Genomic DNA, 42,478 nt, shown 5'->3' on the forward strand with positions numbered 1-42,478 from the left:
TAAATTATATTTTCACTTACAAGCATTGTTAATTGATTCTTGATCTGGCTTAAATACGACTTTTTCAGCAAGCCCTATTTAGTCTCGCACAGCTGGCCCCATGTCTGCCAACGTGCGGACTCAGTTCCGCTGCGCAATCCAGGATATGACTGACAGCTGGGTGTGGGAACTCGCCAACCAGATTCAAAATCGGATTCCCGACCCGATAGATTATGTTGAGATGTGCCGTAAGACTTTTGGCTCGGATCTGACTATGAGTCTGTCCCGACTAGCTCAGGGCAACGAGATCCCGCAGGAGATTTACCGCACCCGAACGATGCGAGCGCTGGATAACTCGGCCGCCGACTTCGCCTGTTTAACCAACGATATCTTTTCCTATCAGCTCGAAGATGTCGAAATCGGTCGCTGAGGGGAATCGGGCATCTAGACACTAAGGAGATGACCAAAAACCAGTTAGCATCCAAGGTGCTGGCTTAAAACCTTAACATGATTAATTTCAGCTTTCGGAGAGCATCCAATTTTTCTAAAAACCACTTAATTGACGCAAAAATCCTTTACAAAACTCTTACCTTTGCGTTCTTTATGGTTCGTTTATTCATGCTCTCATTTTTGTCTGAAGGCATCATAATAAACCTGCTTTGAAAATAAAACGGTTGGGATACTCCCGCCTTTCGTGCGACAATTGAAAGATAAATAAGGGTATAGGCAATTTTTGAATTTGCTTATACCCTAAGATATATAAACTAAGTTTTTGCAGTCGCGTATAAGTCTAAGTTAGTGCTTGAGCAACTACTGCCGAAAGCGACTCGTTTGCTGCTTGCTTCAACAATTCGGCTTTATCGGTCTGTTCCCAAGGCAAGTCTAAATCAGCCCGCCCAAAATGACCGTAAGCCGCGACGTCCTGATAAAAACGTCCGCCTCGTTCACTTGGTAGGTTGCGTAAGTTGAAGGTATGGATAATCCCTGCTGGACGCAGTTCAAAATGTTGGTTGATTAATTCCAGTAAGGTTTCTTCATCCACTTTGCCAGTGCCAAAGGTATCTACCAAAATGCTTGTTGGTCGCGCTACACCAATAGCATAAGATAGCTGGATTTCAACTTTTTCTGCTAACCCAGCAGCGACAATGTTTTTCGCCACATAGCGAGCCGCATAAGCCGCAGAACGGTCTACCTTCGTGGGGTCTTTGCCAGAAAAAGCGCCGCCACCATGCCGTGAATAACCACCGTAGGTGTCAACGATTATTTTCCGTCCAGTCAGACCAGAGTCTCCTTGAGGGCCACCAACAACAAATTTGCCAGTGGGGTTAACTAAAAAACGCGTCTGATCGTTAGGCTTAACGTCAATATCGCCAAAAACTGGTTCGACCACTGCCGACCAAAGGTCTTGTTTAATTTTGGCTTGTACAGCCGCCTCATCCGTAATTTCCCCAATAGTGGCTGTATGCTGGGTGGAAATTAGAATAGTATCAATACCTACTGGTCGCCCATCTTCGTAGACCACAGTTACTTGGGTTTTACCGTCAGGACGCAGGTATGACAATTCGCCTGTTTTACGAACTGCTGCCAATCGGCGAGCAATGCGGTGGGCGAGACTGATGGGTAAGGGCATCAGTTCTGGTGTTTCGTTACTGGCAAAACCGAACATTATACCTTGATCGCCTGCACCAATTTTGTCGAATAGCTCATCACTATCTTGCTGGCGGGTTTCTTGAGCGGTGTTAACACCTTGGGCAATATCAGGTGATTGTTCGTCTAAAGCCAGCAGAACGCTGGTGCTGTTAGCAGAAAAGCCATTATCAGCATTGGTATAGCCAATTTCGGCAATTTTTTTGCGGGCGAGATTGACGAAATTCACATTTGCTTTGGTGGTTATTTCACCAGTGATTAGCACCAAACCAGTATTAACTACTACTTCAGCAGCGACACGGCTGCTAGGGTCTTGTGTCAGTAGGGCATCCAGAATGGTATCAGAAATCTGATCGCAGATTTTATCTGGATGACCTTCGGTTACTGACTCGGAGGTAAATAAATATCGACGAGACAAAGCAAATTCCTCCTGACTTGAATTTTTTTGCTGACTAAATGTCAACTACCTAAATTTAACGTGAGCTTCCAACCAACGGCATTCGTTATGCCTTGAGAGAAACAATTTAGTTTCCTAGGAGCCATCGAACTCACATTAATTTATGAAATCATAACAATATTTATACTTCAGTAGTTAGTATCTTGTTGATATTGATAAAAACCACTCACTATAAGGTAAGTATCTGTAAAAAAATAAATTTATGGTAATTATTTCGTAAACAAAATGTATTTAATAACACAAAAAAAGGGGGACACCCAGAAGCGTCCCCACAAACTTTGACACAAGTACTGCTGCTTTTAAACCTGAACCGCTAGCTTTGCTTCCGTAGCTGTCAAACGCTCATAGGCAGCACGCATTTTTAAACCTGTAAGTACTTGGAAGAAACCAGTACCATTATTGGAACCTGGATACTCACGGTGCTGGAGTAATAAATGAGTCAATTCACCCTGGTATTTGGTGGATGTATTGCTGAGATGGGTTTCGATATAAATTACCTCTTCCAAGTTGTCAAATTGACCATCTACCTCTAGTACTGAGACATAGCGACCGTAGTAAACATCTGAACCGTAGTATAGTTGCATACCAGGATAAGAACAGGTCAGCTTGCGTCCACAGGGAGTCCAATTAATTGTTGAGCCTTCATCAAATAGGTAGGTTGGATCAAAGCCTTCCTTACCTTCCCGTTGGAGCATACGTACTCGTAAGACTCGACGCTCGGTGTCGTTTTTGATCAAGTTGGTGGGTAATACTTGGAGAACCACATCGGCAAATTCTCTTTGTGGTTCGATAAACTTTTCAAAGTCAGGTTTGCGGGAATTGATTTGCGCTAAGACATCTTCGTAGCGATGACCGCGTTCAGCCATATCTCGCTGGATTTTCCAGGCGATTTTGACTTCATCGCTAATATCAAAATAAACACTGAAGTCGATTAGTGATCGCACCCGCTCATCATATAAAGGATGCAGTCCTTCAACAACTATAATGTGATTCGGCTCTACCCGCTCTGGCGGATCGAGCAAGCCTGTTTCGTGGTTGTAAATCGGCTTATCAATCCCTTGACCATTTTTGAGCGCTTTAATTTGCTCATACATTAGGTCAAAATTGTTCGCTCTGGGGTCTAGTGCCGTTATCCCAGTTTCTTTACGCTGTTTACGATCCAAGGAGTGATAATCATCTAAGCAGATGACTGTCATTAAATCTTCACCAAACAAATCTATCAAACGACGCAAAAACGTAGATTTCCCGCATCCAGAGTCTCCGGCTACTCCAATCAGTACCACGCGTTCCGGCTTACTTGTCATAAATCCCCTCTAAAATACTAAAATTGTGTCAATATTTTTTCACACAGCAGATTCTGAAGCCAGGAGTTTACCCCTTTGGTTTATCCTGCGTTCTTGCTACCTAGCACATCTATAAGACACCAAGCGGGTAGGCAACAAAGTAATTAAGTTGCTACTCGTCGGACTAGCCTGAATTTTGGTGCCGGTAAGTATTTAATCCTAGTGGTATATTTGATTTTAACAGAAGGGGGTATCCCATACAAGATTACTGTCAAGAAGAATTAGCGTGGTTCATGAATCATTTTTAGGTGATTTAGTTGTTAATTTAAAAATGGGGATCAACACAGCCCATCAGCGTTGCAACTTTATCAGACTGCTACTTCTGACTCTATATAATTAAGATGATAAGGTATAATTTATTATTGCCGCATTGCCGCGAATTTCCTTGTATTCTTAAATTGTAATTCCTACTCGACAATACTTAAGATATTCAAAGCAAAAATCTACCCAACGAATGAGCCAACAGCTTGCATTAGTCAAATTATTGGCTGTAAATTTATATATATGGTCAAATACAAGCGTTTGGGTTATGGCAAAGTACTGAATAGAGGTTGACAGATTTTTCACGTCAAGTGAAACTGATTATAGTTGCTAGAATCACGGTTCTTCCTATTGTTATGTTTGTAGCTGAAGTTGTAATAATCATGTAATTGTCTCTAGACAGGTCATAAAATATAGCTAATAACATTTCGAGAGAGCAGTAGATTTGGTGAATCAAAACGAATGTAAAGGAAACTTTCCGGTATTGGTATTCCCCGATTTAAGTCCTCGAAGTAAGTAAACACAACGGCAAATTTTGGAGGTCAACTGAGTGGTGTTTCCAGCAATCAAACTAGTTCTCCTATCAATATCTGCTATTGTGAGTTGCTCGTTGGGTAGTCAAGTCAAAAAACTATCTCGCTGATGCGGGTGGTAGTTAAGAAAAAAAGATTAAATTGACTCATTATTAACATTCTCCACAAGACTTATCATTTACCTTAGAAGGTGAACAGGTGTGTTTTTTGCTATGCCTGCATGTCTTTGGTGAGTGTACTTAGCAAGGCATTAATTTAATGATGCCGTTTTTCCTTGAGAGCCAGTTTTGTGAAACGAAAATCCGGTAAACTAAAGCTGGCATGGGATAGGAATAGTTTTTTTTGAAAAACGGTTAAGTAAATTATCGGAGTGGTAGAACGAATGTACAATCAAGGTGCTGTTGAGGGTGCTGCCAATATAGAATTAGGTAGCCGCATCTTCGTTTATGAAGTAGTGGGTTTGCGTCAGAGCGAAGAAACTGATCAAACTAACTACCCAATTCGGAAAAGTGGCAGTGTGTTCATCAGAGTGCCTTACAACCGCATGAATCAAGAAATGCGACGTATCACTCGTCTAGGCGGCACAATTGTTAGCATCCAGCCTATAACTGCTCTAGAGCCAGTTAATGGTAAAGCCTCATTTGGGAATGCTACAAGCGTTGTCAGCGAATTAGCTAAATCTGGGGAAACTGCTAACAGTGAAGGGAATGGTAAAGCCACACCTGTAAATGCTCATAGTGCTGAAGAGAACAAGGACAAGAAAGGCAACACCATGACTCAAGCGAAAGCCAAAAAAGACCACGGTGACGTTCCTGTTAACACTTACCGTCCCAATGCTCCGTTTATTGGCAAGGTAATATCTAATGAACCGCTAGTCAAAGAAGGCGGTATTGGTATTGTTCAACACCTTAAATTTGACCTATCTGGGAGTAATTTAAAGTATATAGAAGGTCAAAGTATTGGGATTATTCCACCAGGAGTAGACAAGAACGGTAAACCGGAAAAACTGAGACTGTATTCCATCGCCTCAACTCGTCATGGCGATGATGTAGATGATAAGACAGTATCACTGTGCGTCCGCCAGTTAGAGTACAAGCACCCAGAAACTGGCGAAACAGTCTACGGTGTTTGCTCTACACACCTGTGTTTCTTGGAACCAGGAGCAGAGGTAAAAATTACCGGGCCTGTGGGTAAGGAAATGTTGTTACCCCAAGATCCTGATGCTAATGTCATTATGATGGCAACTGGAACAGGTATTGCTCCTATGCGGGCTTATCTGTGGCGGCAGTTTAAAGATGCGGAAAGAGCCGCTAACCCAGAATACCAATTTAAAGGATTCTCTTGGCTGATATTTGGCGTACCAACAACTCCAAACCTTTTATATAAGGAAGAACTGGAAGAAATTCAACAAAAATATCCTGATAACTTCCGCCTAACTGCTGCCATTAGCCGCGAACAGAAAAATCCCCAAGGCGGTAGAATGTATATTCAAGACCGCGTAGCAGAACATGCTGATGAATTGTGGCAGTTGATTAAAAATGAAAAAACTCACACCTACATCTGCGGTTTGCGGGGTATGGAAGAAGGTATTGATGCAGCCTTAACTGCTGCTGCTGCTAAGGAAGGCGTAACCTGGAGTGATTACCAGAAGCAACTCAAGAAAGGCGGTCGCTGGCACGTAGAAACTTACTAAGTGCTGAGTGCTGATTGCTGAGTTACGAAGTAGGAACTTACTGAGTGCTGAGTTTTCAGTTCTAAGTTATGAATGAGTAGGGTGGGCTATGCTCGCCCTACAATTGTTTTGTTATGAATATTAAAAATAGCTGAGGAAAGAGTTCTCGGTTTTGGGGGGTAAAGTATTAAATACTTGTTAACTACTCAGCACTCAGCACTCAGCACTCAGCACTCAGTACTTAAAAATTAATTGGGTGCAAAAATTGTGGGTGTGAAACTAGGAATACTCGGATTAGGCACTGTGGGAACGGGTACAGTGCAGTTGTTGCAAGATAAGGCTGGACGGCACCCGTTGTTACAAGAGATAGAAATCTATCGGGTAGGAGTACGATCGCTCGATAAACATCGGACAGTAGAATTATCTACAGAAGTCTTAACAACAGATTTAGAATCCATTGTCAACGATCCGGCGGTAGATATAGTTGTCGAGGTGATGGGCGGACTGGAGCCGGCGCGATCGCTAATTCTCAAAGCTTTAAGTAATGGTAAGCACGTAGTCACCGCCAATAAAGCAGCGATCGCTCGCTTTGGGGCAGAAATTTTCACAACTGCTAATCAAGCTGGCGTATACGTCATGCTAGAAGCTGCTGTGGGTGGCGGGATTCCGGTGATTCAACCCCTAAAGCAGTCTTTGAGTGTTAACCGCATTCACACTGTCACAGGCATTGTGAACGGTACAACTAACTACATCCTGACGCGGATGCAAACAGAAGGCAGCAACTTCAGCGATGTCTTAGCTGATGCCCAACGTTTGGGTTATGCTGAGGCTGACCCGACAGCCGATGTTGATGGCTTAGACGCAGCAGATAAAATTGCCATCCTCGCATCATTAAGCTTTGGTGGACGCATCAACCTACAAGATGTTTATACCGAAGGCATTCGGCAAGTGAGCAAAACAGATATTGCCTACGCCGAAAAATTGGGATTTGTGATTAAATTATTAGCGATCGCTAAACGTGATACTCCCTCATCACCACTTTCCGTCAGAGTTCATCCGACTTTAGTGCCCCAAGCTCACCCTTTGGCTAGCATCAACGGCGTTTACAACGCCATTCTCGTTGAAGGAGAACCTATTGGGCAAGTAATGTTTTTCGGCCCCGGTGCTGGTGCTGGTGCAACCGCCAGTGCTGTGACATCAGATATCTTAAATTTAGTTGCTGTCCTCAAAACCAATACAGCAGTTGCAAATCCATTAATAGCTTGTGGACATCAAGAATACTGCCAAATTGCGCCGATGGCAGAACTGAGAACTCGGTTTTATGCCCGTTTCCTTACCAATGACCAACCGGGAGTTATCGGGAAATTGGGGACTTGCTTTGGTAACTATGGCGTTAGCTTAGAGTCAATTGTCCAAACTGGCTTTCAAGGGGAACTAGCAGAGATTGTGGTTGTTACCCATGATGTACGGGAAGGCAATTTTAGGCAAGCTTTGGCAGAAATCCGGGATTTGTCAGCGATTGAAAGTATTCCTAGCTTACTGCGTGTACTTTGAGATTAATGGAAAGTGCGATCGCCATTAGGGGTTCTCCAAGCTAGAACACTTAGTTTTTTCAGATTTCTTTTTGCGCCTATGGAAGATAGACTAATTGACAAAATAGCGCGTTGAACGCGGGGCAATATTGCATCGGTCAAGATAAAGTAATCACACTTTGCCAGCCAAGTTTATCAACTGCTTGAAATTCACAAGATAAGTAATGTTATTGGCGCTATCAATTTTGATCCACCCTTTTTCATGAAGCTTTTCCATGATTTTGGTGGTTTCTTCAACACCGATTTCTGTTACCTCTGCTAAATCTTTAAAAGGAATGTTAAAAACTTCTCTTCCTAAGTCTGATTCCTGACCATAACTTTCACCTAAAGTTACTAGAGTATGAGCGAGTTTGACTGCTGGTGGTGAAGACCGCATTTGTAATCGCTGGTTAATTTGCCGCAATCGCCGCACCATCAGTTGCAGCATCCGGTGATGTAATTGCGGGTCTTTAAACAATATTTGAATAAAACGCTCTCTGGAGATACTAAGCAACTTCACGGGTGAAAGGGCAATGACATCGGTTGAGCGTGGAGATTCATCTAAAATTGCCATTTCTCCAAAAAAATCGCCACGACCAAAAATTGCCAAAGCTACTGAATCGTCCCCGACAGTACGCCGGACTTTGACCCAACCAGAAACCACGAAGTAAACGGCATTACCCCAGGCATCTTCCATCACAACGGCTCGCCCCGATGGGTATTCATGTTCAATTGCAACGTTGAGCAGCCATTCTAAGGTCTGTGGGTTGGCTGTACTCATCAAGGGGAAAAGTTCACTAAAAACCTCAGTTAGCATGAAATATTTGCAACAAATGGATTCAAGAGCGGGAAACTAACTTTGATACTATAAGTTTGTTTAAACCGTAATCTTACTCAGAGTACGATCGCAAAATTTGTATTTATTTGAGATGAACCTTTAAGGTTGATCGGTCTAAAGTCCCATTACAACATAACAATTATGTACGCGATCGCAATCAGCGCTTTCACTGACAGACCTATAATTTGCTGTCTGTTGGTGGATTGCTATGTATTGCTAGGATTTTGATCTGTTGGTCTAAGTTTTTCACTAATTGATTCAGTGTAGCTAAAGCCTCTGATTGCTGAGAGTCAAGGCTAGGATTCAACAAAAGCCGTTCTTGTAGTTCATGTAATTTGAAACTTAGTTGCTGAGAAATTCCTAAAGCATCACGTCCTAGACGCATCAATTGTTGTTGTTGATAGAATTTTAATGCTGCTCCCCGCAAGACTTGGAGTGTTGCCTCTTCACCATAGGTTCCCGGCATAACTCGCAAGCGTAATAATAAGCGGTTTTTTTGATACACATATTCCTTCTCTACCTGTTTTGGTTCTGCAAGCGTGATGAGAGGTAGGGAGGCAAACCGCTTTAATTCATTCAGTACTCCTTGGAAAACATAGAGCGGCAGTTTGTCTAATACAGACTGCAATATTCCATTATCACTCCACAGTATCCTGCCTTCGTAAGCTTGTCTTTCTAAATACAGCCGACCTATTCCCCCACCCAGAATTCGCCCTAGTAATTCCTCTAGTAGTTTTTTGGGTGGTAGTGTTGGCAACAACTCAATAGGAGTAAGTAATTCAGGAACTTGTGTAGGCAAAATAGGTAGATTGTTTGCTACTGCAACGGATGTCTCACCCTCTTGGCTCCTTAGGGTTTGAGATGATTGATCTAGCTCTGGGATAGGAGGCAAGTCTACACGCTGTCCAGAATGTTGACGCTTTTGTGTCTGAAACGCCATCAATAGTGGGTGCTGATTTGATTCTGAGTCAGCATTTAGGGAGGGAATAGGTTTGTCAGCATTGTGCTGGGGAAAGTCCTCTGTTGACTCATGCACAAGTTTTGCATCTAGCTGAGATGTATTCTTATGGTTGAGGTAGGCTGATAATATTCTGCGGTGAGAGTCGCTTGCGATCGCTTCAATCAGCATTGTGCAATTGATATAAGACAAAATGCGACCAACATAATCTAGTGCCTCACTGTCTTGTGGATAAACCATACCTAGCAAGAGGTTTTTGTCTTCTAATCCCAAGGGCAAAATCTGGTGGTAGAGGCAAGCTTCAAAGGATAAAAGATTATCAATCAGTTGGAACATTTGCTCGCGTTCCCTTCCTTCCTCCCATCTAGTTTGAGCGGCAGTTAGGATTTGCTTTGCATTTGCTGCGGTATCATTTAGTTCGCCCTCGGAAGACAACATAGGTTTGATTGCGTGGTGTTTATTTATATTTTGCCTCTAATTGAGTAAGTAGTTAATAAAGATACTTTGTTTGATTGTTAAAATTTAAATTATATATACTTAAGTAGACGTAAGTAGAAGATAAATTTTAGATAAGGATTGGGGATAATACTGAGAAGTGGGCATTGGGCAAATAATTAATACTTCTTCTTACCCTAATCCCCTACTTTCCCTACTCCTCCACTTCGCCACTCCCCATTTGCCTTGTCTTTCACCCTTGGAATTGGCTACTCTTGGGTTCTTAAAGCTTGGGCTGCAAGATAAATTTTTGTCCATTCACCTAATACTTGATGTGTTTTGAGTTTTAGCTGTTGAGCTATTGCTTCTATTGAGTTACCTGCTTTCCGTAAATCTAGGATTTGCCGCCCCAAAGGAGTCAATTTTTCATCAAGTTGTTGCCATTGGTTTGGCGTTAACCCTAAATTATGTTCTTGTAAGGAAATTGAGAGCCAGCTTTCTACTAGCTCTGGTTTACCTTTGAGGGCAAAAACACGCACAGCATGGTAACTAATTTTTTCTCGCAGACGGTAGACTTCTTTAGTCTGTTTATCCAGTTTTTGGGCGATCTCGTCTTGGGACTTACCTTGTAGATACAGTCGTAGCCATTCTACTGCGTCTTTTCCGAGATTTTCTTGTAAATAATTTTCAAATTCTTTTTGGACGGACTGACGTAGGGCTTGTTGTTCTTCTAGTTGTTGTGTTTCTTGATATTCTGCGATCGCCTGACTATCTACTAAGTTAACTCGATTGTCACTGTCGTCGGTGAGGACTTCTTCTGACACCAGTCTAATCATGTCACGGCCTGGCACTTGGGTTAAGCCACCGCGCTGAGTGCGACGCAAGTAATTTACAAACCGATAAGCTAATAGGGGTTGATTGCGTACTGGCCGCAGACAATATTCTTCTACACTGGCAAATAGCAGAGCATCCGCCAATCGTCTATCGCTTGTATATTTGGCAAGATCAGCCATTTGTTGCTGCATATAGGCATCAGTTTGCAGTAATTCTTGGAGTACTTCTTGCAATACATCCATCACACTGCGCTGGCGATCGCGGCTGAGGGAAACCCAAGTCTGAATCTTATTCCGTAATGTCACTAAACTCCCTAGTCGCGATATCAAGTTGCGATAAGCACGTTCTCGCCCAAACCCCAAATAACGTTGACGTAAAATCCTCCAGCGATATTCCATCGCCTGTTTGGCGATCTCAAGTTCCTTCGGGTTTAACAGATCGAACCGTTTTGAGTCAGATCCAAATAGCCAGAGAATAATACTTTGCCTAGCAGCTTCATTTTGCTCTGGACATTCATTAGCCAAGCGCTTTTGCCAATCTAAAGCCAGTTTTTCCATATCTGTTGTCATACTGAGATTGCATTCCTCGAAACTCAATTTTGAAGTTTGCATTACAACCCCCATTTATCCCACCTAATTGTTAACTGGCAGCTGCCCCAGATTTCATGAGTTTCATGAAAATAGCTCAGTGTTTCTACTCTTATTACGTCTTAATTCACTAGAATTATGCAGAAATTTCCACATTGATGTTTTCCTTTCAATTCCAAAATACCCAAAACCCTTGTAAATGAAGCATTTAGAGCAAGTATGTGAATTTAAGCTTTTTGTAAAGTTATGTTTGTTAACTGAGGATATAAATCTGCCTAGAGTGGTGGGGATACACCTTTGCACGAGATGGATCGGGGATATCTGATATTTTGTAACAGATAGAAGGAACGAATCTAATTTAACTCAATGTCAGACGTTATTTCACCCGTATAAGTTTCAACACTCTACAATCCCCTACGTAGAAAAATACTTAGTTAAATCTTAATGCGCTTGGTGTTCATCAGATTTTGACCTATAAGATCCATCTAACCCTCTTCAAATGGGCTTAATTGCCTCCTTTATAAGGGTAATTGGGGAGGAGGATCGAGCCTGAACTGAATTGTATTAAGTTAAATTTCTTAATATATTTTATCTAGATGTATATACGTAAATTAGTCTTTTAGAGGATGTTTGATAAGCTGTTATATAAAACGTTTACATTCGTAAAAATGAATAGTCAACAGTCAATATGATGGATTTTGACTATTGACTCTGATTGTTGCTTCCCTCTGCTTCAAAATTCAACTTCTGCAAAATCTAATAACAGAAAGAATGCAAACCTCAAAGACTTTAATTTTCAGAAGCCTTAAAATAGACTTCTCAATAAATTCATTTGTGGGGATTCTTCGTTTTGAATTTCCCCGCAGAGGGTTGAATCTATCGATTGTTCGCTCTAACAATCGGATTTTCTACAGATTCTCGATACCCTTGGACTTGTTCTGTGTAACCAATTGGCAGAACAGCTTCAACGTTTTCATGGGGACGAGCAATAATTACCCAGGATTCAAGTGTACCGCCAAAAACATTTTCTGCGGCTTCAACACCAGCAGCCATAGCAGCTTTTACTTCAGAAACATCGCCCCGAATATTAACTGTAAAGCGAGCGCTACCTACTCTGATATAACCAACAAGGGTAACTCGACCAGCTTTTACCATTGCATCTGCTGCTGCTAGCACCGCAGGAAAACCTTTCGTTTCAAGGGCTCCAACTGCCTGTAATGACATTATTAATCTCCTGTATGAATAAACGATATGGGGACTACGAGTTAATTGTACGAAGCTTCGCTACAGATTTTGATAGCAAAATTGCTTAGAACATACGGAAAGGTTCTGATTCTTCAGTGAAATGGATTGGCAATATGGTTTCCACATTTTCCGGGGGATTAGGAACAACGTAGTAGGTAATTACTGTACCAACCTTGACTTGCTCTCCAGCTACGATTCCGGCTTCAACAGCTCTATTGACTTCAGAAACGTGTCCCCGGACGGCGACTAACAAACGAGCGCTTTCAGCTTGACCATAATACACAATCGTAACTGCGGCAGCTTTAACCATTGCATCAGCTGCTGCTAAAACACTAGGAAAACCTAAAGTTTCAATTACGCCAACCGCCATTGGCATGGCATTAGCTCCTGGAATAAGGGATAGGCGATATCAATTGTACGTGGCTTTAGTCCCAATTTTGACATTTTGCAAAATTTTCTTTGGTGGTGGGAATTAGGAGAGACGCGATTTATCGCGTCTGTACAAGAGTTAAAATATTTTGATTAGCCGCTAAACTATGTTTTATGTATTACAAATAATACTTGAGCAGATTAGTTTGTGTAATTTTGTTGTTTAACAAAATCAGCGATGCGCCAAAGCAAGCTAGTACGATAAACTGAAATTTATGTTTCCGAATTTTCTTCCTAAAGCAGTGGGGCAACTGACAGAATCTGCCTCGATCGCACTAGCTCAGAGTATTCAAACTGCTGCGATCGCTACTCCTTTAATTAATCAACCAGTTACCACAACTTATGTCAAGCAAGGGAGTGGTGGAACTCCTATTTTATTGATTCACGGCTTTGACAGTTCTGTATTAGAATTTCGACGGCTTTTGCCACTACTCTCTAGAGATAATGAAACGTGGGCTGTGGATTTGTTGGGTTTTGGGTTTACAGATAGACTCTCAGGAATTGCTTATAGCCCAACTGCGATTAAAACCCATCTTTATTATTTCTGGAAAAGCTTAATTAAGCAACCTGTAATTTTAGTGGGCGCTTCTATGGGGGGTGCAACGGCGATTGATTTTACGCTGACTTACCCGGAAGTTGTAAAAAAGCTAGTGTTAATTGATAGTGCGGGGTTGGCTGGTGGTTCACCGTTAAGTAAATTCATGTTTCCCCCATTGGATTATTTCGCAACTCAATTTTTGAGTAATCTAAAGGTGCGCGATCGCGTTTCTCGCATTGGATATAAAAATCAAAGTCTTGCTTCTATCGATGCTTTATGTTGTGGTGCATTACATCTACAAATGCCCAGTTGGAATCAAGCTTTGATTGCTTTTACTAAAAGTGGTGGTTACAGCGCTTTTAGATTTAAAAAAATATCACAAATTCTGCAACAGACGCTAATTTTATGGGGCGATTCCGATAAAATTTTGGGTACTAAGGATGCTATGAGATTTAAAAGAGCAATTCCACACAGCAATCTCATCTGGATTCAAGATTGTGGTCATCTCCCGCACTTGGAACAACCACAAATCACCGCACAGCATATTTTAAACTTTCGAGTTTAAAGCAGTTTGTTATTTACTAAGTAAAATACCGATTACCTGTGGGGTTGGATAGAACAAGGAGCTTAAGCCCCTTGTTTTACAAAACCTGATTTTGTGCAATTTCACAAAGAACTGATATCAACTCTAGTCAAGTAACCACATCTCATTAGAACTATCAGGATACTCATTTGGTTGATTTTGTGGTTGATTTTGAGCTAACGTTTCCGATGAACGATGTGATTTTTTATAGTTAAGTGGATTGTAATGGTCTTTGACTGGTTTGATAGCAGTACTTTCTTTGACAACAAGTTTTTTAGAATTATCTTCTGCTGTTTGTTTTAAAGCATTAATTTCTTCTATAAGCTTGGAATTTGCTTCTGCAAGTTGCAGTGCTGTTTTTTTGGTTTCTTCAAGTTCTTTTGTTACTTGTTGTGCTAATAATTTGTGTTCCGATGCTAATGTTTGTTGTTTAGATAATTTTGATTGCAAATCAGCAATTTCTTGCCCTAAAGATGCTTCCTTTTTATGGCTTTTTTCGAGATTACTTGTTAATTCTTTGACAGTTGCTTCTAAATCAGCTTTAGTTGGGCTTGTGCGCTTAGTAGAATTTGGCTCAGATGTTTGTGCTGAGGATTCTTCATCAGATGAAGCCTGTTCTTCTGTAATTGCTTGTGCTGTAACTTCGATCGCAGATTCACCTTCTGGGGGTGTAAATTTTTGTGCCTCTTCTTGTAGTAAGTCAGAGAGACTTTGTTTCCTAGCCATTATTATTTTCTCCAATCACGCTGTAATTCATCAGCTGCACGACGGTAGTCTAACTCCGCCTCTCGTGCATTACTTCCTCGCCATTGAGCGATCGCTACACCCTCAAGCGCCGCTCGTTCATGAGCCTTATAAGCACGGATAAAGGTATTAAAAGCAGGAATACCTAATCTAGTGAGAGTGTTTTTTGCTTCTAGCGCTTCCCCAATACTGCGCGTATCGACTTTAGTAAGCAGTACCCGATGGGGGGTTCCCACGGGGATGACGGCTTCCTTGACTGTTTCCACGAGGATAGCTAAATCCATTGCGGATGGGGGTGTAGGCAAAACTAGATAATCTGCGATCGCAACTACCGCCACTAATGCTTCAGAGCGCAGTGCGGGAGGCGTATCCACCACTACTAAATCGTAACCTGTTATCTTTCCTAAATCACTTAAAAGCTTGGGATCTGTTTCTTGAGATAAATCAAATCCCATTCCCTGCTGACTGCGCCCAAACCACCAACTGGCAGAACCTTGAATATCTGCATCAATCAGCAACACCTTTTTTTTCTTCGCAAAGTTTGCAGCCAGATTGACTGCGGTAGTCGTTTTGCCGACTCCTCCTTTACCGTTGAGAATAGCGATGATTTTTGGCACTGCTTGCTTCCGATGCTGCCTCGTGTTAGCGGTAGCGGGGCGTTTAGCCCGTGCTGAGTTAGGAGTGCTGAGTTAGGAATAGAGACGCGATTAATCGCGTCTGTACAAGAGTTTTTATTATTCTCTTTTCAGTTCTCAGTCTCCAGTCCCCAATCATGAATATACCGCTTTCTGTAACCCTAAATAACATGAAAAGTCGTAACAATAAAATTCAGAAGCCATCAAATTTACAAACTCCTATGACAGCAACTTACAATCTGCCTGATGGGCCTCAAATGCCGCGATGGTTACGGATGATCAAGTTTATTAGTCAGCCAGTGAAATATGTCGATGATTTTGCCAAAACCTATGGTGACACTTTCACCATCAGGAGTAGTAGCTCTGATAACCATCTTGTGTATTTTAGTCAACCCCAAGCGCTTGAGCAGATTTTTACTGCGGATTCGAGCCATTTTGAGGTTGGGAGGGGAAACACAGGGCTAAGATTTTTACTTGGCGATCGCTCCTTTATGTTATCAGATGGCGATCGCCACCAACGGCAACGGCAACTCTTAGCTCCCCCCTTTCATGGCGAAAGGATGCGGGCTTATGGTGAAGATATTCGGAAAATAACCCAACAGGTGAGTCATGAATGGAAAATTGGCAAGCCTTTTAATATCCGTGAGTCGATGCAAGAAATTACTTTGCGTGTTATCTTACGGGTTGTCTTTGGTTTGAACGAGGGAGAGCTTTTTGAAGAACTAAGGCGATCGCTAAGTGACTTATTAGACTTCATCACTTCGCCCATAATGTCCAGCGCCTTCTTTTTCCAGTTCATGCAAAAAGATTTCGGTGCATGGAGTCCGTGGGGTTGGGTTCTGCAACAACAGCAAAAAATTGATCGACTGATTTATGCTTTACTTCGAGAACGTCGGGCCCAAGCAGATCAAAATCGCCAAGATATCCTAAGTTTGATGATGGCGGCTCGTTACGACGATGGTCAAGGGATGTCAGATGAAGAATTACACGACGAGTTAATGACACTGCTAGTTGCGGGACATGAAACTACTGCTTCGGCATTGACATGGGCTTTTTACTGGATTGATCGTTTACCAGAGGTGCGTGAGAATTTACTAAAGGAACTCAACACCATTGGAGTTAACCACGATTTGAGTAGTGTAGGTAAATTGCCCTATTTGACAGCAGTTTGCCAAGAAACACTACGAATTTACCCAATTGTAATGACTGCTTTCCCCCGGATTGTGAAAACTCCAATTACAATTATGGGCTACGAACTGCGAGAGGGAACGGCAATAGTCCCCAGTATTTATTTAGCGCATCATCGAGAAGAAGTTTATCCACAACCCAAGCAGTTTAAACCAGAACGCTTTTTAGAAAGACAATATTCACCTTATGAATATTTACCCTTTGGTGGCGGTAATCGTCGCTGTATTGGAATGGCATTTGCCCAGTATGAAATGAAAATTGTCTTAGCAACTGTTCTATCTGACTTTCAAGTATCGCTAGTTAATAAACGTCCTGTGCGTCCTGTACGCCGTGGATTAACTGTCGCTACACCAGCCGGAATGCGGATGGTTGCTATACCTCAAGTCAAGCCTGCAAATACGCCAGCTTTAGTTTAGGTAAGTAGGGTGGGCAGTAAAATCCCCACCCTACTATCGTGTAATAATTACGAGATATCCTGATTTTCTTGCTTGTTAGCGAGTTGTTCATAATGTTCTTTGTCACGGTATTTAATTGTTCTCATCGGTTGATTTCCAACAATTGCTAAAGGTTCAATATTAGCAGTTACAACAGTACCAGCCGCTACAATTGCACCATCTCCAATAGTAACTCCCGGAATAATTAGGACATTTCCGCCAATCCAAACATTGCGACCGATGACAACAGGTTTATGGATGTAGACATTATGTTCATAAGGCAAATCATTACTTTGATAGTCGTGATTTGCAGAGAGGATAACAACATTAAATCCAAGTGTGGTGTTGTCTCCAATTGTGATTCCACCACGTCCATCTAATAAAACATTCGGGCCGATGTAGACTTTATTTCCCAGAGATACATTTTGTGGATGGTCGATTGTAATATCTCGCTTAAATCGTAGACCAGAACCACAAAATTTTAATTTACTCTTAAGTTCTTGATGCTTATATCGCCTGATTTTGGTTTCTAGATATTCTCCCCAGCGTACCAAACGAGGTACTAGCGATCGTTCTAATAGTCGTTCTAATTTATTCGTAATTTTATTTTTTATCTCTTTCATAAAACCTCACGGAAGTTTAAGAACCTTCTGGCTTTTAACCAGGGAGGAAAAACAACACAGGTACTTTAGTACCCTTCACATTTATTAAGTTTCCCCGATAAGAGTATTTTCTCCCGTGTGAATACCGTTTTTCTAAAAGTCAGTTGGGCAAAATCATTTCCTCCTCGTCCCATAACTTCCGAGGAAGAATTCCTGGCTACGCAAGAAGTAATCGATTCCTTGATTGATAAAGGGGAATTAACACCAGATGAACAAGACTATCTCAATGTTTTAGGTACTCTGGTTTACGAATACGAACAAAAATATTATTCAATACCTGATATTCATGGTGTAGAATTACTTCAAGCGTTGATAGCCGAATTTGGTTTCCGACAAAAAGATTTAATTCCTATCTTTCAAACCGAGTCTATTGTAGCTGAAGTCTTGAGTGGACAGCGCAAGCTAACAGTTAATCACATTAGCAAATTTACGGAGTTTTTTCATATTTCGCCTGCGGCTTGTTTTGAGTCATAAGACGGAAAACTTTACAGTTCCTCATTACGTTTAGACTTGACAGAAAGCAAACTGATGTAGCAAGATTCATTTTAAGTCCCTTTCGTCCCACATCTCGCAGTGGATAGGAGGCAATGCATGATTGGCAGTATTTCTTTAACCACGATCGCAGCAATTTAAATCAAGGCACTTACCGCATCTTTGAGCCGGAGTGGAAAGCAGAGATTCTCCACTGGTTCAGCCAAAAGGATGTAGATAAGCAGCAGAAAGAAGATTTTATTCAAGCTTTAATAGATTTTGATGACGGCTGCGGCGATTTTTATCGGTATCGCGCTTATTTTTTGGCGGCTGAGGCTTTATCCCAGTTCCCAGAATGTAGTTTGGCTGATGCAATTGTAGAACAGCTACTCAAATGGAGTTATGCCTATTTTCGGCAAGATAAACAAGATTGGCAGATATTACCAAAAGCATTAGTGAAGACAGCTAGAAAAACCCTGGAATTAACCGACAGAAAACGGGTTATTGCTGCTTTTGTCCATTTGGTTCATACTACAGAAAGTCGTTCAATTCTCCGAGTTGCAGCCGAGAAGTTAGGAACACTCGATCCGGGTAATAAAAGTGCGATCGCTGCTTTATTACTGCTAATGAAGCAAGCTAAAATTATCCCTTGGAGTGAAATTTGTAGCTTGGCGCAAATTGGCTACAAAAATGAAACTGTAATCAGTACTTTAATCCAATTTATCAAGATGGAGCCTGATGAGATTACAAATTACTGGTTGCTTTTAGAAGACATATATCAAGGTGCGATTATAGCTTTAGGAAACATAGCTTATGGCAATCAAATTGCGATCGCTACCCTGATTGATTTCATCCAAAAATACAAAGATGACGTGATTTGTTCAGATGCAGCTAAGGCTTTGTGGGATATCGATCCAGGTAATCCAATAGCATTAAATACTTTAGTGCAGATTCTCGAAACTACCGAGAATACATATTTACTCGATATGTCTATTAGATATCTGATGGTAATTGATCCAGGTAACAAAGCTGCAATCACTATTTTAACAGAGAGAATTAAAACAACTCAGAATGAATTTTTCCGTTGTAAGGCTGCTTTACGTCTAGCAGAATTCGATTCAGGTAACAGGATGGCACTTAGTACCTTATCTAAGATATTTGAAACTGCTGAGGAGGAATACGTATATTTTTATGTGGCCGACATACTAGCGCAAACTAATGACTACCAGCAGCAAATAATTAAAGCTATGTGGAAAATAGTTAAATTAAAAGATGAGCATACATCTCTAAGTGCGCTCTTTATCTTGCTGAAAATAGACTCCAATAATCAACAGGCATTTGAGACTCTAATTCGGCTATTGAACACTACAAAGGATGAATCAATTTTTACAAGTGCTGCTCGTATTTTACAAAAATTTAACCTAAGTAGAAAATTAAAAACAGAGAAGCTAAATAAACTAATCGCTGTTTTTATCAGATCCATTCAAACCTCTCAGGATCTTGATCTCTTGGATATAGCTGATAGTTTGACAAAAATCCTCCAAAGCGAACATTTACCACAAGTAGTCACAACCCTAAAAGACTATCTAGGTAAACAGTTCTACAAGAACAATTCTTATCGCTACGAAGCTGTGTTTAAAATCATCTGGCATTGCGCCGAAAATCTAACTTACCCAGATTTCCACAAAGCAATCAACTAAACAACAAGCGCAGAGTTCTTATCTTCCTTCGCGTACCTCTGCGCTTCCCTCCGCGTCCCTTTGCGTTAAAAAACAATCTCCCCCCTCATCCTCTCTTCTAGCACATCTAATAACCCATCCACATCCTTCCCAGATTGCTCAAAACAAATCGGTGGTGCTGGTTCCGGTGCAAACTGAATTAACTTAATTTCACCTTTACCAATGCCAATCATCACAACTTCTATTTCCGGCTTATGATTCTCAACAATTCCCAAAATTTCTTGCAGCCGATTCTCAACTTTAATATTTAAATTCTCAATCTGTTCTTTCGGACAATAAACAAAATGTGGCGTTGGTTGCAAATCAATACCAACAGTACCTTGACTATCACCATTTGCTAACCACAATCCCCAAAACAGCGCCGCCAATTCTTGCTGATTTGCTTTGACAAACCTATCCAACTGGACACGCCACTTGTTATCACCTGATTCTGGTTGATTATTGCCAAAAAACATAAATAATTTGTAATTCGTAATTAAAACACAAAGAAGGGGGAAAGTTATCTTAAGCCTGACTGTACACGCCAGAGGCCAGAATAAATACCGTCTTTCTCCAGCAATTGCTCATGAGTGCCCGACTCTACTAATTTCCCATGTTCCATGACATAAATGCAATCGGCATTGCGGATGGTGGAAAGACGATGAGCGATCGCAATTGTAGTTCTATCTACTGTAATCCGTTCTAGCGATCGCTGGATTGCCGCTTCTGTCTCATTATCTACTGCTGAGGTCGCTTCGTCTAAAATCAGAATGGGGGGATTTTTTAAGACTGCCCGTGCGATCGCAATCCGTTGTCTTTGTCCACCAGATAACTTTTGTCCTCTTTCCCCGACAATTGTCTCATAACCTTGGGGCAAGTTAATAATAAATTCGTGCGCCTCGGCTATCTTCGCCGCCGTGATAATTTCTTGCTCTGTGTTCTCAAAGCTACCATAAGCAATATTCTCTGCTACAGTGCCATGAAATAGAAAGACATCTTGACTCACCAAACCAATGCAGCGCCGTAAATCTTGCAAATTTAAACTTTGCAAATCAATGCCATCAAGAGTAATGCTTCCGGTTTGCACTTCATATAACCGCAACAAAAGTTTGACTAAAGTGCTTTTACCTGAACCTGTTGAACCGACAATTGCAATGGTTTTCCCCGCCGGAATATCCAAAGACAGATTTTTAATTACTGGAAATCTATCTTTATAGGCAAAATAAACATTTTTAAATTGCACTTCACCGCGAACTTCATTCACAGGTAACGCCACATCACCTGTATGAATGGCGATAGGAGTATCTAACAAATTCATGACTCGATTAGTAGAAGCCATTGCCCGTTGATATTGGTCAAATGTTTCGCCTAATCTAGTTAAAGGCCACAGCAAGCGCTGGATTAAAAATACTAATACGCTATAAGTACCTACAGACATTTCTCCAGAAACTGCTGCCATGCCACCATATAAGAGTAATGCCGTGAAACCTACCAAAATCAGCATCCGAATTAACGGTACAAAAGCAGCAGAAAGAGTAATTGCTTTGGCATTACTGCGGCGATAAGCATCACTATCTAATTCCAAACGAGAGGCTTCATAAGTTTCGGCAGTGAAACTTTTAATGGTAGTTATTCCACTAATATTGTTTGACAAACGCGAATTGAGGAAACCTACCTTTTCCCGGACATCAGCATAGCGAGGTGCAAGCAGTCGTTGGTAAGCAAAAGAACCCCAGAGGATAAATGGCATTGGTGACAAAGCCATCCACGCTACACTAGGAGCCAAAATAAAGAAAGCAGCGCCAATAATTAGAACAGTTGCAGAAACTTGGATAATATCATTTGCTCCTCCATCCAAAAACCGCTCTAATTGGTTAATATCATCACTGAGGATAGACATTAAACCACCAGTGCTGCGTTCTTCAAAATAAGCTAATTCCAATTCTTGCAAATGTTTGTAGGCATCCAAACGCAAGTCATGCTGAATATTCTGAGCTAAATTCCGCCAAAGTCGAGCGTAGGCGTATTCAAAAACAGATTCTAGTATCCAAATGATGACAGTCAGGAAGGAAATAATCAAAAATTGTTGAAAGACATCGCGTACCCCTAACTGGGCAATTATAGAATCCTGCTGTTTAACGACTACATCCACTGCCACGCCAATTAAGCCTGGTGGTGCCAAGTCGAAAAATTTATTGAGGGTAGAATAAGTAGTCGCCAGCCAAATTTGTTTACGATACTGGTGTCCATACTCAAGCAAGCGCTGGAGAGGATGCGTTGAATGTTTACGCCTTCTTGATGCCCGATGAGATTTTAATACAGTAGCCACGGCTTTTTGCGGTTTCGTGCAGTTGATATTACCACAGAACAAAGTCTTGAGTCCTGAATCTGAAGATTGAAGGTTTAATGCAGACAGACTAAGGACTTACGCAAACAATAGCCGAAACCCTGATTTGGAGGTAGAGACAATTGATGTAGACGCAAAGCGACAATTTGGCTCACGGTTCGACTACGCTCACCGAGCGAATTCGAGGTGCACTCGTCCCCATTCGTCTCGCCGCCACAACAAAATTTGGCGGCGAGACGAATGGGGGTGCTAAACCTCATCTATGTTGAAACCTAGAGTTTTTAAAAGATATTAGGTTGGGTGGAGTGAACCGCAACCCAACATTACCACCAAATTTTATGTTGGGTTACGCTAACGCTGCACCCAACCTACAAAACTACGGTTCTCATCTTATCCACTGCCGAGAAACCAAAATGGGTGGATTCTTCAAGACTGCACCCTACAAACTAATGACAATATAATTTTGACTTTTTTCTGAGATGTCTATAATAAAGGGGCTTTTACCCGTGGCTCTTTATGATTTTGGGTATTATGCTTAATTTGCCACATATTATATCACATCTATGTGTGCAGAAAAAATTGTTTATAAGAGTTAAAACTGAATATGGCAATCTCTAATATCCTCGAAGAACCACAGTTTTTACGTCTGAATCGCTGGTTTAGTGGACTGCGTGGCGATTTAACGGGTGGACTAACAGCAGCAGTGGTAGCATTGCCTTTGGCTTTAGCCTTTGCGGTAGCGAGTGGTGTGGAACCAAAGGCGGGACTTTATACCGCTATTGTGGCGGGAATTGTCGCGGCAATTTTTGGCGGTTCGCCAGTACAGATTACAGGGCCGACAGGTGCAATGGCTGTGGTTCTGGTGGGAATTGTCGCCAAGTACGGCCTTGAGAAAGTTTGGATTGCTGGGGTGATGGCTGGAATTATCCAGATTGCCTTGGGGGTTGCCAAACTTGGACAGCTAGTGAAGTTTATTCCCTATCCAGTGACGGCAGGCTTTACCAATGGTATTGCCGTGATTATATTTTGCGGTCAATTAAATAATTTCTTTGGTTTACAATTACCACGTAGTGAACACTTTTTGCCAGGGCTTTGGCAAAGTTTAACTCATGTAGAAGCTCTAAATTGGGCTGCTGTTGGGTTAGCAATTGTGGTAATGGCAGCCAATATTTTATGGCCCAGGATTAATACGACAATACCGGGTTCTTTAGTGGGGTTGGTGTTGGCAACAGGGATAGCAACTTATTTTCATCTGGATGTACCCACAATTGGGAGTATTCCGCAATCTTTACCAATGCCCCAAGGCATTCCCCACTGGAATGATTTTAGTGTGATTCGAGAACTGATTAATCCAGCTTTGGCTTTGGCTGCACTGGGAAGTATTGAATCGTTACTGTCGGCGGTAGTGGCTGATGGGATGACAGTGAGCGAAAAACACAATAGCGATCGCGAATTAATTGGTCAAGGATTGGCAAATATTATTATCCCATTTTTTGGCGGCATCCCGGCAACAGGTGCGATCGCTCGGACTGCTGTCAATGTCCGTTCTGGCGGCAAAACCCGACTATCTGGGGTAATTCACGGCGTTGCTTTAGCTATTATTGTTTTGACTTTAGCACCCCTAGCAGCACAGATTCCCTTAGCAGCACTTGCTGGCATTCTCATGGTAGTTAGTGTACGGATGATTGAGTGGGAAGCCATTGGTTTATTGATGCGTGCTACCTACTCCGACTTTGCGGTGATGATTCTCACCTGGCTAGTAACAATCTTGTTTGATTTAGTTCTCGCTGTAGAAGTAGGATTAATTGCAGCCGGAGCATTGTTCATCAAACGGATGAGCGATTTAAGTCTAGTTAAAATACCTGAAACCGAAGTATTTCCCCCTGGTACTCCTCTGGAATTAGGTAAGGAAATTGCGGTTTATCGCGTAGATGGCCCCGTATTTTTTGGTGCTGCTGAACGCTTTGCTACCTTCCTCCGCGATGAACCGGAAGTGAAGTATTTAATTCTCCGGTTGCGCTTTGTACCAAATATGGACACAACTGGATTAGTAGCTTTAGAGGATATTTACCATGACTTGGAACGGCACAATTGCCGCTTAATTCTCACAGGCTTACAACCCGAAGTCAAACAACTATTGGAACGAACAGGGTTGTTAAAAACAATTGGATTATCAAATTGTTTTGAAACAACTACAGATGCGATTTGCTCTATCTCTCCTCAGATTCGAGAATGTTCTCAGCCTGTAGCAGCTGCTTTGAAAACAAAAGAATTGATGGAGTTAAATGACTGAGACTATTTTGCTCTGTAATAGCAAAATCGATATTTGCAATGACAAGTAAAACCTAATACTTCAGGATTTACACACTGAAAAACTGAAAGCTAAATCCCCCTAATACCGTTTCACTTTAAGATTGATACAGATTCTTGCAGGGGGAGCAAGAATAGTGATTTATTTGTATGTATCAATAATTTCGTGAAATGGTATAACCCAATACTGCTCGGTTCAAGGGAAAAACTAAGGGGAAAATGATTGGAAGACTCGATATATAAGATTTTTTCCCCTTTTCCCTTTACGCCAAAATCCGGCAATCATTGCCCCCTAACCTATTAAAACCGAGAGTTAGGGCGTGTCTTCCCAGGCAAAATAGCTTTAAAGATCAACAAAAATGAGCATTATCGTCTTTGGCAGCATCAATATAGACTTAGTAGCAACAACACCCCGATTGCCAGTCCCAGGAGAAACGTTGCTAGGAGAAAAATTTTTTAAAGTTTCAGGAGGTAAAGGAGCGAATCAAGCTGTAGCATTAGCAAAACTGGGAATTCCTACCCAAATTGTGGGGCGTGTCGGTGCAGATGATTTTGGTGTGGAACTTGTCAACAATTTGCAATCATCTGGTGTGCAGATTGATAATATTTTTGTGGATGAAACTGTTAGTTCTGGAGTTGCCATTATCGCCGTAAATCATGCTGGGGAAAATCAAATTATTGTAATTCCTGGTGCAAATGGGCGTGTAAATCAAGAAGATGTAGAACGATTGTCCCAGTTATTACCAGAAGCAACAGCACTGCTTTTACAATTAGAAATTCCGATTACTGCCGTGATTGCAGCCGCTAAAGCTGCAAAAAAAGCCAAAATCAGGGTAATTCTCGATCCAGCACCCGCACAATCTGATTTCCCAGACGAACTTTACCCATTAGTGGACATTATTACACCGAATGAAGTTGAAGCCGCGCAGTTAGTGGGTTTTCCTGTGGATGGAGAAGAACTTGCGGCAAAGGCTGCTGAAGTTTTATTACAACGGGGTGTGAAATGTGCGATCGTTAAACTGGGTGCTAAAGGTGTTTTTTGTGCCACTGCTGAGGAAAAGTTTTTTGTCCCCGCATTTCTGGTTCATGCAGTTGATACAGTAGCAGCTGGCGATGCTTTTAATGGTGGTTTAACGGCGGCACTTTTTGCAGGACTTTCTTTACATCAAGCAGTTGTTTGGGGTGCAGCAGCAGGTGCTTTAGCGACGACAAAAGCAGGCGCACAAACTTCACTGCCCGATAGGTTTACATTTGATACGTTTCTTAGGGAAAAGGCATCTATCAGAGATTAAGTAAGCGTAAATAATTGTCGTTGAAACTAAATCCTCATTAAGCCTTTTAGTAAATTAATTGGCAATTTATTACAGCAGATACAGACATTAAAGTCTGGAAAGTAAGCAGCTTTTTAGAAAAGCAATACCTCCTTGGTTATAGATGTAGTAAAGCGATCGCAAGTTTGATACGATTAGCTTGTAAGAATTCCCAAAGCAAGATTGTCACCATGAGCAACTCGACTCCGATGGATGACGAAAAAAATCTCCCAAAGAAAAAGGGGAGGACACTCCCTCCGAAGCTCATCATCTGGCTGGGAAAATTTGTCTGGACGACTATGTGGCAGATAATGATGTCAAAGCTTGCTCCTAGCAATCAGTCGGGAGCATATATTCGTCCTAATAGCCAGTTTCGCAAGTTCATTGGTATAGAAGAAGGAAATCCACACCCACCAGCAGCAGGGCGCTACAAACTCTATGTTGGGTTGGGTTGTCCTTGGGCGCATCGAACCCTGGTTGTGCGATCGCTCAAAAAGCTCGAAGCGGTAATATCAGTATGTATTGTCTCTCCTTCTCCCATTGAAGGCGGTTGGATATTTAACGAGGAAGAAGAAGGTTGTCGTACACTAGCTGAATTTTATCAACTGGCAGAACCTGGTTACAGTGGACGCTCAACAGTTCCAATTTTATGGGACAACCAAACAAAAACTATCGTTAATAATGAGAGTTCAGAGATTATCGTCATGTTGAACTCGGAATTTAACGAGTTCGCCAACAATCCCACACTGAATCTTTACCCAGAAGTACTCAAAGAGAAAATTGACTGGTGGAATGAGAAAATTTATCACGCGGTAAATAACGGTGTGTATCGCTGCGGTTTTGCCCAAACCCAAGAAGCATACAATCAAGCTTGTAATGAACTGTTTGCGACTCTCGATGAGATTGACATTGCATTGCAAACTAGTCGATATTTGTGTGGAGACAATCTCACCCTTGCAGATGTCCGTTTATTCACGACGTTGTTTAGGTTTGATAGTGCCTACTACGGGTTGTTTAAGTGCAATAGGCAGCGAATTCGAGACTATCACAACTTGGGAGCTTACTTACGCGATTTATATCAGCTTCCCGGTGTAGCTGATACCTGCGATGTCGAGAGTGTGAAGCGTGACTACTACGGGAACCTATTCCCACTCAATCCCGGTGGGATTATTCCTGATGGGCCTGATATGTCTTATCTTTATGAACCATCTGGGCGCGATCGCATCGGCACCCTGAATGCTTCATAATGTACATTGAAAAAGAGGCAGGGGAGCAGGGGGAGAGAAACAAACAAGTGTATTTCGAGCTATTTTAGTAGTAAAAATTACTAAACATTTCTCTTTGCTCCCCTGCCCCTTCCTCTTGATTGAGAGGCTGCATTCTGGAGTTGGTGTAATTGTGAACCAAATTAATCGAGTTGCAATTGTTGGTGGAACTCATGGCAATGAGTTTACTGGGGCCTATTTAATCCAAAAATTTGCTCAATTTCCCGACTTGATTACTAGACAAAGTTTTGAGACAGTTACTTTGTTAGCAAATCTTAACGCTTTTGCCGCCGGGAGGCGATATGTAGAAAAGGATTTAAATCGCTGTTTTCTCCAGCAAGATTTACAAGATCCAACTCTTAATAGTTACGAAGAATTGCAAGCTAAATCAATTCAAAACACTCTAGGATCAAACAGAGATCAACAAGCAGATTTTATTTTAGATTTGCACAGCAGCACAGCTAATATGGGTTTGACAATTATTTTGGTAAACAGTCATCCTTTAAACTTGCAATTGGCTGCTTATCTGAGTCAGATTAGCCCTTTGGTGAGGATTTATCGCTGCTCTTTTAAATCAATTACAGAAAATCCATTTGTAAATTCCCTGTGCGAATTAGGCTTTGCGATCGAGGTTGGCCCTATTGCCCAAGGTATCTTAAAAGCGACGTTGTTCCAACAAACAGAAGAACTTGTTTATGCGGTTCTCGACTATCTAGAACAGTTTAATCAAGGTAAAATTGCATCAACTAATGAAACGTTGATTCTCTATGACCATTTATCAGTTGTGGACTATCCAAAACAACAGGATGGTAAAATGTTTGCGATGATTCATCCAGAGCTTCAGGACAAGGATTACCAAGCTTTGAACCCAGGAGATCCAATGTTTATAACCTTTCATGATAAAACAATTGTTTATGAGGGTGCATCTACCGTTTGGCCGATTTTTATTAATGAGGCAGCTTACTACGAAAAGGGAATTGCAATGTGTTTGACTCAAAGGCAGCAAATCAATATCTAGGATGTTGAAAATTTTTTGTATAATCGCTTTTTATGGAAACTAATGATATAAATTGAGCATCATAATCTAGAAAATATGCTGATCTAATTTATAATCTCTGTAGCTGGTGCGGTGTCTAATAGCGCGTCGTAGTCACTTCTAAGGAATAAAGTTGCAGGTGATTAAATCTGTCTTCCTAAAACTTAATTTACGCTTAAAATTATCCAAATACTTAAACTCATAATGAAAACAAAGCGACGAGGAAACAAACCAATAGCCAGTCTTTCTTTAGACTTGGATAATGTTTGGTCATTTCTAAAAAATCAGGGCGCTCCTGGTTGGGAGACTTTTCCCTCTTATTTAGATATTGCAGTCCCTCGTTTCTTAGATATTTTTCAGCAGTGGGATGTGACAATCACGGTCTTCATTGTGGGTCAGGATGCAGCCTTGGAAAAGAACACTAAGGCATTACAAGCGATCGCTAACGCTGGTCACGAAATAGGTAATCATTCATTTTACCACGATCCCTGGCTACACCTATATTCAGAGGATGAAATTGAACAAGAAGTGGCGTTAGCCGAACAACATATCAAGCGCGTTACGCATCAACATCCTATCGGCTTTCGGGGACCTGGATACAGTTTTTCGCCTGCGGTATTGAAAGTCTTAGCACGACGGGGATACGAATATGATGCTTCGACTTTTCCCACATTTTTGGGGCCCATAGCACGAGCTTATTATTTAATGACTTGTAAACTGAGCAAGGAAGAACGTAAAAAACGCGAAGCCTTGTTTGGCGGTTTAAAAGACGGTTTGCAGCCTTTAAAGCCTTACCAGTGGAAGATGGGTAAGGATAAATTGACTGAAATTCCTGTCACCACCATGCCCATTTTCAAGGTACCAATTCACTTCAGTTACATAATGTATATCAGTACATTTTCTTCGGAAGCGGCGTTACTATATCTCCGAATTGCCCTATGGTTGTGTAAACTTACACGTGTGCAGCCTTCTTTGTTATTCCATCCTACAGACTTTGTAAGTCAAGAAGATGTGCCAGAGTTATCATTCTTCCCTGGAATGAGTCTCCCCACCTACAAGAAGCTGGCAATAGTGAACAAAAGTTTGGAAATTATATCCAGTCAGTTCAATGTTGTGACTGTTGGGCAACATGCCAAATCCGTAGCCGATGCCCATAAAATACCAGTATTAGTGCCTCAGAAGAGGTAAAAATATAATTTATGCGATTGATTCAATCCAATTTGTATCTTTAATACAAATACAGGCAAAATCAACTTTGACCTGTTTCGGTTTTGAAACCAGCTGACATTTGCTAGCAAGTATGTGTAAAGTAATTGAAAGTAAATCACTATCTCTAAATCTTTAACACATCTATCTATGGTGAGAAAAACTCAACGCCTTTTGCTGCTAGTTATTTCCTGTAGTATAACTGGTGTAATTTTGGGAGGTACTGCTGCTTGGGCAGAAAGTAATCTCTGCTTAGAAGACAGTAAGGTTACAAGTGACTGTCTAACTCAAGATCCGATCCAAAAAACTATCCAAGGAATGAGTACCGGATTGTTAGCTGGGGCTGGGGCCGCTTGCGGTGCAGTATGGCAGTTAAGGCATGAAGATTGAGCGTGAACTACCACTAACCTGGAGTTCCGGGTTAGTGGTAGTTTCTGTAATAAAATTCTGATTTATATAGCTTTGGAAGAATACCGATCTATTAATGCACGAGCAAATTTCTGGTGTTGTTCAGCTAGATGTTGAGGATAGATGAACTGAGCATTGCCCATGAAGCGGTATACCCATCGACAAAACTCCTCCAGCGATCGCTCAGGAAGTTTAACAATATAATCTACCTAAGTAGGTTTACTATGTGTCTTATTCATAAATCTGGGTTAATCGCCTGGATTGGTGAACGAAATAATCAGCTTTTTGGTCACTTACGTTGTTTTATTGACAGATCAACGCTTCACGTTTGCCCATATTGGAAGTAAAGGTAAAGATTATTGCCCTCTTGTGGGTGTATACTTTCCATAAAATAGCTAGCTATATTAATTTTTCAATAATTAATTAATAACCCATGATAGAAACCATCAATCAGTCTCAAGAAACGGCAATTCTGGAGAGCTTTCTAGAATTGGTGAAATCTCCTTATGGAGATTTCGCTGCCATTGGTAAGCTTTCCCGTTTTCTGAATGATCCAGCTACGCTCCAAAAAATTGTGGCATTTCTAAGCCTGACTCCCCAAGGCAAACAAGCTTTTGTAGACCGCCCCTTGCTAGGAAAAATCGATTTACAGCAACTGCATCAATTACCGAACCATACACTGGGCTATCTGTATGCGGATCACATGATTAGAAAAGGATTAAATCCACCACCTATTAACGAGATTGTAAACGATCCCTTTATGTTTTTGGGTACTCACATTGGTGAAACTCATGACATCTGGCACGTCGTTACAGGGTGTGATACTGATAAACCGGGTGAGGTTCAACTAGAAGCTTTTTATATCGCACAGCTTGCTCCAGACCGTTTATTTCTAGCCCTGCTTGCTAAGAACTTGCTCAAAACCGCAATGTACGAAGTCGAACTCTGTGAGCAGATTATGGATGGGTTGACGCAAGGCTGGATGATGGGAAAACGGGCAAAACCTTTGTTTGGTATCGAATGGAACAGATTATGGGAAACACCCTTAGAAGACGTGCAGACATCTTTGAACATTGCACCAATTTAAGTGCGAACGCAGTTCTTCTCGAAAAGGAAAAGTGGAGGTATTAATTAATAAATATTTGCAATAACTCTTGAGTGGCGCGACTCTCAACGTCACAATTGTCTAACTGTGCTAACACTTCGCTGCAACATACTGAATCGATATCTGGCTTGGAATGCAAAGCAGCAAGTCTATGGGCGCATTTGGATTCTTGGTAGCTTATAGAGAATAATCACAAATAAAGCAGCTTTGGCATCTTCGTGCGAGAGAATAAATATAAAATATGGCGATCGCAATCGATTTTGGTACTAGCAACACAGTCATTGCTCGTTGGAACCCAGTAACCCAACAGCCAGAAACCCTGACTCTACCAGGCTTATCAATCAAACAAAGTCTCAATCCGCCACTGATTCCCAGCTTGGTTTATGTGGAAGACGCAAGTCAAAATCAAGTCTTAGTCGGGCAACAAGTACGCGATCGCGGTCTTGACCTCAAAGGCGAAACGCGATTTTTCCGCAGCTTCAAACGCGGTATTGGTGCAGATATTCAAGGTTTCTTACCCGAACTAGATGGACAAATTGTCACCTTTGAACAAGTAGGGCAATGGTTCCTCACCAAAGTAATTGAAGAACTAGCACCCCTACAAGGTGGGTTAGATTCTCTAGTGTTAACCGTACCCGTAGACAGTTTTGAAGCCTATCGTCACTGGTTGGGAAACGTTTGCCAATCCCTTCCCGTTGAACAAGTGCGAATGCTGGATGAACCCACAGCCGCAGCCTTGGGTTATGGTTTAGCAGATCAAGAAATTCTCTTGGTAATTGACTTCGGGGGTGGAACTTTAGATTTGTCCCTTGTCCGGTTGGATCAAGGCGTGCAAGCAACTACAAAGCCGTTGGGATTTCTCCTCAAGTGGGGTAATAAGTCTCTGGCTGAAGATTCAAAACAAAAAGTTAAAACTGCCCGTGTCTTGGCGAAAGCTGGGCAAAATTTGGGTGGTACTGATATTGATAATTGGTTGGTAGATTACTTTGCCAAAACTCAAGAGTTGGCGGTAAGTCCCTTGACAACACGATTGGCAGAACGAGTAAAAATTCAGCTATCAACCCAAAACCAAGCTAGTGAAGTTTATTTTGATGATGAAACATTTGAAAGTTATGAATTGGAATTAAACCGCGACACTTTTGATAATATCCTCAAAGAACACGCATTTTTTGAGTTATTGGATGAGTCGATGACGACACTGTTGCAGCAAGCAAAGCGCCAAGGGATAGAACTTCCTGATATTAATGCAGTTTTGTTAGTTGGTGGAACCGTGCAATTACCAGCAGTGCAGACATGGATAAAACAGTATTTTGAGCCAGAAAAAATCCGTTGCGAACGTCCCTTTGAAGCGATCGCTCAAGGTGCATTACAGTTAGCTCAAGGGATACAAATCAAAGACTTTCTGTATCATAGTTATGGTATCCGCTACTGGGATCGCCGCAATCAGCGCCACAAATGGCATTCTTTAATTAAAGCTGGACAGGCATATCCAATGAGTCAGCCAGTGGAATTAGTTCTAGGTGCTTCTTTGGAAAATCAGCCCAGCATTGAACTAATTATGGGAGAATTGGGAGCAGATACAGGTAATACCGAAGTTTATTTTGATGGCGATCGCTTAATTACTCGCCGTCTGGACAATAGTGAAACCAGCGTCAAGCCTCTTAACGATCAAGAAGGCGCGAGGACAATTGCCCAACTGACACCACCCGGATATCCTGGAAGCGATCGCATCAAAATTCTCTTTCAAGTTGATGAGAAACGTTTTTTGCGAATCACCGTTGAAGACTTGTTAACCAATGATACGCTTTTGGAAAATCAACTTGTGGCACAGTTGAGTTAAACTATTGCGCGTTTAACTAAAAGGATTTAAAAGTGGGATACCGCAGCCATCAAAATCCCGGATGTTGCGCGTTACTAAAGTCAATTGATGAATTTGAGCAGTAGCAGCAATCATCATATCTGCTTGGGTATGTGTTTTCCCACTTAATCTTAGTTGACCTCGCAATTCACCGGAGCGCTTGGCAATTTCAATTGTGATAGGCAATACTTGACAGTTATTTTCTAAAAAGCTCTCGAACCATATTTGAATTCTAGGGTTGGGCTTGAATGTCAATCCGTAAAATATTTCTTCAACGGTGATCGCACTCAAAACTATAGAGGAAACTCTTTCTGCCCATTTCAGTACACCAGAGTTAGGTTGGAGTCTTACTAATTCGCTGATAATGTTAGTGTCACAGAGAAAAGTCATCGATGGCATCAGCGAAAGGGTTAAGACGGTCTTGGCGGGAGGGTACTTCGAGGATATAATCTTCTTCAACAACTATCTGGCGTAGTTCTTTGAAAACATCAGCTAGAGAAATCTTTTCGTGCTGCTTGCGCCATGTCAAGAACTCCTCAAATATCTCAGCTTCAACAACAACAGCCACCAGTTCATTTCGGTTGTAGATGAGTTGCGGTTCCTTTGTGACAGCATGAATCAGTTCGGAGAACCTCTGTTTCGCTTCTGCAATTCTCCAGTTCATTCTCTTACCTCTTTTCTTCACGATCATGTCTATTATAGACATGATTTATGTCTATAATTTGGTATTTGCTATGGAGCAATGTCCACGACGAGCTACGCCTACGCTTCTTCTCATTCGAGGCGAGTTATTTCTAGCCATCCATCTTTAACCATCCAAAAACTTGATAGACGGCTAGTGCAAGTTCAATTTCTGGTAATACAGGCAAAAAATCTTCTCCCTGGAGTAATACTGGTTGTTGGCCCGAACGGAAAACCAAAATTGAGCGATCTGTTGGATCAATTAACCACCCTAATCGGCAACCATGTTGTAAGCAGTAAAGAATGTTGCCAATTACCCGGTTTGAACTCTGTTCTGGAGAGAGTATTTCAATTGTCCAATCTGGCCACAAGAAAAAATCGTTGGGAACTTCCCCATCAACATCAAATGGAATTCGTGACCAGTTAAAAACCGCTACATCAGGGACAATTGAGCGGATATCAAAGCTACAACGCAACTCTGGAAATGCATAAGCGATTTTTTGGCTTTCTGCTACTTCGTTAATAGTATTGCAGAGTTTTAGCTGCAATCGACTATGCTTCCCTTTCGGCATTGACTTAGGAATAATCTCACCGTTAATATATTCACTTGCAGGCTTTGTTTCTGGGAGCTTCAGAAATTCCTCCAGGGTAAGTAGTTTAGTAGTTGAGTAGCTCATAGCTCCTAAATACTTCGAAGATGTGTTCTTAGTTTAGCAAGATGTATAGACAGGTGCTTAACTCGTGAATGCACCCGTCCATATATCAAAGGCAGAATTGCAACTCTTAATTACGAATTACGAATTATTTATGCACCACTACTAAAGTCCCATAGCTAGCCCAATTATAAACATTGCGTGCTTGCTTAACAGGTAAATTTACGCAACCGTGGCTGACTGGAGTGCCAAAACGATTATGCCAGTAAGCGCCGTGGATGGCGTAGCCTTTGTAAAAATACATTGTGTAAGGAACGTCAGGAATATTGTAGCCCCTGCCTCGCATCCGATGAGTGCGATACTTAGAATTAATCCGAAATCTACCTATGGGTGTGGGAGTCGATCGCTTCCCTCCAGAAATGCGGTATGAATAAACAAGTTTTTTACCTTCCCATGCACGTAACCGTTGTTCTGACAGGTCAATTTCAATTAAGCGAGGTTGGGATGTTTGCCTGATATTAGACTCAGTGATGCCATTTTCATCAACTGACGCAGCGATCGCTGTAGTAGAATGGCGATGCCTACAGCAACCCGAAGCGGGAACGCCTGCTAACGGTGCTGACCAAGAAAATAAAGCCACCACCATCAGCGCTACGCCTGTACAAAAAGTTTTGGAAGAACGAATCCCACCACTACGAATCCAGGATTGCATTATGCCTCACCTTCTAAAGTACGCAAAAATCATGAAGTGAAGTAATTGTCTGGAAACTATAAATTTCCAGGTTGATTACTAATTTGCTGTGAAGGATTTACGCAATTCATCCGCTAATGCTTTTCCAAACCAGTCCTAAACTAATCCGCATTCAATTAGTCATTGGTCATTTGTCATTCATTAATGACTAATAACAACTTTTACAAAAAAAATCTGTAATTTAAATGCGTCAATGCAAATTTTCCCGGAATTAATATTTGCATTTGGAGTTTCACACCGTAATTGTCAGGATTTACGCTTATTTCTTTGGGGAAAACTGGATAATACCAAATTTAGGAAAGGACTTTTAGTCCTAAATACCAAATTTAAAATCCAAAATTGCTATGAATCCCCTTTTATATATTTTATTTCAAATTCAGTAATTCCGACTCCGAAGATTCCCAGCATAAAATATTGCTGGGAATCACTCCATTGTCTTGATTTGTTGTTATTAATTATTTTTCATAGATTGCCTTTTGGCTGGTTCACCTACTATTTCTGGATGACTATTGGTGTCCCTACTGATGCCCACTCAAATAGCCATTTAGCGTGTTTAGGTGCAAGATTCACACAGCCGTGGCTCACTGGCGTGCCAAATCTTTTATGCCAGTAAGCCCCGTGAATACCGTAATTCCCTTGGTAAAACATCGCATGAGGAACGTTAGGAACATTGTAGTTTTCTCCCCGCATCCGTGTAGTTTTAAACTTGGATTGAATTTTAAAAGTACCAACAAGAGTGGGAGTAGCTTTTTTGCCGGAGGAAATAGCACTTCCATAAACCACTCTGTCACCTTCCCAAGCTATTAATCTTTGCTTTGAAAGGTCAATTTGAATCCAGCGCTGCTCCGATTTTTGTAATGTCTGGATTTTTTGGGCAATTACTTGATCTTTGGAATTTGCCCAAACTTCACTAGTTCCAGCAGTAGTAAAAACACTTAAAGACAGTACTGTACCAGTAAGAAGTATTTTTAAGCGATGCACCCAGTCAGGATAAATCAGTTTTTTCATTTTAGATACACTCACACTCAAATCATGAAGTCTTGAGAAACTTATCAGGTTTCACTTTTATTCCCTATCTATTACTTTAATAGACGTGAATTTTTGATGATTTGATTCTAATTTAACCTAACTGTTGGATGAGGTTTTTTGCCCTAGATGCGATCGCTTGCCAATTTCCCTCTGTGACAAGCTTTTTAGGAAATAATTCACCGCTCAAACCGACAGCGATCGCTCCGGCTTGCAAAAATTCTTTAGCATTTTCCAGAGTGACACCGCCTGTAGGAATTAAGGGAATCTGACTTAGTGGCCCTTGCAAACTTTTAATGTAATCAGCCCCTCCCACTGCTTGTACGGGAAACACTTTTACACAACTAGCGCCCTGACTCCAAGCGGTAACAATTTCTGTAGGAGTCAACGCTCCTGGGATGATAGGTATATCTTTTTCTTGTGCTGCTTGAATCATTGCTGAGTCAACGTGGGGTGTGAAGAGGAATTGCGCCCCAGATGCGATCGCTTCTTGTAGCTGTTGGACATTGAATAACGTGCCAGTACCAATGATACAGGCTGGTAATTCTGAGCGTAGTTGACTGATTAATTCTCCAGCGCGATCGCTATTCCAGGTAATCTCAATCAGCTGCATTCCCCCAGATGCTACCGCCATTGCCATTTCCTCTCCCAATTCGATTTTAGGGGCGCGGATAACTGCGATCGCACGATGTTTTTGTAATTGTGATAACCAAATTTCATTAGGCATTTTGACTGGGAATTAGGGATTAGGGAATGGGGAGATTCCAGATGTGTTGGCGCGACAGCATAACGCACCTGTTATCTGTAGGCGGCGCATTAGGCTTAACCCGTAACTACTGGAGAATTTATTTTCTGGAAGTCCCATTAGTTCAATACAGACCTAACCCTATCTGCAAGAGCAAGTACCCTCTATTCTGAAGATATGGAAGATGGGTTAATAGTAGCTAGCTAATTAATAATTATGAATCATTCAAAAAAGGCTAGAAACTGCATTTAAGCTGTCTCTAGCCTTAATTAAATTAATGGGCAGTACCAGACTCGAACTGATGACATCCTGCTTGTAAGGCAGGCGCTCTACCAACTGAGCTAACCGCCCTTTTCACTAATCCTTAACTAATATAGCAGAAGATTTTGCATTGCGCTAGTAGTTTTGGGAAAATCTTTTTTTCTCTTATACTGGCTCAGTATTAAGTTACTCAGCACGGACTAAACGCCCCGCTATCGCTAACAGGATTTAGGATGCCTTCTGGTCGGACGCACGATCGTATTACTATGTATGCTCTGCCGTTGGTGGCGGGCATTACTTTCTGGCAGACTCGCAGTAGCAATGCAACTTTATTGGTTGCAGGCGGGTTTCTATTTGGAGGGCTGATGTTTGGCCCCGATTTGGATATTTACTCTGTACAATTTCAACGCTGGGGTTTCTTGCGCTGGATTTGGCTACCTTATCAAAAAAGTCTGCGGCATCGTTCTTTTTTATCCCACGGGCCGATTATTGGCACGATTCTGCGGATACTTTATCTGGGGTGTTTGCTAGCTATCTTGGCAATTTTGGTTTTGGCAATTGCCGAAAGATTATGGAATCTGAGTTTTACTTGGCAAGATTTGGGACAAACTGTGGGGCGATCGCTTCTGCAATATGATACTGAATATATCGCCCTGTTTTTAGGGTTAGAACTTGGCGCGATGAGCCATTCTCTCAGCGATTGGAGTGGTTCGGCATACAAGCGCGTGCGAAAGCAAGGGGTTCGGGGGTTGCTTCCTAGTGGCAAAATGAAGAAGCGGAAAGTTACAAGTCGCGGTACTCGTCGAGCTACAGTTACCAGAAAGAGCAACGGCAGAACGACAAAGGACAAATGACAAATGACAAATACTTCGGCTTCGCTCAGTACAAGTGACAAAGTTGAGACTTTGGCAGCTTTGCAAGAATTGATTGAGGTGGTGGCGAAATTGCGATCGCCTGATGGTGGTTGTCCGTGGGATTTGGCGCAAACTGCCGAAACGCTTACTCCTTATGTGATTGAGGAAGCTTATGAGGTGGTGGATGCAATTAAGAGTGGGGATCAGAAGGCGATCGCAGAAGAATTAGGCGATTTATTATTACAAGTGGTATTGCAAGCCCAAATCGCTAGTGAATCTGGACAATTTTCTCTCAAAGAAATAACTCAGGGGATTTCCCAAAAGTTGATTCGCCGTCATCCTCATGTGTTTGGTGATGTGTCAGTAGCCAGTGTGGATGAGGTGCGGCAAAATTGGGAACAAATCAAAGCGCAGGAAAAAGGCGAACCATCGCCAGACGCGCAAAAACTTAGTGCTAAACTCGGTCGTTATGGGCGCACCCTTCCCCCGTTGACAGCAGCGATGAAGATTTCTCAAAAGGCTGCTGCTATTGGGTTTGAATGGGAAAATATTCAGGGCGTTTGGGATAAGTTTCATGAAGAATTGGGTGAATTTCAACAGGCTTTAGCTGAGGAAACACCCGAACGACAACAAGCAGAATTAGGCGATTTACTCTTTGCGGTTATTCAACTAGCGCGTTGGCATAATCTCGATCCTAGCGCCGGTTTGCAAGGTACAAATCAGCGATTTGTCCAGCGATTAGAAAAAATGGAGGCAGTTTGCGATCGCCCCCTTTCTGATTACAGTTTAGATGAGCTAGAAAATTTGTGGCAACAGGCAAAAGCCCAACTTGCAAAAGAAGACTCATAAATTAATTTCTAAATTATCGAACAGAATTCAGAATTCTGAATTCAGGAGTCAGAATGAATTTTGTACGAAAAAGCAGATAGCTTACCACTCCGTGGAAGCAAGCTACGCGCAGCGTCTCAAGCCCTCATTTTCAGGTAGGGGCAATTTATGAATTTCCCCTACCACCAAATAGCAAATTAAGTACAAGCGACATCATAGCCAAGCTCGATCGTATTGAACAGGCCAGAGTTTATCGTGTCCTAACTGTTTAGCTGCCAGATGCGGCCAGTAAGGATTGCGGAGTAGTTCACGTCCTAACAGCACTATATCGGCTACTTCTGTGCGAATAATCTCGTCAGCGTGTTCAGGGGCTGTGATTAAACCTACGGCTCCTGTATGGATATTGGCTTCGCGGCGGATGCGTTCGGCAAACTGAGTCTGATAACCAGGTTGAATTGGTATCTTGACACCCGGTATAATTCCCCCTGATGAAGTATCGATGAGATCAACTCCTAGAGACTTAAGCTTGTCACTTAAAGCGATACTTTGCTCGATGTCCCAAGCTCCATCTACCCAATCGGTAGCAGAAATACGTACCCAGAGTGGATTTGTCTGGGGCCAAACCTCTCGAACTGCTTGAACAACTTCTATGAGCAGACGAGTCCGGTTTGCAAAGCTGCCACCATAATCATCTTGCCGTTGGTTAGCAAGGGGTGAAAGAAACTGGTGGAGTAGATAACCGTGGGCAGCATGGATTTCCACTACCTTAAAACCAGCTTGCAGAGAACGTTTAGTACCTTGGACAAAGGCATCAATAACTTCCTGAATTCCTTCAAGACTTAGGGCTTCTGGAACTGGACTATCTTGGCTAAAGGCGATCGCACTACTCGAAACTAAGGGCCGCCAACCTTCCTGAGATTCATCCAGCGTTTTCCCTCCCTTACTGGGTTTGGCTGTGCTGGCCTTTCTACCTGCATGAGCAAGTTGAATCCCTGCAACAGCGCCAAAGTTATGAATCAATGCCACAGTTTTGGCTAAAGTTTCTATATGTGCATCTGACCAAATTCCCAAATCTTGCGGGCTAATGCGCCCACGCGGTTCTATAGCTGCTGCTTCTGTGAACACTATACCCGCACCGCCTACTGCACGAGAAGCTAAATGAATAACGTGCCAATCATTAGCATATCCATTTGTACTGGAATATTGACACATGGGTGAAACAGCAATGCGGTTGCGGAAGGTAACTTCACGAATCTTGAATGGTTCAAACAGATGTGCCATTAATATTGATTCCTTCTCTTGCTAGGTAAAACAAATTGCGGAGATTTACAGGATGAACTCAATTTTGCATGAAATAGCTGGAGATATTATACGAAGGAGATTCTAGTAGAAAAAGTAGAGTAACCCAAGTAGCATGAAAGGCTGCAAATACTAGTGCAATGTTCAACACTGTTTCTCGTAATACAGGCGGTTCACAAACGAGTTGCACAAGACTCATAAATCCCACCTGCTAGACAGAGATATTTAAGCTACGTCTCATATCAGCCAGTAGCGGCTGATTGTAGTAGACATTAGCCACTGCTAATCTTACGGCAAGCCGCTTCTCTAGGAGAGGTTGCGGAAATGCGATCGCGTCTTTGCTAAAGTTACAATGGTACTTCGTTGCGTCAGGTCAGAGCAGTATGCTCTTTAGAACTCATTATGATGCAACAAAATATGGAATAGTCGCTTAACTACTTCTTGAATAACGATCTATGAGACGCGCAAAGAAGGCGGAATTCCTATATCGGAAACGTTTCGTTAATGTGGAATTGGTGGTTTATTTACGCGGTAGTGCAGCAGAAGCCTGATTAAGATTTGGATAAATCGGCTTATCATCAGATTCTTGCCTCTGCAATTCCCAGATATCACATCCTACTTCTTCTTGATCCACTAATAACTGTAGATTATCTGGTAATTTACTTTTTGGCGAAATTGTCCAATTTTCTCCATATAAACATTCTCTTTCAATTTGTCCAGAAAACATAAGTTTACTCTCCAGTAATGTCACAGATTAAGTTTAGTAACTCCTAATTTAGGAAAGACGAAGTAACAGATTCTCCTCTTTCATTCGCATTTAAAATACACTTACTATTTGGCACTAATATTGTTTTTTAATAAAATTTCTCACTTGTGGATAGTTAAGTAGCTTGTTTAACTTCTGAGTTTTGGATTCTTATTCTCGACCTAATTGGACTCCTTCACCGATTTAAGATTTTCCAGAAAAGACCGAGTGCGCTTAATAAAACTATATTTAATGCCACTAAATTGATTGTGAGTTCCTTGACAGTTCTATTCAGAAAATACCTTTTTTGAGATTGGAAACCCCAACCTCAAAAAAACTAATTTAGGGTAATTAACTCATTAACACTCCTGAATTTTCCCCTTTCCCGCATCGGGGTAAGGAGGTTAGGTTTTTGGTAGACTTTTCCATATAACGTGAAAAGTCAGGTAATAGAGGCTAAAAGTTTATTTGGCACTAAATTTTGAGTTTATTGGCTAATTAAGACAATTTACCGATTTAACTACTGTAAATCGACCAATTTAAAGTAGTATGTATTTATGAGGTTTGCATAAATTGTGCTAAAAAACAAGAGGTTGTTAAAATTTATTAATATTACTCATTGCGAAAGTTAAGTCTGTGGCAAAAACTTTCTCAAAAAAATAAAGAACAAGTATAATTTTATCCTCAATGGTTAAAACAAAAGATTCTGCGTCGAATGCGTTATGGGATGGGCTATACAAACTTTCGTCCGCCTGCGCGGACTCTCTAAAATCCAAAGCAGGCGGGTTTAGTCTGTATAGCTGCTATTTCCAATCGCCCGGTGTTTCTTCCAAAAGTGGATGCTCCCTTTTCGCCATTACCATTGTGAAAAAGGGTGTTTTACTAAATTGCTGTTGAAATATCTGGAATCATCAGAAACTTCTTGTCCAATCCAACTTGGTAGTTCAATTTGTTGATTTTCATCATTCAGTTCAACTTCTGCCAAGATTAATCCTTTATTAACACCATCGAACTCATCTATTTCCCAAATCAAACCACCCGATTGTATTTTATATCTAATTTTTTCTATAAAGGGACGTTCACATAATGCCTCAAGCATTTCTTGAGCATCTTCAACAGGAATAGGATACTCAAACTCTAATCTCGAATATTTTATACTGGGGCCTTTAATAGTCAAATAACTCTTTTCCCCTACTATACGTATGCGTACAGCCGTTTTGTCTTGTGTGGCAATGTATCCTTGACGATATACACTACCTTCAACTAATCCTCTCCAGCTATCTCCTTTCACTAAAAATTTCCGCTCTATTTCTTTCGCCATTTTAGTTACCTGATTATTTGTTTTTGTCTAGAAACAAGCTGAGTTATTTTCAAAAAAGGCCATGCGATCGCTCATTTGCACAATGACTATCTTCTAATTCAGCGTCTCCCACTAGTCAACTGCTGTAAGGATTTAGGTCTGTTAAAATTTTTTAACCGTATACTCTGACTCTAATACACCCTTACCGGAATTTAAAGTATGTTGGCAATAACAAGCCCTACTAGGGGTGGAAAATAAGCAATACGCAAGGGTTCAAAGTACGTCAAAATTTAGATAAACGCGATCGCACTTACCGACAATGCAGATTACCCAAAGTCTCCATACAGCAATTCTTGTGACTGACTTAGAACGCTCTGAACACTTTTATGGCAAAGTGTTGGGATTATCCAAAATAGATCGTTCCCTGAAATACGCTGGTGCATGGTATCAAGTCGGCAATTATCAGATTCACCTGATAGTTGCACCTACTGTCCCTACTGAAAACCCAAACGAAAAATGGGGACGCAACCCTCACGTCGCTTTCTCGGTTGCTAACTTGAACGCTGCAAAACAAGAGTTGATCGATCATAATTATCCCTTTCAACCCAGTGCTTCCGGTCGCCCTGCCCTATTCACTCAAGATCCTGATGGAAATATTATTGAGTTGAGTCAGCAGTGAGGGGCAGGGGGAGCAGGGGAGGCAGGGGAAGAAGAACTATTTATTGATT

39 protein-coding genes, 1 tRNA gene and 1 pseudogene are annotated in these 42,478 nt (G+C 41.6%); 19 read left to right on the plus strand and 22 right to left on the minus strand.

What is annotated here, in order from left to right:
* Window positions 1-97: 97 nt before the first annotated feature.
* Window positions 98-409, plus strand: a pseudogene (locus tag GNF10_RS11760) (germacradienol/geosmin synthase); the annotation flags it as partial.
* A 360-nt stretch (window positions 410-769) separates the two neighbouring features.
* Here the strand turns inward: GNF10_RS11760 and metK are convergent.
* Together metK and GNF10_RS11770 are read right to left on the minus strand one after the other, a co-directional pair.
* On the minus strand, window positions 770-2,044 hold the full coding sequence (gene metK / locus GNF10_RS11765; protein WP_185586322.1) for a methionine adenosyltransferase: 1,275 nt from the start codon (window positions 2,042-2,044) through the stop codon (window positions 770-772).
* Between the two features lie 338 nt (window positions 2,045-2,382).
* Window positions 2,383-3,387, minus strand: a complete 1,005-nt coding sequence (locus GNF10_RS11770; protein WP_114084043.1) for a phosphoribulokinase — start codon at window positions 3,385-3,387, stop codon at window positions 2,383-2,385.
* A 1,215-nt stretch (window positions 3,388-4,602) separates the two neighbouring features.
* Between GNF10_RS11770 and petH the strand changes: the two genes are divergently transcribed.
* Window positions 4,603-5,913: a ferredoxin--NADP reductase gene (gene petH / locus GNF10_RS11775; RefSeq protein WP_185586324.1), complete on the plus strand. Its 1,311-nt coding sequence runs from the start codon at window positions 4,603-4,605 to the stop codon at window positions 5,911-5,913.
* A gap of 246 nt (window positions 5,914-6,159) precedes the next feature.
* Window positions 6,160-7,446: a homoserine dehydrogenase gene (locus tag GNF10_RS11780; protein ID WP_185586325.1), complete on the plus strand. Its 1,287-nt coding sequence runs from the start codon at window positions 6,160-6,162 to the stop codon at window positions 7,444-7,446.
* Between the two features lie 150 nt (window positions 7,447-7,596).
* On the opposite strand, the gene GNF10_RS11785 is transcribed toward GNF10_RS11780, so the two are convergent.
* The 5 genes from GNF10_RS11785 to GNF10_RS11805 form a co-directional block, all read right to left on the minus strand.
* A complete protein-coding gene (locus GNF10_RS11785) occupies window positions 7,597-8,280 on the minus strand; it encodes a Crp/Fnr family transcriptional regulator (protein WP_114081365.1) in 684 nt (227 codons plus the stop codon).
* Between the two features lie 199 nt (window positions 8,281-8,479).
* Window positions 8,480-9,697, minus strand: a complete 1,218-nt coding sequence (locus GNF10_RS11790; RefSeq protein WP_185586323.1) for a pilus assembly protein PilB — start codon at window positions 9,695-9,697, stop codon at window positions 8,480-8,482.
* A 266-nt stretch (window positions 9,698-9,963) separates the two neighbouring features.
* Window positions 9,964-11,151 (minus strand): HetZ-related protein 2, encoded by a 1,188-nt coding sequence (locus tag GNF10_RS11795; protein ID WP_185583223.1) that lies wholly within the window; start codon window positions 11,149-11,151, stop codon window positions 9,964-9,966.
* Window positions 11,152-11,991: 840 nt separating this feature from the next.
* Window positions 11,992-12,339 (minus strand): carbon dioxide-concentrating mechanism protein CcmK, encoded by a 348-nt coding sequence (locus GNF10_RS11800; protein WP_185583221.1) that lies wholly within the window; start codon window positions 12,337-12,339, stop codon window positions 11,992-11,994.
* 85 nt (window positions 12,340-12,424) lie between these two features.
* The gene (locus tag GNF10_RS11805) at window positions 12,425-12,736 is read right to left on the minus strand and encodes a BMC domain-containing protein (RefSeq protein ID WP_069069150.1); all 312 of its coding nucleotides are present in this window, start codon (window positions 12,734-12,736) and stop codon (window positions 12,425-12,427) included.
* Between the two features lie 268 nt (window positions 12,737-13,004).
* Between GNF10_RS11805 and GNF10_RS11810 the strand changes: the two genes are divergently transcribed.
* Entirely contained in the window at window positions 13,005-13,892 is an 888-nt protein-coding gene (locus GNF10_RS11810; RefSeq protein ID WP_185583220.1) for an alpha/beta fold hydrolase, read from the plus strand.
* 123 nt (window positions 13,893-14,015) lie between these two features.
* Here GNF10_RS11810 and GNF10_RS11815 read toward each other — a convergent pair whose 3' ends face one another.
* Both GNF10_RS11815 and GNF10_RS11820 read right to left on the minus strand, forming a co-directional pair.
* Window positions 14,016-14,636, minus strand: coding sequence for a hypothetical protein (locus tag GNF10_RS11815; RefSeq protein WP_163935370.1), 621 nt, complete (start codon window positions 14,634-14,636; stop codon window positions 14,016-14,018).
* Between the two features lie 2 nt (window positions 14,637-14,638).
* On the minus strand, window positions 14,639-15,271 hold the full coding sequence (locus GNF10_RS11820) for a ParA family protein (RefSeq protein ID WP_012409272.1): 633 nt from the start codon (window positions 15,269-15,271) through the stop codon (window positions 14,639-14,641).
* 239 nt (window positions 15,272-15,510) lie between these two features.
* On the opposite strand from GNF10_RS11820, the gene GNF10_RS11825 reads away from it, so the two are divergent.
* Window positions 15,511-16,893, plus strand: coding sequence for a cytochrome P450 (locus GNF10_RS11825; RefSeq protein WP_185583218.1), 1,383 nt, complete (start codon window positions 15,511-15,513; stop codon window positions 16,891-16,893).
* Window positions 16,894-16,940: 47 nt separating this feature from the next.
* On the opposite strand, the gene GNF10_RS11830 is transcribed toward GNF10_RS11825, so the two are convergent.
* A complete protein-coding gene (locus GNF10_RS11830) occupies window positions 16,941-17,534 on the minus strand; it encodes a DapH/DapD/GlmU-related protein (RefSeq protein ID WP_185583216.1) in 594 nt (197 codons plus the stop codon).
* Between the two features lie 117 nt (window positions 17,535-17,651).
* On the opposite strand from GNF10_RS11830, the gene GNF10_RS11835 reads away from it, so the two are divergent.
* Window positions 17,652-18,047 (plus strand): type II toxin-antitoxin system HigA family antitoxin, encoded by a 396-nt coding sequence (locus GNF10_RS11835; RefSeq protein WP_185583214.1) that lies wholly within the window; start codon window positions 17,652-17,654, stop codon window positions 18,045-18,047.
* Between the two features lie 113 nt (window positions 18,048-18,160).
* Window positions 18,161-19,744, plus strand: a complete 1,584-nt coding sequence (locus tag GNF10_RS11840; RefSeq protein WP_185583212.1) for a hypothetical protein — start codon at window positions 18,161-18,163, stop codon at window positions 19,742-19,744.
* Between the two features lie 65 nt (window positions 19,745-19,809).
* Here the strand turns inward: GNF10_RS11840 and GNF10_RS11845 are convergent, their stop codons facing one another.
* Together GNF10_RS11845 and GNF10_RS11850 are read right to left on the minus strand one after the other, a co-directional pair.
* Complete coding sequence (locus GNF10_RS11845; protein WP_185583211.1) at window positions 19,810-20,238, minus strand: hypothetical protein; 429 nt, start codon at window positions 20,236-20,238, stop codon at window positions 19,810-19,812.
* A gap of 44 nt (window positions 20,239-20,282) precedes the next feature.
* A complete protein-coding gene (locus tag GNF10_RS11850) occupies window positions 20,283-22,091 on the minus strand; it encodes an ABC transporter ATP-binding protein (protein ID WP_185583210.1) in 1,809 nt (602 codons plus the stop codon).
* Between the two features lie 323 nt (window positions 22,092-22,414).
* On the opposite strand from GNF10_RS11850, the gene GNF10_RS11855 reads away from it, so the two are divergent.
* The 9 genes from GNF10_RS11855 to GNF10_RS11895 all read left to right on the plus strand — a co-directional run bounded on the left by GNF10_RS11855 (window position 22,415) and on the right by GNF10_RS11895 (window position 32,589).
* Window positions 22,415-22,570 (plus strand): hypothetical protein, encoded by a 156-nt coding sequence (locus GNF10_RS11855; protein WP_185591965.1) that lies wholly within the window; start codon window positions 22,415-22,417, stop codon window positions 22,568-22,570.
* Between the two features lie 143 nt (window positions 22,571-22,713).
* The gene (locus GNF10_RS11860) at window positions 22,714-24,402 is read left to right on the plus strand and encodes a SulP family inorganic anion transporter (protein WP_185583208.1); all 1,689 of its coding nucleotides are present in this window, start codon (window positions 22,714-22,716) and stop codon (window positions 24,400-24,402) included.
* Window positions 24,403-24,778: 376 nt separating this feature from the next.
* Window positions 24,779-25,711, plus strand: a complete 933-nt coding sequence (gene rbsK / locus GNF10_RS11865) for a ribokinase (protein ID WP_185583206.1) — start codon at window positions 24,779-24,781, stop codon at window positions 25,709-25,711.
* 209 nt (window positions 25,712-25,920) lie between these two features.
* A complete protein-coding gene (locus tag GNF10_RS11870) occupies window positions 25,921-26,976 on the plus strand; it encodes a glutathione S-transferase family protein (protein ID WP_185583204.1) in 1,056 nt (351 codons plus the stop codon).
* Between the two features lie 151 nt (window positions 26,977-27,127).
* The gene (locus tag GNF10_RS11875) at window positions 27,128-28,012 is read left to right on the plus strand and encodes an aspartoacylase (protein WP_185583202.1); all 885 of its coding nucleotides are present in this window, start codon (window positions 27,128-27,130) and stop codon (window positions 28,010-28,012) included.
* Between the two features lie 222 nt (window positions 28,013-28,234).
* Window positions 28,235-29,218: a polysaccharide deacetylase family protein gene (locus GNF10_RS11880; protein ID WP_185583200.1), complete on the plus strand. Its 984-nt coding sequence runs from the start codon at window positions 28,235-28,237 to the stop codon at window positions 29,216-29,218.
* 168 nt (window positions 29,219-29,386) lie between these two features.
* Complete coding sequence (locus GNF10_RS11885; protein ID WP_094327835.1) at window positions 29,387-29,626, plus strand: hypothetical protein; 240 nt, start codon at window positions 29,387-29,389, stop codon at window positions 29,624-29,626.
* 451 nt (window positions 29,627-30,077) lie between these two features.
* Complete coding sequence (locus tag GNF10_RS11890) at window positions 30,078-30,731, plus strand: Coq4 family protein (protein ID WP_185583198.1); 654 nt, start codon at window positions 30,078-30,080, stop codon at window positions 30,729-30,731.
* A gap of 259 nt (window positions 30,732-30,990) precedes the next feature.
* On the plus strand, window positions 30,991-32,589 hold the full coding sequence (locus GNF10_RS11895; protein WP_185583196.1) for an Hsp70 family protein: 1,599 nt from the start codon (window positions 30,991-30,993) through the stop codon (window positions 32,587-32,589).
* Window positions 32,590-32,601: 12 nt separating this feature from the next.
* Here the strand turns inward: GNF10_RS11895 and GNF10_RS11900 are convergent, their stop codons facing one another.
* From GNF10_RS11900 to GNF10_RS11930, 7 genes are all read right to left on the minus strand, one after another.
* Window positions 32,602-33,006 (minus strand): type II toxin-antitoxin system VapC family toxin, encoded by a 405-nt coding sequence (locus tag GNF10_RS11900; RefSeq protein ID WP_260445837.1) that lies wholly within the window; start codon window positions 33,004-33,006, stop codon window positions 32,602-32,604.
* Entirely contained in the window at window positions 32,981-33,271 is a 291-nt protein-coding gene (locus GNF10_RS11905) for a type II toxin-antitoxin system prevent-host-death family antitoxin (RefSeq protein WP_185583191.1), read from the minus strand. The genes GNF10_RS11900 and GNF10_RS11905 overlap by 26 nt, the downstream gene beginning before the upstream one ends.
* A gap of 130 nt (window positions 33,272-33,401) precedes the next feature.
* Window positions 33,402-33,965, minus strand: coding sequence for a Uma2 family endonuclease (locus GNF10_RS11910; RefSeq protein ID WP_185583189.1), 564 nt, complete (start codon window positions 33,963-33,965; stop codon window positions 33,402-33,404).
* Window positions 33,966-34,089: 124 nt separating this feature from the next.
* Window positions 34,090-34,653, minus strand: a complete 564-nt coding sequence (locus GNF10_RS11915; RefSeq protein ID WP_185583187.1) for a L,D-transpeptidase — start codon at window positions 34,651-34,653, stop codon at window positions 34,090-34,092.
* A 531-nt stretch (window positions 34,654-35,184) separates the two neighbouring features.
* Entirely contained in the window at window positions 35,185-35,700 is a 516-nt protein-coding gene (locus tag GNF10_RS11920) for a L,D-transpeptidase (RefSeq protein ID WP_185583185.1), read from the minus strand.
* Between the two features lie 112 nt (window positions 35,701-35,812).
* Window positions 35,813-36,445, minus strand: coding sequence for a bifunctional 4-hydroxy-2-oxoglutarate aldolase/2-dehydro-3-deoxy-phosphogluconate aldolase (locus GNF10_RS11925; protein ID WP_185583183.1), 633 nt, complete (start codon window positions 36,443-36,445; stop codon window positions 35,813-35,815).
* 296 nt (window positions 36,446-36,741) lie between these two features.
* Window positions 36,742-36,814: transfer RNA gene (locus GNF10_RS11930), tRNA-Val, on the minus strand.
* A gap of 143 nt (window positions 36,815-36,957) precedes the next feature.
* Here GNF10_RS11930 and GNF10_RS11935 point away from each other — a divergent pair.
* Entirely contained in the window at window positions 36,958-37,578 is a 621-nt protein-coding gene (locus GNF10_RS11935) for a metal-binding protein (protein WP_185583181.1), read from the plus strand.
* A gap of 3 nt (window positions 37,579-37,581) precedes the next feature.
* Window positions 37,582-38,427 carry a nucleoside triphosphate pyrophosphohydrolase gene (mazG, locus tag GNF10_RS11940; protein WP_185583180.1) on the plus strand — a complete coding sequence of 282 codons (846 nt, stop codon included), beginning with the start codon at window positions 37,582-37,584 and terminating at the stop codon, window positions 38,425-38,427.
* 192 nt (window positions 38,428-38,619) lie between these two features.
* Here mazG and GNF10_RS11945 read toward each other — a convergent pair whose 3' ends face one another.
* The 3 genes from GNF10_RS11945 to GNF10_RS11955 all read right to left on the minus strand — a co-directional run bounded on the left by GNF10_RS11945 (window position 38,620) and on the right by GNF10_RS11955 (window position 41,771).
* Window positions 38,620-39,687, minus strand: a complete 1,068-nt coding sequence (locus GNF10_RS11945; RefSeq protein WP_185583178.1) for an NADH:flavin oxidoreductase/NADH oxidase — start codon at window positions 39,685-39,687, stop codon at window positions 38,620-38,622.
* Between the two features lie 538 nt (window positions 39,688-40,225).
* Window positions 40,226-40,432, minus strand: a complete 207-nt coding sequence (locus tag GNF10_RS11950; protein ID WP_185583176.1) for a hypothetical protein — start codon at window positions 40,430-40,432, stop codon at window positions 40,226-40,228.
* Window positions 40,433-41,306: 874 nt separating this feature from the next.
* Window positions 41,307-41,771, minus strand: coding sequence for a CYTH domain-containing protein (locus tag GNF10_RS11955; protein WP_163932151.1), 465 nt, complete (start codon window positions 41,769-41,771; stop codon window positions 41,307-41,309).
* 298 nt (window positions 41,772-42,069) lie between these two features.
* Between GNF10_RS11955 and GNF10_RS11960 the strand changes: the two genes are divergently transcribed.
* Complete coding sequence (locus tag GNF10_RS11960; protein WP_185583173.1) at window positions 42,070-42,429, plus strand: VOC family protein; 360 nt, start codon at window positions 42,070-42,072, stop codon at window positions 42,427-42,429.
* Window positions 42,430-42,478: the final 49 nt, after the last annotated feature.

The organism is Nostoc sp. UCD121 (assembly GCF_014222285.1).
Taxonomy (GTDB): Bacteria; Cyanobacteriota; Cyanobacteriia; order Cyanobacteriales; family Nostocaceae; genus Nostoc.

What these genes read in the sequence shown, in the direction of transcription:
- rbsK (WP_185583206.1), top strand. Translation starts at nt 24,779, where the DNA reads ATGAGCATTATCGTCTTTGGCAGCATCAATATAGACTTAGTAGCAACA.
- GNF10_RS11795 (WP_185583223.1), bottom strand. Translation starts at nt 11,151, where the DNA reads ATGGGGGTTGTAATGCAAACTTCAAAATTGAGTTTCGAGGAATGCAAT.
- GNF10_RS11895 (WP_185583196.1), top strand. Translation starts at nt 30,991, where the DNA reads ATGGCGATCGCAATCGATTTTGGTACTAGCAACACAGTCATTGCTCGT.
- GNF10_RS11885 (WP_094327835.1), top strand. Translation starts at nt 29,387, where the DNA reads ATGGTGAGAAAAACTCAACGCCTTTTGCTGCTAGTTATTTCCTGTAGT.
- GNF10_RS11890 (WP_185583198.1), top strand. Translation starts at nt 30,078, where the DNA reads ATGATAGAAACCATCAATCAGTCTCAAGAAACGGCAATTCTGGAGAGC.
- GNF10_RS11955 (WP_163932151.1), bottom strand. Translation starts at nt 41,771, where the DNA reads ATGGCGAAAGAAATAGAGCGGAAATTTTTAGTGAAAGGAGATAGCTGG.
- GNF10_RS11925 (WP_185583183.1), bottom strand. Translation starts at nt 36,445, where the DNA reads ATGCCTAATGAAATTTGGTTATCACAATTACAAAAACATCGTGCGATC.
- GNF10_RS11960 (WP_185583173.1), top strand. Translation starts at nt 42,070, where the DNA reads ATGCAGATTACCCAAAGTCTCCATACAGCAATTCTTGTGACTGACTTA.
- GNF10_RS11920 (WP_185583185.1), bottom strand. Translation starts at nt 35,700, where the DNA reads ATGAAAAAACTGATTTATCCTGACTGGGTGCATCGCTTAAAAATACTT.
- GNF10_RS11950 (WP_185583176.1), bottom strand. Translation starts at nt 40,432, where the DNA reads ATGTTTTCTGGACAAATTGAAAGAGAATGTTTATATGGAGAAAATTGG.
- GNF10_RS11845 (WP_185583211.1), bottom strand. Translation starts at nt 20,238, where the DNA reads ATGTTTTTTGGCAATAATCAACCAGAATCAGGTGATAACAAGTGGCGT.
- GNF10_RS11770 (WP_114084043.1), bottom strand. Translation starts at nt 3,387, where the DNA reads ATGACAAGTAAGCCGGAACGCGTGGTACTGATTGGAGTAGCCGGAGAC.
- GNF10_RS11825 (WP_185583218.1), top strand. Translation starts at nt 15,511, where the DNA reads ATGACAGCAACTTACAATCTGCCTGATGGGCCTCAAATGCCGCGATGG.
- mazG (WP_185583180.1), top strand. Translation starts at nt 37,582, where the DNA reads ATGACAAATACTTCGGCTTCGCTCAGTACAAGTGACAAAGTTGAGACT.
- GNF10_RS11840 (WP_185583212.1), top strand. Translation starts at nt 18,161, where the DNA reads ATGCATGATTGGCAGTATTTCTTTAACCACGATCGCAGCAATTTAAAT.
- GNF10_RS11900 (WP_260445837.1), bottom strand. Translation starts at nt 33,006, where the DNA reads ATGCCATCGATGACTTTTCTCTGTGACACTAACATTATCAGCGAATTA.
- GNF10_RS11860 (WP_185583208.1), top strand. Translation starts at nt 22,714, where the DNA reads ATGGCAATCTCTAATATCCTCGAAGAACCACAGTTTTTACGTCTGAAT.
- GNF10_RS11800 (WP_185583221.1), bottom strand. Translation starts at nt 12,339, where the DNA reads ATGTCATTACAGGCAGTTGGAGCCCTTGAAACGAAAGGTTTTCCTGCG.
- GNF10_RS11880 (WP_185583200.1), top strand. Translation starts at nt 28,235, where the DNA reads ATGAAAACAAAGCGACGAGGAAACAAACCAATAGCCAGTCTTTCTTTA.
- petH (WP_185586324.1), top strand. Translation starts at nt 4,603, where the DNA reads ATGTACAATCAAGGTGCTGTTGAGGGTGCTGCCAATATAGAATTAGGT.
- GNF10_RS11870 (WP_185583204.1), top strand. Translation starts at nt 25,921, where the DNA reads ATGAGCAACTCGACTCCGATGGATGACGAAAAAAATCTCCCAAAGAAA.
- GNF10_RS11815 (WP_163935370.1), bottom strand. Translation starts at nt 14,636, where the DNA reads ATGGCTAGGAAACAAAGTCTCTCTGACTTACTACAAGAAGAGGCACAA.
- GNF10_RS11945 (WP_185583178.1), bottom strand. Translation starts at nt 39,687, where the DNA reads ATGGCACATCTGTTTGAACCATTCAAGATTCGTGAAGTTACCTTCCGC.
- GNF10_RS11805 (WP_069069150.1), bottom strand. Translation starts at nt 12,736, where the DNA reads ATGCCAATGGCGGTTGGCGTAATTGAAACTTTAGGTTTTCCTAGTGTT.
- GNF10_RS11935 (WP_185583181.1), top strand. Translation starts at nt 36,958, where the DNA reads ATGCCTTCTGGTCGGACGCACGATCGTATTACTATGTATGCTCTGCCG.
- GNF10_RS11830 (WP_185583216.1), bottom strand. Translation starts at nt 17,534, where the DNA reads ATGAAAGAGATAAAAAATAAAATTACGAATAAATTAGAACGACTATTA.
- GNF10_RS11915 (WP_185583187.1), bottom strand. Translation starts at nt 34,653, where the DNA reads ATGCAATCCTGGATTCGTAGTGGTGGGATTCGTTCTTCCAAAACTTTT.
- GNF10_RS11790 (WP_185586323.1), bottom strand. Translation starts at nt 9,697, where the DNA reads ATGTTGTCTTCCGAGGGCGAACTAAATGATACCGCAGCAAATGCAAAG.
- GNF10_RS11905 (WP_185583191.1), bottom strand. Translation starts at nt 33,271, where the DNA reads ATGAACTGGAGAATTGCAGAAGCGAAACAGAGGTTCTCCGAACTGATT.
- GNF10_RS11785 (WP_114081365.1), bottom strand. Translation starts at nt 8,280, where the DNA reads ATGCTAACTGAGGTTTTTAGTGAACTTTTCCCCTTGATGAGTACAGCC.
- GNF10_RS11910 (WP_185583189.1), bottom strand. Translation starts at nt 33,965, where the DNA reads ATGAGCTACTCAACTACTAAACTACTTACCCTGGAGGAATTTCTGAAG.
- GNF10_RS11810 (WP_185583220.1), top strand. Translation starts at nt 13,005, where the DNA reads ATGTTTCCGAATTTTCTTCCTAAAGCAGTGGGGCAACTGACAGAATCT.